Source organism: Kaistella palustris DSM 21579, assembly GCF_000422265.1.
Taxonomy (GTDB): Bacteria; Bacteroidota; Bacteroidia; order Flavobacteriales; family Weeksellaceae; genus Kaistella; species Kaistella palustris.
The window spans coordinates 57672-115342 of sequence record NZ_AULL01000019.1; the positions used below are offsets into that span (position 1 = coordinate 57672).

General features: G+C 42.3%; 55 protein-coding genes (2 of these 55 cut by a window edge). 33 read left to right on the forward strand and 22 right to left on the reverse strand.

The window, feature by feature from the left end:
• The 15 genes from gpmI to H562_RS0109455 all read left to right on the forward strand — a co-directional run.
• Positions 1–286, forward strand: the end of a protein-coding gene (gpmI, locus tag H562_RS0109385) for a 2,3-bisphosphoglycerate-independent phosphoglycerate mutase (RefSeq protein ID WP_027377271.1). 1244 nt of this gene lie to the left of the window's left edge; the window shows 286 of its 1530 coding nt (coding positions 1245–1530); its start codon lies off the left edge, out of view; it ends in the stop codon at positions 284–286.
• A 148-nt stretch (positions 287–434) separates the two neighbouring features.
• The gene (locus tag H562_RS0109390) at positions 435–1793 is read left to right on the forward strand and encodes a sensor histidine kinase (protein ID WP_027377272.1); all 1359 of its coding nucleotides are present in this window, start codon (positions 435–437) and stop codon (positions 1791–1793) included.
• A 64-nt stretch (positions 1794–1857) separates the two neighbouring features.
• Entirely contained in the window at positions 1858–2517 is a 660-nt protein-coding gene (locus tag H562_RS0109395; protein ID WP_027377273.1) for a LuxR C-terminal-related transcriptional regulator, read from the forward strand.
• Positions 2518–2610: 93 nt separating this feature from the next.
• Positions 2611–4557: a tetratricopeptide repeat-containing sensor histidine kinase gene (locus H562_RS0109400; RefSeq protein ID WP_027377274.1), complete on the forward strand. Its 1947-nt coding sequence runs from the start codon at positions 2611–2613 to the stop codon at positions 4555–4557.
• 3 nt (positions 4558–4560) lie between these two features.
• The gene (locus H562_RS0109405) at positions 4561–5217 is read left to right on the forward strand and encodes a response regulator (RefSeq protein WP_027377275.1); all 657 of its coding nucleotides are present in this window, start codon (positions 4561–4563) and stop codon (positions 5215–5217) included.
• Between the two features lie 187 nt (positions 5218–5404).
• A complete protein-coding gene (locus tag H562_RS0109410) occupies positions 5405–7327 on the forward strand; it encodes a hypothetical protein (RefSeq protein WP_027377276.1) in 1923 nt (640 codons plus the stop codon).
• A gap of 312 nt (positions 7328–7639) precedes the next feature.
• Positions 7640–8617, forward strand: coding sequence for an acyl-ACP desaturase (locus H562_RS0109415; RefSeq protein WP_027377277.1), 978 nt, complete (start codon positions 7640–7642; stop codon positions 8615–8617).
• Between the two features lie 97 nt (positions 8618–8714).
• Positions 8715–9146 (forward strand): BT0820 family HAD-type phosphatase, encoded by a 432-nt coding sequence (locus H562_RS0109420; protein WP_027377278.1) that lies wholly within the window; start codon positions 8715–8717, stop codon positions 9144–9146.
• Positions 9147–9203: 57 nt separating this feature from the next.
• Positions 9204–10013: a type I methionyl aminopeptidase gene (gene map / locus H562_RS0109425; protein WP_027377279.1), complete on the forward strand. Its 810-nt coding sequence runs from the start codon at positions 9204–9206 to the stop codon at positions 10011–10013.
• Positions 10013–10780, forward strand: a complete 768-nt coding sequence (locus H562_RS0109430; RefSeq protein WP_027377280.1) for a class I SAM-dependent methyltransferase — start codon at positions 10013–10015, stop codon at positions 10778–10780. Before map ends, H562_RS0109430 begins: the two co-directional genes overlap by 1 nt.
• Before the next feature lie 269 nt (positions 10781–11049).
• Positions 11050–11925, forward strand: coding sequence for a GTPase Era (gene era / locus H562_RS0109435; RefSeq protein ID WP_027377281.1), 876 nt, complete (start codon positions 11050–11052; stop codon positions 11923–11925).
• Between the two features lie 56 nt (positions 11926–11981).
• Positions 11982–12410, forward strand: coding sequence for a DoxX family protein (locus tag H562_RS0109440; RefSeq protein ID WP_027377282.1), 429 nt, complete (start codon positions 11982–11984; stop codon positions 12408–12410).
• Between the two features lie 160 nt (positions 12411–12570).
• Entirely contained in the window at positions 12571–14373 is a 1803-nt protein-coding gene (locus tag H562_RS14935) for a phospholipase D-like domain-containing protein (protein WP_051190466.1), read from the forward strand.
• Between the two features lie 654 nt (positions 14374–15027).
• Positions 15028–15537 carry a hypothetical protein gene (locus H562_RS0109450; protein ID WP_027377283.1) on the forward strand — a complete coding sequence of 170 codons (510 nt, stop codon included), beginning with the start codon at positions 15028–15030 and terminating at the stop codon, positions 15535–15537.
• A 174-nt stretch (positions 15538–15711) separates the two neighbouring features.
• Positions 15712–16890 (forward strand): acyl-CoA dehydrogenase family protein, encoded by a 1179-nt coding sequence (locus tag H562_RS0109455; RefSeq protein WP_027377284.1) that lies wholly within the window; start codon positions 15712–15714, stop codon positions 16888–16890.
• A gap of 39 nt (positions 16891–16929) precedes the next feature.
• Here H562_RS0109455 and H562_RS0109460 read toward each other — a convergent pair whose 3' ends face one another.
• The 3 genes from H562_RS0109460 to rsmG all read right to left on the reverse strand — a co-directional run bounded on the left by H562_RS0109460 (position 16930) and on the right by rsmG (position 20856).
• The gene (locus H562_RS0109460) at positions 16930–19662 is read right to left on the reverse strand and encodes a PD-(D/E)XK nuclease family protein (protein WP_027377285.1); all 2733 of its coding nucleotides are present in this window, start codon (positions 19660–19662) and stop codon (positions 16930–16932) included.
• A 90-nt stretch (positions 19663–19752) separates the two neighbouring features.
• Positions 19753–20169, reverse strand: coding sequence for a hypothetical protein (locus H562_RS0109465; protein WP_027377286.1), 417 nt, complete (start codon positions 20167–20169; stop codon positions 19753–19755).
• Positions 20170–20220: 51 nt separating this feature from the next.
• Positions 20221–20856, reverse strand: coding sequence for a 16S rRNA (guanine(527)-N(7))-methyltransferase RsmG (rsmG, locus tag H562_RS0109470; protein ID WP_027377287.1), 636 nt, complete (start codon positions 20854–20856; stop codon positions 20221–20223).
• 87 nt (positions 20857–20943) lie between these two features.
• Between rsmG and H562_RS0109475 the strand changes: the two genes are divergently transcribed.
• Positions 20944–22143 carry a pyridoxal phosphate-dependent aminotransferase gene (locus H562_RS0109475; protein WP_027377288.1) on the forward strand — a complete coding sequence of 400 codons (1200 nt, stop codon included), beginning with the start codon at positions 20944–20946 and terminating at the stop codon, positions 22141–22143.
• Between the two features lie 69 nt (positions 22144–22212).
• Here the strand turns inward: H562_RS0109475 and H562_RS0109480 are convergent, their stop codons facing one another.
• Positions 22213–22992: a zinc ribbon domain-containing protein gene (locus H562_RS0109480; RefSeq protein ID WP_027377289.1), complete on the reverse strand. Its 780-nt coding sequence runs from the start codon at positions 22990–22992 to the stop codon at positions 22213–22215.
• Between the two features lie 5 nt (positions 22993–22997).
• A complete protein-coding gene (locus H562_RS0109485) occupies positions 22998–24095 on the reverse strand; it encodes a Nif3-like dinuclear metal center hexameric protein (RefSeq protein ID WP_027377290.1) in 1098 nt (365 codons plus the stop codon).
• Between the two features lie 63 nt (positions 24096–24158).
• Between H562_RS0109485 and H562_RS0109490 the strand changes: the two genes are divergently transcribed.
• Positions 24159–24986, forward strand: coding sequence for an ion transporter (locus tag H562_RS0109490; protein WP_027377291.1), 828 nt, complete (start codon positions 24159–24161; stop codon positions 24984–24986).
• A gap of 268 nt (positions 24987–25254) precedes the next feature.
• Here the strand turns inward: H562_RS0109490 and H562_RS0109495 are convergent, their stop codons facing one another.
• The 3 genes from H562_RS0109495 to H562_RS0109505 all read right to left on the reverse strand — a co-directional run bounded on the left by H562_RS0109495 (position 25255) and on the right by H562_RS0109505 (position 28072).
• Complete coding sequence (locus H562_RS0109495; protein ID WP_027377292.1) at positions 25255–26307, reverse strand: peptidylprolyl isomerase; 1053 nt, start codon at positions 26305–26307, stop codon at positions 25255–25257.
• 84 nt (positions 26308–26391) lie between these two features.
• On the reverse strand, positions 26392–26901 hold the full coding sequence (locus H562_RS0109500; protein ID WP_027377293.1) for an FKBP-type peptidyl-prolyl cis-trans isomerase: 510 nt from the start codon (positions 26899–26901) through the stop codon (positions 26392–26394).
• Positions 26902–26998: 97 nt separating this feature from the next.
• Positions 26999–28072, reverse strand: a complete 1074-nt coding sequence (locus tag H562_RS0109505) for a branched-chain amino acid aminotransferase (protein WP_027377294.1) — start codon at positions 28070–28072, stop codon at positions 26999–27001.
• 84 nt (positions 28073–28156) lie between these two features.
• On the opposite strand from H562_RS0109505, the gene mnmD reads away from it, so the two are divergent.
• Together mnmD and H562_RS0109515 are read left to right on the forward strand one after the other, a co-directional pair.
• Entirely contained in the window at positions 28157–28831 is a 675-nt protein-coding gene (gene mnmD, locus H562_RS0109510) for a tRNA (5-methylaminomethyl-2-thiouridine)(34)-methyltransferase MnmD (protein WP_027377295.1), read from the forward strand.
• Between the two features lie 59 nt (positions 28832–28890).
• The gene (locus H562_RS0109515) at positions 28891–29307 is read left to right on the forward strand and encodes an NUDIX domain-containing protein (protein WP_027377296.1); all 417 of its coding nucleotides are present in this window, start codon (positions 28891–28893) and stop codon (positions 29305–29307) included.
• On the opposite strand, the gene H562_RS0109520 is transcribed toward H562_RS0109515, so the two are convergent.
• Both H562_RS0109520 and H562_RS0109525 read right to left on the reverse strand, forming a co-directional pair.
• Entirely contained in the window at positions 29302–30093 is a 792-nt protein-coding gene (locus H562_RS0109520) for a S1/P1 nuclease (protein WP_027377297.1), read from the reverse strand. The two genes, H562_RS0109515 and H562_RS0109520, sit on opposite strands and share 6 nt — an antisense overlap.
• Positions 30093–30800 carry a DUF4294 domain-containing protein gene (locus H562_RS0109525; protein ID WP_027377298.1) on the reverse strand — a complete coding sequence of 236 codons (708 nt, stop codon included), beginning with the start codon at positions 30798–30800 and terminating at the stop codon, positions 30093–30095. The genes H562_RS0109520 and H562_RS0109525 overlap by 1 nt, the downstream gene beginning before the upstream one ends.
• 56 nt (positions 30801–30856) lie before the next feature.
• On the opposite strand from H562_RS0109525, the gene H562_RS0109530 reads away from it, so the two are divergent.
• Positions 30857–31933 (forward strand): M28 family peptidase, encoded by a 1077-nt coding sequence (locus H562_RS0109530; RefSeq protein WP_027377299.1) that lies wholly within the window; start codon positions 30857–30859, stop codon positions 31931–31933.
• Positions 31934–31992: 59 nt separating this feature from the next.
• Entirely contained in the window at positions 31993–32643 is a 651-nt protein-coding gene (rpe, locus tag H562_RS0109535) for a ribulose-phosphate 3-epimerase (protein ID WP_027377300.1), read from the forward strand.
• 113 nt (positions 32644–32756) lie between these two features.
• On the opposite strand, the gene H562_RS0109540 is transcribed toward rpe, so the two are convergent.
• The 6 genes from H562_RS0109540 to cphA all read right to left on the reverse strand — a co-directional run bounded on the left by H562_RS0109540 (position 32757) and on the right by cphA (position 39974).
• Positions 32757–33176: a nucleoside-diphosphate kinase gene (locus tag H562_RS0109540; protein ID WP_027377301.1), complete on the reverse strand. Its 420-nt coding sequence runs from the start codon at positions 33174–33176 to the stop codon at positions 32757–32759.
• Between the two features lie 175 nt (positions 33177–33351).
• Entirely contained in the window at positions 33352–34278 is a 927-nt protein-coding gene (rsgA, locus tag H562_RS0109545; RefSeq protein ID WP_027377302.1) for a ribosome small subunit-dependent GTPase A, read from the reverse strand.
• Positions 34279–34365: 87 nt separating this feature from the next.
• The gene (locus H562_RS0109550) at positions 34366–35433 is read right to left on the reverse strand and encodes a chorismate mutase (protein WP_027377303.1); all 1068 of its coding nucleotides are present in this window, start codon (positions 35431–35433) and stop codon (positions 34366–34368) included.
• 45 nt (positions 35434–35478) lie between these two features.
• Entirely contained in the window at positions 35479–36018 is a 540-nt protein-coding gene (locus H562_RS15785) for a hypothetical protein (RefSeq protein ID WP_233701991.1), read from the reverse strand.
• Between the two features lie 53 nt (positions 36019–36071).
• Positions 36072–37157: a DNA polymerase III subunit gamma/tau gene (gene dnaX, locus H562_RS0109560; protein ID WP_027377305.1), complete on the reverse strand. Its 1086-nt coding sequence runs from the start codon at positions 37155–37157 to the stop codon at positions 36072–36074.
• 186 nt (positions 37158–37343) lie between these two features.
• Positions 37344–39974 carry a cyanophycin synthetase gene (gene cphA, locus H562_RS0109565; protein WP_027377306.1) on the reverse strand — a complete coding sequence of 877 codons (2631 nt, stop codon included), beginning with the start codon at positions 39972–39974 and terminating at the stop codon, positions 37344–37346.
• Between the two features lie 193 nt (positions 39975–40167).
• Here cphA and H562_RS0109570 point away from each other — a divergent pair, with 193 nt between their 5' ends.
• The 3 genes from H562_RS0109570 (at position 40168) to H562_RS0109585 (ending at position 42393) form a co-directional block, all read left to right on the forward strand.
• Complete coding sequence (locus H562_RS0109570) at positions 40168–41055, forward strand: cyanophycinase (protein WP_034691030.1); 888 nt, start codon at positions 40168–40170, stop codon at positions 41053–41055.
• 75 nt (positions 41056–41130) lie between these two features.
• Complete coding sequence (locus H562_RS0109575; RefSeq protein WP_027377308.1) at positions 41131–41973, forward strand: isoaspartyl peptidase/L-asparaginase; 843 nt, start codon at positions 41131–41133, stop codon at positions 41971–41973.
• 231 nt (positions 41974–42204) lie between these two features.
• Positions 42205–42393 carry a hypothetical protein gene (locus H562_RS0109585; RefSeq protein ID WP_027377310.1) on the forward strand — a complete coding sequence of 63 codons (189 nt, stop codon included), beginning with the start codon at positions 42205–42207 and terminating at the stop codon, positions 42391–42393.
• Between the two features lie 24 nt (positions 42394–42417).
• On the opposite strand, the gene H562_RS0109590 is transcribed toward H562_RS0109585, so the two are convergent.
• Positions 42418–43440 carry a 3-oxoacyl-ACP synthase III family protein gene (locus H562_RS0109590; protein ID WP_027377311.1) on the reverse strand — a complete coding sequence of 341 codons (1023 nt, stop codon included), beginning with the start codon at positions 43438–43440 and terminating at the stop codon, positions 42418–42420.
• 89 nt (positions 43441–43529) lie between these two features.
• Between H562_RS0109590 and H562_RS0109595 the strand changes: the two genes are divergently transcribed.
• The 7 genes from H562_RS0109595 (at position 43530) to H562_RS0109625 (ending at position 50675) form a co-directional block, all read left to right on the forward strand.
• Positions 43530–44432, forward strand: a complete 903-nt coding sequence (locus tag H562_RS0109595; RefSeq protein ID WP_027377312.1) for a CorA family divalent cation transporter — start codon at positions 43530–43532, stop codon at positions 44430–44432.
• Positions 44433–44621: 189 nt separating this feature from the next.
• Positions 44622–45497, forward strand: coding sequence for a caspase family protein (locus H562_RS14940; protein WP_034691032.1), 876 nt, complete (start codon positions 44622–44624; stop codon positions 45495–45497).
• A gap of 11 nt (positions 45498–45508) precedes the next feature.
• The gene (locus H562_RS0109605) at positions 45509–47104 is read left to right on the forward strand and encodes a S8 family peptidase (protein WP_027377313.1); all 1596 of its coding nucleotides are present in this window, start codon (positions 45509–45511) and stop codon (positions 47102–47104) included.
• 10 nt (positions 47105–47114) lie between these two features.
• Positions 47115–48197: a hypothetical protein gene (locus H562_RS0109610; RefSeq protein ID WP_156831984.1), complete on the forward strand. Its 1083-nt coding sequence runs from the start codon at positions 47115–47117 to the stop codon at positions 48195–48197.
• Between the two features lie 12 nt (positions 48198–48209).
• Positions 48210–49790 (forward strand): patatin-like phospholipase family protein, encoded by a 1581-nt coding sequence (locus tag H562_RS0109615; RefSeq protein WP_027377315.1) that lies wholly within the window; start codon positions 48210–48212, stop codon positions 49788–49790.
• 34 nt (positions 49791–49824) lie between these two features.
• A complete protein-coding gene (locus H562_RS0109620; RefSeq protein WP_027377316.1) occupies positions 49825–50082 on the forward strand; it encodes a hypothetical protein in 258 nt (85 codons plus the stop codon).
• Positions 50079–50675, forward strand: coding sequence for a hypothetical protein (locus H562_RS0109625; RefSeq protein ID WP_027377317.1), 597 nt, complete (start codon positions 50079–50081; stop codon positions 50673–50675). The genes H562_RS0109620 and H562_RS0109625 overlap by 4 nt, the downstream gene beginning before the upstream one ends.
• A 34-nt stretch (positions 50676–50709) precedes the next feature.
• Here the strand turns inward: H562_RS0109625 and H562_RS0109630 are convergent, their stop codons facing one another.
• The 4 genes from H562_RS0109630 to H562_RS0109645 form a co-directional block, all read right to left on the reverse strand.
• Complete coding sequence (locus H562_RS0109630) at positions 50710–52290, reverse strand: DHA2 family efflux MFS transporter permease subunit (RefSeq protein WP_027377318.1); 1581 nt, start codon at positions 52288–52290, stop codon at positions 50710–50712.
• An 86-nt stretch (positions 52291–52376) separates the two neighbouring features.
• Complete coding sequence (locus H562_RS0109635; RefSeq protein WP_027377319.1) at positions 52377–53495, reverse strand: HlyD family secretion protein; 1119 nt, start codon at positions 53493–53495, stop codon at positions 52377–52379.
• A 60-nt stretch (positions 53496–53555) separates the two neighbouring features.
• Entirely contained in the window at positions 53556–54872 is a 1317-nt protein-coding gene (locus H562_RS0109640) for a TolC family protein (RefSeq protein WP_027377320.1), read from the reverse strand.
• Positions 54856–55473, reverse strand: coding sequence for a TetR/AcrR family transcriptional regulator (locus H562_RS0109645; protein ID WP_027377321.1), 618 nt, complete (start codon positions 55471–55473; stop codon positions 54856–54858). Before H562_RS0109645 ends, H562_RS0109640 begins: the two co-directional genes overlap by 17 nt.
• A 164-nt stretch (positions 55474–55637) precedes the next feature.
• On the opposite strand from H562_RS0109645, the gene H562_RS0109650 reads away from it, so the two are divergent.
• Positions 55638–55964: an ArsR/SmtB family transcription factor gene (locus H562_RS0109650; protein ID WP_027377322.1), complete on the forward strand. Its 327-nt coding sequence runs from the start codon at positions 55638–55640 to the stop codon at positions 55962–55964.
• 51 nt (positions 55965–56015) lie between these two features.
• Complete coding sequence (locus H562_RS0109655; protein WP_027377323.1) at positions 56016–56855, forward strand: arsenite methyltransferase; 840 nt, start codon at positions 56016–56018, stop codon at positions 56853–56855.
• Positions 56856–56915: 60 nt separating this feature from the next.
• Here the strand turns inward: H562_RS0109655 and dnaE are convergent, their stop codons facing one another.
• A protein-coding gene (gene dnaE / locus H562_RS0109660; RefSeq protein ID WP_027377324.1) for a DNA polymerase III subunit alpha crosses the window boundary here: on the reverse strand, positions 56916–57671 show its final stretch. The gene runs 3900 nt beyond the window's last position; the window shows 756 of its 4656 coding nt (coding positions 3901–4656); its start codon lies beyond the right edge, outside the window; it ends in the stop codon at positions 56916–56918.

The window sequence follows — 57671 nt, forward strand, 5'->3', positions numbered from 1 at the left end:
TGCTGAAACCGTGGATAAATGCATAGAAAAAGTTGCAACGGCAGCTTACGGGCACGGTTACGCCGTATTTATTCTCGCAGATCACGGCAATTCCGATGTAATGATCAATGAAGATGGAAGTCCGAATACGCAGCACTCCACGAATTTAGTTCCGTTCATTGTGATGGATAAAGACAGAACCTGGAATGTAAAATCCGGCAAACTGGGCGATGTGGCACCAACGATATTAAATGTGATGGGCATCGAAATTCCGAAAATGATGACCGGTGATATTTTAGTGAGTTAAAAGTTTTAACTGCTGCACAATTTTTCTGATTAAAAGGAATGGTCTTTTCAGGCCATTCTTTTTTTATGACAAAAGCCGAAAGGACGCAATATTTCCTTACTTTTATGCAGCAAAAGAAAATAATGGCTAACCAATCCTGCTGATCTTTATGAACCTAGATACACCGCTCGTACTGATTCTGAATATTACGGTCATCATAATTCTTGTGGTTTTAATCCTGCCGACTTTACTGAACAAAAAGGAGCGGCTCAGCGTGCGGATCTCTTTCTCGGTTATCTTTCTGGTGGTGATTGTGAACTGTGCCGCAAATCTCATTATTTTTCATTTTGAAAATTACGAGCTCCTCGGTGCACTTTTCATCTCCATGTTCATTCCTTTTCTCTTTGGTCCCGCTGTGTATTTCTATGCGAAATGTGTGAACGGAGAATCTTTAAAAAAAGTTACACCACACTTTATAATTCCGGGAATCGCAGTAGTGCTCGGAATATTTTACAGTTTTTTGCCCCAACCGGAAAAAATAGAGATCATTTCGCAGATGGCTTCCGGGGATTACTGGCCTTATAACCTGCTGAATTCCCTGGCGCTCATAATTCCGTTACTGTATTTTTGGCGGGCAAAAGTTTGGCTAAAGAGATTCCATATAGATGAAAATGATACTTTTTATACGGTAAAAAACATCAATAAAAAGTGGGCAGATGAATTCGTGAATTACATGATTTTCAGTGTTTTTTCCTTCGCCCTTATTGTTATTGTAAGCACCTATATTTTACACGTTCCCCAAACGTATATGGATCTGATTGGCATGCCGCTGTATTTTCCTTTTCTATATACCATTGTCGCGGTCCGCAGTAATATGATTTCTAAAGAGCTGGAGTTTCAGTATGCGCTCTCGAGGTCTGAAAGTGAAACCAAATTAAATGAGCAGCGAATCAGTATTTCGCGTGACCTGCACGACAACATCGGTGCGTATGCAAACAGTCTGATTGCAAAGATCGATCACCTCGCTGGCAGGGAGAAATCACCGGATGCTGAACATTTGAAAGATATTAAAGAAAATGCCGAAACAATACTAAGCTTACTCAGACAGACGATCTGGGTTTTGAACAACAGCGAGATCAGTGTAGAATCATCTTTCGATTATATGAAGCAGTATGCAATGAAGACCTTTAAAAACACGCCTATTAAAGTACGTTTTCATGAAGAACTGGTAATTATCAGAACATTTGATGCAACTGATGCGAGCCATATTTTTAGAATTTTTCAGGAGGCGGCACAAAATATCATGAAACATTCCAACGCGACGAAAGCGCTTATCAGCATGGTGAGCACCGATAAATTCGAACTTACGATCGAGGATGACGGCGATGGTTTCGAACCCGGTAAGACCGCTATGGGTTATGGTACCCAGAATATGGAGGAACGCGCTTCAAAAATGGGAATGAGTTTCCACATCGCAAGTTCGCCGGCACGCGGCACAAAAGTCACGGTCACGAAATATTATGTTTAATTACGCTGTTTTGCGTATATCTTTTTTAAAATCTTCTCGATATTTTTGAGGAAAATTAGGCCACATGAAAATTGGAATTGTAGAGGATCATTTCATTAACCGAAAAATCATTAAGGAGAAAATTCTTCCCTTTGAAGATATCCATTTGGTTTTGGAAGCCGAGAATGGTGAGGATTTTTTTAAACGTATGGCTGAAATGTCGCCCGAAAACCATCCGCAGGTGGTCCTCATTGATCTGGAAATGCCGGTGCTCGATGGGTTGGCGACAATTTCGCTCTCTTCAATACGCTACCCGAAAGTAAAATTTATTGTGCTCACGATTTTCGAGGACAACGATAAGATCTTCGATGCGATCAAAGCAGGCGCAAGTGGCTATTTGCTCAAAGAAGATAAAGGTGTAAACATCATCGATGCGATTACAAATGTGATAGAGTATGACGGGATCCCCATGAGTCCCGCAATTGCAAGACGGGCTATGAAGTTGCTTAGCGCGACAGGTCCTGCGAGCCAGACCACCGAAAGTATGGATGATTACCACCTCAGTTCCCGCGAAATGCAGATCCTGAAAGAAATAGTGCGCGGAAACAATCCCGCAGAAATCGCGGAACTCCTTTTTATAAGTCCCAATACGGTGCGGACTCACGTAAATAATATCTACAAAAAACTGCACCTCAATTCCCGAAGTCAGGTCATAAAACTGGCACACAAAAACAACTGGCTCTAAGCCGAGTTGCAGAGCCTAACCGTTTCATTTACGTAAAGTTGCGTATTGTACTGTTTTCGCTTTATTTAGATTTTTACTTAAAATCATTCGGGTATGAGGCAATTTAAAAATCTACTTTTTAATGTTATTATTTCGCTTCTCTTCTTTTTAAGTTCACAATATCTTAATGGTCAAAATTTGCAGGAAGTAATCAGTACACTGAAATCTGAACTGACAAAAAACCCCGAGGAAAAAAGAAAAGCAGCAATATATTCGGACCTCACCTGGTATTATGCGAGCGTATCTGTAGATTCTGCACTGCAATATGGTAAGAAAGCAGTAGCTGCGACTCAAAAACTCAATGATTCTACAATGCTCGCCCAGATCTACAGCGATTTGGGTGCGGTGCATTTTCGGAACAATGATTTCAAAAATTCGGAGAAAAACTATCTTAAGTCTTATGAGCTCAGGAAACAGCTGCGAAATTATGCCGGCCTGGCAAAACTAAACAACAACCTGGCGTCGGTATATCAAAGCACTTTTCAGTACAAAAAAGCAATGACTATGTATCTGGAAGCTTTAAAATTTTTCGAAAACCAGAACGACCTTAAAAACGCAAACGCCACAAAAGCAAATATAGGTTTGCTTTTTGTTGATTTAAAGAACAATGGTCAGGCTATAAAATATATCAAGGAGGCGCTCCAGTTCTTTGAAAATGAAGAAAGAACGGTTGAAGTCGAAAATAAACTCTGCGAAAACTATCTTAATTTGGGTAAGGCTTATCAGATGGAGAAAGATTACAGCAGCGCCGAAAAATTTTATAATAAAAGCGCAGAGATCTGCAGCAAGGTAGGGAACAAGCAGGGTTTTGCCTTTTCGAAAAGAAATCTCGGCAACCTGAATACAATGACCAAAAAAAATTCCGCGGCAAAGGAAAACCTTAAAGTCTCCCAAATTGCCAGAAAAGAGTTCAATTCTAAGCTCGATTCCGAAAGCAACGATATTGATATTGCGCAAAACTTAATAGCGCAGGGCAATGAAACCGAAGCTAAAAGTATTTTACTGCGCATTCTTCCGATTTTTATTAAAGAAAAGTCAAAGGAAAATCTGCTGTCAACATATAAATTGCTTACCAATATCTATCACCAAACCAGGCAAACCGACAGTGCGGACTACTATTTCGAAAAGTATATCGCGCTGAATGACGACCTTGTAAATACCGATGTGAACAGGGAAACAGCGGAAATGGAGAAAAAATACCAAAGTCTGAAAAAGGACAATGAGATCCTGAGCCAGAAGTCAAAAATTTTCCGGACAAATGTGATTTTGTTTTCTCTTCTGGGAATTTTGCTGTTTGGATTTATTTATTACAAAAATTACCAGCACAAACAGAAAATTAAACTTCAGCAGGAGATTCTGCACCAGCAGGACTTGGCAACAAAAGCCGTGATGACCGCCGAAGACACCGAACGGAAACGTATGGCGACGCATTTGCACGACGGAATTGGTCAGTTGCTTACCGCTGCAAACATGAACATCAGTGTTATAACTGATTACAAAGATGATCCTGTGAATTTCGGCAAAGTACTGGAGAAAATCCGCGCAATCATGTCTGAGGCAATTTTAGATGTTCGCACACTTTCGCACCAGATCATGCCCAATATGCTCATTAAAAACAGTTTGGGCGATGCGCTGCGCGACCTGATTTCCAAAACAACTTCGCCAACCCTGCAGATCGACCTCAAAATGTCCGGCTTAAAGGATAGCTTAGACCAAAATATACAGATCGTGATGTACAGAATAATTCAGGAATGCATTAACAATACCATTAAACATGCCGATGCCAGTAAAGTTGAAATTGCAGTATTTCAGGAAAACGGTTTTATAGAAGCAATTTTTAAGGACAATGGTAAAGGTTTTAATCCTGCAAAGATCAGTTCGAAAAGCGACGGTTTAGGTCTGGATAATATAAAATCGAGGATCGAAATGTTGAAAGGCGAACTCCAAATCACCAGCAACGAAGGCCGGGGAACTACAATCGCAATGAAAATACCGGTATAGCACATGGGACACACTTTAGATATCGTTATTATTGATGATCACAATATTATTATTGAAGGTTTGGAAATGCTGTTAAGCTTCGAGAAAAATGTACGCATACTCCAAACTTATAATGATGCTTATGATTTTCTGGATGATTTGCGCAGCAAGAAAACAGTGCCCACAATAGTGCTGATGGATCTGGTTATGCCGACAATAAATGGTTTGGAAGCGGCCAGAATAATTAAAAAAGAATTTCCCGGCATCAAGATCATTATTCTCTCGATGAACTGCGAGGCAAAAGTAATTTATGAACTGATCGAAAAAATGGGTGTGGAAGGATATCTGTCGAAAAAGATCAGCCGCACCGAACTTTATACCGCGCTGCAGCAGGTTGACCGCGGTTATATTCATCTTTCTGAAGAAGCACAGGAAGCTTTGCACGGATTTCGTCAAAAGCTGATCAGTTACCCGGAAATAAAATTATCGTGCCGCGAAAAACAAATTGTAGAACACATGATCGCAGGTTTTACCAACAGGGAGATCTCTGCAAAGCTCTTCATAAGTGAAAGCACAGTGGAAACACACCGCAAAAATATTTACCGTAAAACCGAAGCGCACAGTCTGCCGAGGCTTATACAAATGGTTAATGAACTCGACCTGCTTAACGAACTGTTTTAATATAAGATCCTGTTTTAGTTTTAAAAAACATTCCTGCGCCTGAAAAAGTACCGGTATGGAAACAGCCGAGATGTACCGCTCCCAAATGGGAGCTTTTTTTATGAATAAACCCTGCTAAAAATACCCTCTTGCGGGTATAAAAATAAAATTACCACTTAATACATTTACAAAACATCTAAAAACACAAATGATGAAAAAAAACGCAGTAATAAAAATGGTGTTCGGTTTGTGCCTACTTGCGGGTGCGGCAATCCACGCACAACAGCCCGGACTTAATATCCTGGAAAAAGATTACGAAATTTCCCGAAAGGCCAAAAAAGGTTATCTGGGTGGAGTAGAAGCCACAACAGCTGGGGGTTTTGATATGGTTTATTTTCTGCCCTCATCCAGGCGAAAGGTGAAAATTGAAACCTATTCGTTCGACAAGGATGCCAATCTTACAAATACCAAAAAAGATGAGTGGGAAATTGAGAAGGCAAGGAAAAGGTATAAAGGACTCACTTACAAAGGCGATGTGCTGACCAAAAAAGCAATCTCGGTAAGTTCAAATCTGATGGGAAAAATGGTATACAAAAATCGGCTGGTCACTGCGAAATACAACTGGCTCGCTGGCGGCTACGTAAAAAAAGTAAAGATGCTCGACAAGCAAAAACTCGCCAATGCCAATGGCGATGAATATATTTTCGGTGGTGCCTATGAAGTGGAAAGAGACAGCGCGATTCTTGTGATGGGTTACCCCATGAACAGGGAAAAACCCGATATGACTAAATTGGATCTAATGAAAGTAGCCAACGACGGAACCATAAAAAATCTGGCCACGATCCCAACAGGTTCGCAGGTTAAACCTATTTTCTCCAGAGCTCTGCTTGATGATGACAGTAAAAACATTGATAATGATGACCTTCCGCGGGACTGGATCCTGATAATGAATGCGGCAAAAGGAAGCGGTGGAAATCCAAATGAAATGACGTATTTCCGGATTTCACCGGAAGGTACATTAAAGGAAAACTTTAAATTTACCGCGCCTATGGCAGGTTACCGCATCATCAATGCGTATGAGAAAAATGGCAGCGTAATTCTTTATGGTCTCGGGATCAAAAAAGAAGGTAAAACAACGGAAGAACTTTTGGGAATGTGCGTCTCGCCATCAAGTATGGACAGCGAGGAAATCGAACAGACAAAAACAACTGCCTCCACAACCGAAAAAATTTTAGGAAAGGTATCAGGACTTGGTGGACTGATTTCTTCTGCTAAGAAAACGGTAAACGTAATTTCCGGAAAAGAGGAAATGATGCCCAGCCAGGATGTTCTGGAAAACGCAATGGATGAGAAAAAATATACAGATTTCGTTATATGCCGGATCGCCGAAGGAAAATTGCAGTTTGCAGCTTCCACACCGATCGAAGAGTTGAACCAGAAAGCCGTTGCCGGACCGGATATGAAAAAACCACTGCAGTTCGATGGCCGAAAATTTAAAACCAATAACTTCCAGATCTTAAATGACGGATCAATGCTTTTGAGTTTCCAGGACTTTAAGAAAAATTCAGGGCCGAGTTTGGGTACAGGTAAATTCCTGAATACGCTTGCGGGAGTTTCAACATCCAGTACCGGTCCGAAATATGAGCGTGTCTACCAGGGACTTTATATGCTGCACTTTGCGCCCGACGGAAAGTTAAAGAAAAACTACACCGTTTTACTGGATCAGAAAAACAGGAAAGGCTTTTTCAACACCTCGCCAATGACTGCGGATAATTTCGAAGCCACAAGTTATGTTTTGCAGAGTAAAGACGGCAACTCCGTGAACTGGATCATAGAAATGGTAAAAGCGATTGACAAGGATGTAGATTTCGACAGTTACACGCATTTCGATGGCTCTTCAACCAACGTTACCACCACATCTTATTCGCCTTTTTACAGCATCGAATATGGCAAGCTTAACTTATCGGAAGGAAAATCATCGGAATTCCACACGCTGGGAGACTTAGAAAAGAAAAAATATTACCTGTATAACAAATACGACCGCCTGCAGATCGGTGAATTTACCTATTTCTTCAGCGAAACACCCAATGGTGACCGGCTGCTGGTTTCGCGAATGAATGTAAATGACTGAAAATCGTGTAATACATATCCTCATTAAACCAAGACATTTAAGATAATAAATTCTTTAAAGAATTTTATTTATGCTTACGACATAATGATTTCGGGTTATTTCAAATGTATGAAATGGTGCTAACTTTAAGATCAATGACAGAATGCCATTAAACTGTTTATCAGTTAGTTGTATGTGTTAATAATTTGATGCATCGCGAAATGTACGCCTATCAACAGAGGAATATTTTTCTCTGTTGTTTTTATTTTTGCTGATAATTATGCACCGTATAATAAATTTTAAATTATCTTTGTTCTATAAACCTAAACATACATGTACGATAAATTAGTGAGGCTGGAAGTAATGCGAAACCTGGGGAAAGAAGTTGACAGTTTCATCTCCTCGTATTTAACTCCGGTCGAAAAAATATGGCAACCTACTGACTTTCTGCCGGATCCGTCCTCTGAAGAATTTAAATATCAGGTTGATGAACTGCAGACTTTCGCCCGCGAAATGGATTATGACCTGTTCGTTACATTAATTGGGGACTGTATTACCGAAGAAGCATTGCCGACTTACGAATCCTGGCTGATGGGCGTTGACGGTGTAAACCAGGAAGAAACTTCCGGCTGGGCGCAGTGGATCAGAAGCTGGACTGCAGAAGAGAACCGCCACGGTGATCTTTTGAATAAATATCTTTACCTCTGCGGCCGTGTGAATATGCGCGAAATTGAAATAACGACGCAATATCTGATTCAGGATGGTTTGGATATTGGTACGACAATGGATCCTTACCGAAATTTCGTGTATACAAGTTTTCAGGAAACAGCAACAAATATTTCCCACAGAAGAGTAGGTTCACTTTCAAAACAGACCGGCAACACAAAACTCTCCCGGATGTGTGGTGTGATCGCGGCAGATGAAGCCCGCCATGCCAAAGCTTATAAGCATTTCGTTACGCGGATTTTTGAGCTTGACCCTTCGGAAATGATGCTCGCCTTCGAAGATATGATGCGTAAAAAAATCGTGATGCCTGCACACCTGATGCGCGAATCCGGACAAAAAGCCGGCGAACTCTGGTCGCATTTTTCCGATGCTGCCCAGCGTGCCATGGTTTACACAGGTTACGATTACATCAATATATTGAGTGAACTTCTGGAAGACTGGAAAATTGAACATATTACCGGTCTTAATGAAAAAGCGCAAAAAGCGCAGGAATACTTAATGAAACTACCCGGCAGACTGCAGAAAATTACTGACCGAATTGCCACGCCTGATTTGGACCACCAGTTCAAATGGATTAAATCCTGACACCAGATTATATTAAATTATAGTTTTTTCCAGAGCGGTTGATTTTTTTAACCGCTCTTTTATTTTCTTATCTTTGCAAAAATTGAATCACATAACGATGAACAGCAATAAAAAATTGGCCATAGACTTCGACGGAACGGTGGTCGACGACGCATATCCGGGTATTGGCAAGCCAAAAACCTTTGCCTTCGAAACCCTGCGGAAACTGCAGTCAGAAGGTTACCGTTTAATTCTGTGGACTTACCGCCACGGCAAAACTCTGGATGAAGCCGTAGAATTCTGCAAAAAAAACGGTGTTGAATTTTATGCTGTAAATTCAAGTTTTGAAGGTGAAATTTTCAATAACGCGGATGCTTCCCGAAAAATAGATGCCGATCTGTTCATTGACGACCGTAATCTCGGTGGTTTCCCGGGTTGGGGCGAAATTTACAACATCATCAAAGACCGGATCGAGTTTCGTGTAGAAGGTTCTGAAGTCCTTGCTTATTCGAAAATGAAAAAGGACAAAAAGAAAGGGCTGTTCTGGTAAGAGAGAAAGTTTCGATACAGACAAATAACATTCAATAATAAAACCACTTTTAAACAGATGATCATTTTAAAAACACTTGAGGAACTGCGGTTAATGAAAGAAAGTGCACAGCTTGTTTCCAAAACTTTGGGCATGCTTGCAAAAGAAATCAAACCGGGAATTTCTACATTGCATCTGGATAATCTGGGAGGTGAATTTATTCGTGATCATGGTGGCGAGCCTGCGTTTTTGGGCATGTATGGTTTCCCGAAAAATCTCTGCATTTCTCCAAATTCGGAAGTGGTGCACGGCATTCCGAACGACAAACCTCTTGAAGAAGGAGATATTCTTTCCGTGGACTGTGGCGTTTATATGAATGGATTTTACGGCGATCATGCATACTCATTTGAAGTGGGTGAGGTTGCGCCGGAAACCAAAAAGCTTTTAAAAGTAACAAAAGAAGCTCTTTATAAAGGAATTGCACAATGTGTACGCGGCAAAAGGGTAGGAGACATTTCCCATGCCATTCAGGAACATTGCGAAAAGCATGGTTACGGCGTTGTACGTGAACTGGTTGGCCACGGCCTCGGCAGAAAAATGCATGAGGATCCACAGGTTCCCAACTATGGCAGGAAAGGAAGCGGAAAAGTTTTAAAAGACGGAATTGTGCTCGCCATCGAACCCATGGTTAATTTGGGGACTGAAAAAGTTAAGTTCCACAGCGACGGCTGGACGGTAACTTCCGCCGACAACTCGCCTTCCGCACATTTTGAACACGATGTCTGCATTATCGGCGGAAAGCCGGTCCTGCTCTCGACTTACCAATATATTTACGATGCTTTGGGCATATCAAGCGACGAGGAAAAGCCGTTTACGCTGGATTTCTGATGAAGAGTCTGACTAAATTCCTTTTAAATAAAATTCCACGGCCATTGCTGATCAAGGCCAGTATCTGGGCCCGCCCTTTAATCGTACAGTTTTTCCGCGGCAACAGATTCACAGATCCCATCGACGGTAAATCCTACCGCAAGTTTTTGCCTTACGGCTACGGCAAACAGCGGGAAAACGCACTTTCGCCCGGCACACTGAGTTTAGAAAGACACCGCCAAATGTGGCTTTATCTTCAAAAAGAAACCGAATTCTTTACCAAAAAACAGAAAGTCCTGCATATTGCGCCGGAACAGGAATTTTTCCGGAGATTCCGGAGGATGAAGAATCTGGAATATATTTCTGCGGACCTTTATTCACCGCTCGTTGATGTGAAAGCGGATATTTTGGATCTTCCTTTTGATGATGAGAGTTTCGACATTGTTTTTTGTAATCATGTGCTGGAACATATTGATGATGACCGCAAAGCAATGCGTGAACTTTATCGGGTAATGCGGAAAGGCGGCTGGGGAATCCTTCAGGTTCCGTTAAAAAACACGCTGGAGAAAAGTTATGAGGATTCTTCCATTAAAGATCCAAAAGAAAGGCAGAAACATTTTGGGCAGTATGATCACGTGCGCTGGTATGGTATGGATTATTTTCAGCGGCTTCATGAAACAGGTTTTGAAGTCGACATCAACTATTACTCAAGGAATTTCTCCGCCGCAGACCGACTCAAATATGGACTTCTTGAAAATGAGATTCTCCCGGTTGTTTTTAAAAAGTAAGGCATTTTTCTGCTTTAAAAGTAAACTTAGCTGTTTGCGGGATTTCTAACAAAAAAGACTGCAGTTTAGTCCTTCAGAACAATCACAAAAAATCCGCTCACTAACGGTGTTTGCAGCGGGTATATATTTTTAAAAATATTCCGTTTTATATATAACGGGAAAACCCTTAAATAAAAACGCCGGATTTACGCGGACAGCAATGTTTCACTACCTTTGCAGGAATTGGCGCTTTGTAAAAGCTGACGCCATTAAAAATAAAAAAAAACAGAATGCATAAAGCAGGATTTGTAAATATTGTAGGAAAGCCGAATGCCGGTAAATCCACACTCCTAAACCAACTGATGGGCGAGAAACTCGCGATCGTAACGCAGAAAGCGCAAACTACACGCCACCGTATTTTTGGGATTTATAATGAAGAAGATCTGCAGATCGTATTTTCCGATACACCAGGTGTCCTGGATCCGAAATATGGTCTGCAGGAAAAAATGATGGATTTTGTGAAGGATTCTTTGCAGGATGCAGATGTATTTCTGTTCATTGTGGATATTCTGGACAAAACCGAACCCTTTGACTTTCTGGTAGAAAAGCTCAACAAAATTCCGGTTCCTGTTCTTATCCTTGTGAATAAAATTGACCAGTCGAATCAGGAGGATTTGGAAAAAGTGATGGAGTTGTGGCATGAGCGAATTCCCAAGGCAGAGATACTGCCGATTTCTGCGTTGAAAGGTTTTAATACCGACATTATTTTACCGAAATTAAAATCACTGTTGCCGGAAAACCCGCCTTATTACGATAAAGATCAGTATACCGATAAGCCGGAGCGTTTTTTTGTTAACGAAACCGTACGCGAGAAAATCCTGTTAAACTACGAAAAAGAGATTCCTTATTCTGTAGAGGTCGTCACCGAGCAGTTCAAGGAAAATGAGGGTATAATCTTCATCGATGCTGTGATTTATGTAGAACGTGACACCCAGAAAGGTATTATTATCGGTCACAAAGGCGAGGCGATCAAAAAAGTAGGCACAGAAGCAAGATTGGATCTAGAGAAATTTTTCTCGAAAAAAATCCATCTCAACCTCTTTGTAAAGGTGAAAAAAGACTGGCGCAAAAATGACCGCGACCTGAAAAATTTCGGTTACCGCTAGAAAACCCACTTTTCCCAAAAAAAAGACTATTGTTTCATTTGAATAAAAATTAATTCATGAATTATTTCACTTCAACAAAAAGCAATCCTCTCATTGTTGATATCGTACTGCTTGCAATCCGTATTTTTGTAGGTTTTGCTATGCTTTCGCATGGTTTCCCAAAGCTGCAGATGCTGTTTTCGGGTGATGAGATCAAGTTCTTCAGTTTCCTGGGGATGGGCGCCAAGACATCTTTAGTCCTCACTATTTTTGCCGAATTTGTCTGCTCTATTTTTATAATATTGGGATTGTTTACACGTGCCGCAGTTTTCTTTTTGGTAGTAGCCATGGGCGTTGCCGGACTTTTCGTACACAGCGCAGATCCTTTTGCAAAACGCGAGCTCAGTTTGCTCTATCTGTCGGTTTACCTGATGATCTTTGCTATGGGACCCGGCAGATATTCAATTGACCAGATGATCAGCCGCCGACGCGAGTCCCGCTGGTGACAGTCCCGGTTCATGGGTTTTCATATATAAGCCGTGCAGTTTTTGTGCGGCTTTTTTGTTAAGTTTAATGCCAATATTTTAGAAAAATACCGTGTTTACGCCTGAAATTTTTTACTGGAAAACTTATAATTTTATTTCTTTAAAGTAAAATCCGGAAACGATGGAAATATTTAAAACAAGAAATGGTGTGAGCGTCCGTGCCTATCAGGGAGATGCAATTACGCTGTTGGCCTTCGATGTTAAACCCGTACTGACGACAGGTTTAGCAGGATTCACAATTTCTTACAAGTGCAAACAGACCGGAACAGCCGACCAATTTCTTTATAACCGCCTGACCTTCAGCCAGGATTTTATGCTTAAAAATGCTATTCCGCAGAATGACAAAAACTCCACGCTGTATTCTCCGATTCAGAAATTTAACTGGGTTCACATACCGAACACTGATGTGGCCACACGTAAAGCCATTTTCGGCGATTACATTTATACCGTCACGCCAAGATACATCATCAACGGAATTTTCCAACCAATAAATGAAGATCTTTCTGTTACGCTTGAAATACCGGTAAAGCCATACATCGAGAAAAATGCTATAATTGCTTTTACGCGGGGATTTGTTTCTTCGGTTGCCTATGCCACGCGCTTTAGCAGAACGAATAATTCGGTCCGGCCAAAAATCAACGATTCGCTTACTTTTGACATAAAACAGACAGCCGGCTCCGCGAAACGCTGGAACAGTACAAAACACCGCTACGAAATGGTTCCATACTCCTTTGAAGAACAACATGAATGGCTCGGTTGGCAGGCGAGGAGCAGGGTGGTGGAGTTTCTGGATGAAATTATCAATGATAAAAAACTAAGTTTAAAGGTTTTGGCTTTCGATCTTGATGAGCCGGAGATCTGCAAAAGATTACTGCATTTGGCACAGCAAAACCGCCTCATGATGATACTCGACGACTCAAAAAGCCATACTGAAAGCAAAGCCTGGGAAACAGTTTTTGAAAGCGAATTTTTAAAATCGGGCCACGCCGAAATGTTGAAACGCGGTCATTTCAGCGCGCTGGCGCACTGCAAAATTATGATTCAAATGAAAGGCGCGACGCCAAAAAAAGTGCTCACGGGCTCAGCAAATTTCTCTACAAACGGACTGTATGTAAACAGCAATCATATCATCATTTTTAAAAACTTAAAAATAGGAAAACTGTATTCAGACCTGTTTGATACTTCTTTTGGGCCCGAAAATATGAAAAATTTTAAAGGCAGCACGTGTTCAGCCGACGATCACAACGTGCTAAAAACCGTGACTTCACCAAAAATGACAGTTACTTTTGCCCCTCATAAAAAGGAGGACGCTGAGCGTATTTTTTCCAGAATAAGTGCTGTGCTCGAAAAAGACGACACTACAGATATACTTTTTGCCGTGATGAACGACCGAAGTGCAGGAAGTATTTTAGCCTCCCTGCGAAAGCAGATCGCCAATGAAAACGTCTTTAGTTACGGCATCACCGACACCATCGGTAAAAATGACGCCGATTTCGGGATTTTTCTGTATAAACCTAACTCCAAAAAAGGTATCAGGGTTGCTGCGCACGGCATTGAAAATAATTTACCCGAACCTTTTGGATCTGTTCCCGGTGTCGATGGATATGCAATTCATCATAAATTTATCGTAGTAAACTTCAAAGGAAAGAATCCGGTCGTTTACTGTGGAAGCAGTAATCTGGCATTTGGCCCCGAGCAGAAAAATGGTGACAATCTGCTGGAAATCTCTGATAAAGACGTCGTTACAGCCTTCGCCATTGAAGCGCTGCGCCTTGTAGACCATTTTCACTGGAGAAATACGGGATTAAAAAGCACAGAACCCCTGGCACTCGACGAGCTGCGGGGAAATAAAAAATGGTCTGATTCCTGGCTTCGCGAAGGCGATCTGAAATGCAGGCAACGGCAGCTTTATATCCGAAAATAATTTTTTTATTAAGGATTTTCAGTTTTTGAAGATCTGCTCAGCAAAATCCTGTTATAGTTTTTGGACCTGAGCAGTCATCGCAAACGTTTTATTTCAAAACAGCTGATACATCTTTAAAACATGGCGTAGAAATATAATGTTGCCTATACAAATCTCTAAACCAGACTGATTCTTAAAAGGTAAAGGTTGAACTAAAGAAACATTGTTGCAAGATTTCACCCTCATATTTTAAAGCGGGGTTTCCGGAATAAACACCGATGACAGGAAAAAAGAGTTATTCCATATAAACTTAGAAATCACTAGAAATACCTAAATCCTAAGCACCAATGCAAATACAAATACGAACCCAATTTAACATAATATAAATTATAGGACTTTTTTTGTGCCGCATATTTTGCATTAATTATTACTTAGATCTTCGTTACGGTTGAAGAATTTAACTTTATGAAACGGTTAACCATACAACACTATTTGCCTTCTCGGATTTCATCAACTCAATCTAAGGATTTCCGATATTTTTCCTCCCCAAAAATGGCGACCCGCAGAAAACTTCAGTATTTCCTTTCTCAGCTGCTGTATCTCTTAGAATTCCGCCTATAAACTTTCAGCGAAATTTCACTAAATTTGGATTCATCATTAAAAAAACAATATTCTATGAGAAATGTCTTATTCGCCGGCGCTTTACTTTTTACATTTTGCAGTTGCGAAAAGAAAATTACCGAAACACCTTCTGCAGAACGGGCCGACAGCGTTGTAGTAGTTCCGGAAACCAACGAACCCATCGAATCTTCGACTGTACAAAGCTGTTACGCGGGCAACACCGGCAAAGATTCGGTGTTTATTTCGCTGGAAGATAATTTGGGGACACTAACCGGAAAAATGCGCTACAAAAATTTCGAAAAAGACAGCTCTTCAGGTGATATTATCGGCACAAAAAATGGCGATACTTTGAAACTGACCTATAACTTTACAGCGGAAGGCACAAAATCTGAGCGCGAAATTTATTTCCTTTTAAAGGACGGGAAAATTACTGAAGGAATTGGTGACCATAAAACCGAAGGAATGCAGGATTTCTACGCAAATCCATCTCAGTTAAAATACGAGGGAAATTCATTAAGCCCCGTTGACTGCACAGATTTTACCAGGAATTTTTCGTCCAAATAATTCCATTCTTTACTTTTATTTTAATACAGAAATTCAGCATTATATTTCTATGGATTTTTTGTGAACCGAAAACCGCTGTGCAGATTTTTTATAACGGAACGACATATTATTTTTTATTTTAAAAATTTCGCCATCCTTTGAAAAAATCCTAATTTTAGCAAAAACTTAAAAACAATGTCATACTACCCTCTTACAACTATTCCGGATTATTTTTCAATGGACGATCTACTGACCGAAGAGCATAAATTAATCCGGCAGTCTGTTCGCGATTGGGTAGAAAGTTTCGTCATGCCAAAGATCGATGAAGCTGCACAGAATCATACCGACATTCCGAATCTGATGCAGGAATTGGGAAAAATCGGTGCGTTGGGACCCTATATCCCGGAAGAATATGGCGGCGCAGGTCTTGACCAGATTTCCTATGGGCTTATCATGCAGGAACTTGAGCGCGGCGATTCAGCAGTTCGTTCGGCAGCCTCAGTACAAAGCTCCCTGGTCATGTTTCCTATTAATGAATTCGGATCCGAAGAACAGAAAAGAAAATACCTGCCGAAACTGGCCACCGGCGAACTGATCGGATCTTTTGGCCTTACCGAACCTAATCACGGGTCTGATCCGGGTTCAATGGAAACACACTTCGAGGACAAAGGTGACCATTATCTTCTGAACGGTGCAAAAATGTGGATTACAAACGCACCGGTGTGCGATATTGCCATTGTATGGGGAAAAAATGAATCCGGAAAAGTGCAGGGACTTATTGTGGAGCGAGCGTTCGAAGGATTTACTACGCCGGAAACGCACCACAAATGGAGTCTCCGCGCTTCGAAAACCGGTGAGCTGGTTTTCAATAATGTGAAAGTTCCTAAAGAAAATCTGCTGCCTAATGTGACTGGACTAAAAGGACCGTTATCCTGTCTGAACTCTGCACGCTACGGCATTTCCTGGGGAGTAATCGGCGCGGCCGTGGACTGCTACTGTACAGCTGTGCAATATGCAAAGGAAAGAAAACAGTTTGGCAAACCCATCGCGTCGTTCCAGTTGCAACAGAAAAAACTGGCCGAATTTTTAACAGAAATAACCAAAGCTCAGCTGCTTTGTCTGCAGCTTGGTAATCTTAAAAACAACCACAAAGCGACGCCTGCTCAAATCTCAATGGCCAAAAGAAATAATGTGAAAATGGCGATTGATATTGCACGCGAGTCGCGGCAAATTCTCGGTGGAATGGGAATTATGGGTGAATTCCCGATGATGCGCCATGCGGCAAATCTGGAATCTGTAATTACATACGAAGGTACACACGACGTACACCTGCTCATCACCGGGATGGATATTACCGGCATCAATGCTTTTTAATAAATAACTGTAAAACCTTTAATTTTTTTAAAGGTTTTTTTAGCTTTCCCACGATATTTTTACCTGTTCAACAAAGTCGGTTTCAGGATCCAGAATTTCTGTCATGAGGTTTTTTATTGATTTCATCGGCGTTTCTAAAAGCGAAAGTGAAATCTGATCTTCGCCAAAAATTTGAAGGTTCTGTACGCCTTTATTTACTTCTGCAAAACTCCAGATTCCGCACTGTACAAAGTTGTCGGGTAAATTATCTGAACTCAGAACGGAATAGGCATATATTGAAAGCTGCATTGCCTGCTTATAATCTTCGCGGAAGAATAATTTTTCCAGTTTTTCTTCATCTTCCGGTTTTTTTGGTGCGGCAATAATCAGATTTTTGGTTTTGGCTGTTTTAAAATCAATGATGCGCAGTTGGCCATTGAGTCGGTCAATTCTATCTATAAAACCGTAGAATGAGACTTTGTCGCTTCTGTCGGAATCCAGGTAAAATTCAATGCCTTCAAAGTTACCTTCAACACTCACAATTTCCAGCGAGTTTCCTTTAGCAATCAGATTGCGGTCATATTCCAAAACACTGCGCACTACTCTTTCGGCAATGGATTTGTGAATAAAATTCATACCTCTTTCGTAGAATTCCAACTGATGCTGCAGCTTATCCACCGCCACGTTTATAGCTTCGTTCGGCGCTTCAGGTGACAGCGATAAATCCTTAGCCGATAATACTTTACCGGTAAACTTTTCATAGATATGTTGTAATGCGTAATGTACGAGATTACCGTAACTTCTCTGCGAAAGTTCCTCTTCGATCTCGCCTGTTTCTCTTGTATTCAGAATTTTTGAAAGATAGAAATCAATCGGATTATAAAGATAGGACGCAAGGTGGGAAGCTGAAACGCGGTTTTTCCAAAGGTTAAGTTTTTCCAGTACCGCCTCTGTTTTTTCGATCTGCACCGCTTCTTCACTTATCGGATGCGAGGAGTTTTCAACTATAATATTTTCGATCTGATGGTGTTTGTCCTCAATTTCAAGCTGTGTAATAAAGCGGCTTTTTTCACCGGTATTTACGCCGGAACCCAGCGCGTTGAAAAGCAGGTGTATATTCTTTGCATCCTGCAGCAGCCGGTAGAAATGGTACGCATAAATACTGTCGTTCTCCAAAAAAGTGTGCAGGTCAAAATGACGGCGTACATCAAAAGGAAGGTAAGTATTCTGTGAATTCCCCAGCGGAAGTTTCCCTTCATTGGCCGAGAGCAGAATGATATTTTCGAAGTTTAGAAGTCGCGTTTCAAGCAAGCCCATAACCTGTAATCCCTGAACGGGTTCACCTTGAAAGTCAATGGCTTCGGAGTTCACCAGCTGATTGATAAGCACTTCGAGAGTTTCCATCTTAACGGGAAAAGAGTACGGCAATATCTGCGCTTTAATGATTTTAAAACTTTTTTCGAAATGGGAAATATTTTCAAACAGGATATCATCTAAATCCGTGAATTTCAACTGATAACAGTAATCAATAAGCAAATCTAAAAAGGCTGTAACCGATTTTTGCTTCTGCAGCAGTTGAAAATATGAAAGGTCTTCTAAATATTCTGCCAACAGCTTTTTGCTGATGTATACGATGTTACGCTCCTCGATCTTAATTTTAAATGAAGAAATAATCTGCAGATCTGCGGCGCTGTTTGGCAGCTCTTCAATTACTGATAGCACATCATTATAGTAATACGAACTGTCCTTTTTCTCGAGTTGTTTTTGGAGGTAGAAAAGCTTTTTAACTGCATTGCTGAACGCAAGGTTTTTGAGCGGAAAACCCATGGTAATATTCAGGTGTTCAACTCCGCTTAGGGAATCTAAACTTGCGGGCAACAGGTTTTCATCAAGCAAAATGACTGCGGTGTGCGAAAAATCTTTATCAGCGGTTTCATTTAGGATTTCCGGCAGTACTTTAGTTTGGGTAACATTTCCTGAAACCTCGTAAACCTTGACTGTTTTTGGCTGTGCAAAGTCCTCTTCGGTCCACTGAAAAATACGGCTCTCATTAAATTCTTTCCATGTTTGATGCTTACGCAGAAATTTTCCGGCTTCCTGCCGCTCATCATTTACATAATACGAATCGGCCTGAAAAAAACACTGCGCTTTATCCCACTGCAAAAGATTCTTCACAAGTTTCTCCTCCACCGGCGTGAAGGCATTGAAGCCGCAGAAAACAAACTGCCGCGTTGTTTCTCTTGCGAAATCTTCAATTTTGTTTTTTGCTGTTTCGTGGATCATTCCTGTGGTCGCCCAAGATTTTTCGTTTAGTTTCTGTTTTAAAAGCGGCAAAAACATATTCATTTTTTGCCAGAAATTAAGGAATCTACGTCGTGGTGTATCTTCGGAATCGCCCAGATTTTCCGACCAGTTTTTAATGCGTTCTTCATCGAACATATACTCCAGGACCGCGGTGTCGCTTTCCGAAAACTTCAAAATATCATCCCAGTCCTTAAGTAAAGTGGGGAACCATTTCAGGAACTGCGCGAAATCTTCATCGGGCTGAATTTCGCGGTAAAGATCGTAGGCGAAAAGCCACAGAGAAATTCCCTGCACGGCTTGCTTTCCGGAGAGATCGCGGATCAGGTCTTCAACAGTAAGAAAAGCCGGCAGAAAACCCGAATAATTTTTCTGTTTCAGGATTTGCTTAATGAAAACAATGGGCCGCTTACCCGGCAACACAATATCAAATACGGAAAGATCCGGATTTTGGGCGAGCAGTTCAGTGATGATTTTGTTGAGAAACTTCATGATTTATTAAAAATGAAAAATAAGAAAATTAAACCAAAAATCCCGGAAAAACTACCTGTTCTTCCGGGACTTTTTAAAGTTAAAGCGTTCTTAATGCACTTCAATAATTTTTTCGAGCCACTGATCCTGACCGGCAGAATCTGTTCCGTTCCAAAACCGAAATTTATAGGTTCCCACTTCCTGAGGTCTGAAATTAATCTGAGACGCCCGGGTAACCGGTTCGCCACAAGCCGCTGTGGTATTGAATTTATAGGAAACTACCTGTCGCTCGAGCGGTTCCGTATGCAGGTAATCATAACCAAAAAAGCCTTCGCAGTTTGAGGAATAGTTGGAGTAGGTCTTAATGGTTTGCGTAGTAAAAACATCCATTGAATATTGCGCAACTTTTACACTGTCGATTTTTACAGCTTCGGTTGTTTTTATCTGGTCGCCCTCTTCACGGTCGTTACAGCTCACTGCGATCATTAAGAATAACAATGGCAGACAAAAAAATAAAAGTTTTTTCATGATCCAAATTTTTTATAAGAACGCTAACGATAACCGCTTTATTATACGGAATCAGGAAATGAAATTTCCTTTAGATAAATATACTACTTTTTTAGTTTCGAAAAATTCACCATCGAAATAATTCTGAAGATTAAATATTTCAGTTTTCAAACCTTTCAGCTCATCTGTTAAATCACCGCCTTTCAGGTACAGAACGCCATTGTGTCTGCTGTTAAACTGCTCTTTCTCGAATTTGCCCCGCAGCCATCGCAGAAACACTGGCATCTGGGTAACCGCACGGCTTACCACAAAATGAAAACGCTCTTTCAAATCTTCGGCGCGACCGTGAATTGCTGTCACATTCTGCAGACCTAACGCGGTAGAAACTTCTTTAACCACGGTTATTTTTTTTCCGATAGAATCAATAAGCGTAAAATGTGCTTCCGGGAAAAGGATCGCCAGCGGAATACCGGGAAAACCGCCACCTGTGCCGATGTCCAACACTTTGGTTTGTGGTGCAAAAGCCATTACTTTCGCGATTCCCAATGAATGGAGAATATGTTTTTCGTAAAGTGAATCCATATCCTTCCGGGAAATCACATTTATCTTCTTATTCCAGTCCGCGTAAAGATCAGCCAGCTGCTCAAACTGCTGGATTTGGTTTTCGGTAAGTTCAGGGAAATAGGTCTGAATAAGAGAAACTGACATAGAATAAATTTAATTTCACAAATTTAAAGAAACAAGTTCATTAACTCTGAAGAAAAAATTTATCTTTGAAAATCTTTATAAAATAATATGGAAAAATATGCTGAACGCCTTCGCAGACTCAGTTTTTCGCAGACTTTTGTGATGAGCAACAAGGTTCGGGAAATGAAGGCAAACGGTCTGGATGTCATCAGTCTGACTTTGGGTGAACCCGATTTTGATGTGCCACGAAACATTAAAAAAGCCGCTTTCGAAGCTATTGAAAACAACTTCAGCCACTACTCGCCCGTTCCCGGATTTCTCGATCTGAGGCAGGCGATTTGTGATAAACTGAAACGCGACAATAATTTGGAATATGAGCCAAAGCAAATCTGCGTTTCAAACGGTGCAAAGCACGCAATCATCAACGTACTCTCTTCTATAATAAACGACGGTGACGAGGTGATTTTGCCGGCGCCCTATTGGGTGAGCTATGATGAAATGGTAAAAATGATGGGCGGCAAATCAGTTTTCATCGAGACATCCATTGAAACTGATTTTAAGATGACTGCTGAAGAGTTGGAAAAGGCGATCACCCCGAAGACAAAAGCCATATTGTACAGTTCGCCGTGTAATCCGTCCGGGAGTTATTACCGCTATGAGGAACTGGAGCAGATCGCAAGCGTGGTTGCAAGATATCCGCAGATTACAATTATTTCAGACGAAATTTATGAATATATAAATTACGGCGGCAAGCATACTTCTATCGCGGAATTTCCGCAGGTTTATGAGCAGACCGCAGTCATCAACGGAATGTCGAAGGCTTTTGCCATGACCGGCTGGCGTATCGGCTATTCGGCGTGCCCGGTTTGGCTGGCAGAAGGTTGCGAAAAAATTCAGGGCCAGATGACGAGCGGCGCAAACACAATGGCGCAAAAAGCTTCTATTACGGCACTTCAGACCGACTACAGCGAATACCGGTATATGATCGAAGCGTTTCGTAAACGGCGTGATCTGGTCTACGGACTGATGAAGGAAATCCCCGGCTTTAAAGTGAACTATCCGGAAGCCGCCTTTTATTTCTTCCCCGACATTTCGTTCTACCTCGGTAAAACGCTGAATGGAATTCCCATAAAAGATGCTGATGATTTTGCGATGTTCCTTCTGGATTTCGCGCTGGTAGGAAGCGTTGGCGGGGTGTCGTTCGGTAATGCAGAATGTATTCGTTTTTCGTATGCCGCCTCTGAGCGCGAACTTACCGAGGCTATGAAAAGGATTAAAGAATGCCTGGAAAACGCGGTTATTTCCTAATTTTAATTTAAGTACAAAAAAACCGGCACGAAAAAATATGTGCCGGTTTTACTTTTATGAAAGAGGAAATTAAAACTTGATAATTTCTCTCATCTTTTCAGTTTCTTCATTTACCAAATCATCATCAACAAGGATTTTTCCACTGTGTTCATCGATAATGATCTTTTTGCGCTGGGCAATTTCCATTTGTTTCTGTGGCGGAATTGTAAAGAATGAACCTTTTGGCGCGCCTCTTTCCAAACCAACAACTGCCAGACCGGTTGGCGAATTCGTGCGGATTCTCTGGTAAGATGCCAACAGACGCTCATCGATATTTTTTGCGAATTCCTTAGATTTTTCAAGCAGGTAATCTTCTTCCTTTTGCGTTTCGGAAACTAAATTCTCGAGTTCTTCTTTTTTAAATTTAAGGTGGTTTTTCAGCTCCTTAATTTTATTGTTAAGTTCTTCGAAAGTTTCATTTTTATGTTCGATCTTTACGCTGTATTCTCTGATGCGTTTTTCGGCCAGTTGAATCTCAAGCTCCTGGAACTCAATCTCTTTACCCAAAGCTTCAAACTCCTTATTATTCCGTACCGTATCCTGCTGCGTTTTATATTTCTCGATCAATGACTGTGAATGACTGATGATTTCTTTTTTCGTACTGATCTCGGCATTCTGTTCCTTAACTTCGTTTTGAAATTTTTCCGCACGCTTTTCCAGGCCTTCGATTTCAATTTCCAGATCTTCAACTTCGATCGGCAGTTCGCCGCGTGTGTTGCGAATCTCGTCTAAACGTGAATCGATAATTTGCAGGTCGTAAAGCGCTCTTAACTTATCTTCAACGGAGATTTCTACAATTTTTTTAGCCATATTTTTTATAAAAAATAATTTACAGGATTGGTTTTTACAACAGATTTTGAGATTGCAAATTTAGGAAAAATTTCCGACAATATATCAAATAATTGTTGCACCACAAACTGTTCGGATTCATAGTGGCCGATATCACAAATCAGCATTTTTCCTGCGTTTTTGAAAAAATCGTGGTATTTGATGTCGCCCGTGAGATAAGCATCGCAGTTCTGTGCCAAAGCCGCATCAATCGCACCTACGCCGCTGCCACCCAAAACACCGACTTTGCTGATTTTTTTTGAATTGAACTCCGAATGTCGGATCACTTTTAAATCGAAGATCTTCTGCACATATCTCAGGAATACTTCTTCCTCCATTTCTTCCGGCAGGTTGCCAAATCTGCCCAAACCTGTGTATTGATTTTCATTTTCAAGATCTAAGATCTGGTAGGCAACTTCCTCGTAAGGATGTGCGGCTTTCATATTGCCAACCACAGAATGCTGCCTGAAGTCCTCGAAAATAACAGAAATAATTTCTTCTGCTGCGTTTTCCCTCACACCAAGTTTGCCGGAGAAGGGGTTTGAACCTTCAACCGGGCGAAATGTCCCGTTGCCGGAAACCGCAAAACTGCACTCATCATAAAAACCAATATTTCCCGCCCCGGCCGCGAACAGGGCTTCTTTAACTTTTTCAGCAAAATCGCGCGGAACATATACATCCAGCCGTTTTAAACTGTTTTTTTTGGGAAGCAGAATTTGTTGGTTTTTCAACTTAAGCGCTTCGCAAATGCCGTAGTTCACGCCAAAATAATCGTTATCAAAAGAAGTGTGAACGGCATAAATTGCAATTTTATTTTCAATTGCTTTCAGCAGGGAGCGTTCCACGTAGTTTTTTCCTGTCAAAGATTTCACACCTGAGAACAAAATCGGGTGGAAACTCACAATTAGATTTAAGCCTGAAGTAATGGCTTCATCAACTACAGATTCCAGCGTGTCATGCGAAACAAGAATACCGGAAACTTCCCGCGAGGGCTTACCACACAGCAGTCCTGTATTGTCGAAATCTTCTGCCCGGCCAAGTGGCAGCCTTTTTCCGAGTTCCGTTATCGCTTCGTTAACTGTCATTTTCTTAAGTTTGTCACGAAAGTAGGAATTATTTATCTATTTTTAATTTTTTTGAGATTGCATATGGAAAAGGAACACGATTTTATACCGGAACGCCAAAAGTGGAAACGCCAGCTCTTTCGCATCATTTTTAAGGCAGACACCAAGCTCGGTAAAATTTTCGACATGCTTTTGCTGGGACTGATCCTGATCAGCACTTTTATCGTGATGATGGAAAGCGTAGAAGTTTTCGATGCAAAACTTCACCGCACATTTGTGGTGCTGGAAATTATCATTACACTGATCTTTACAGTGGAATATGTGCTGCGCATTCTCACAATCCGCAATAAGAAAGCCTATATTCTCAGTTTTTTCGGTGTGATAGATTTTCTGGCAATTCTACCTTTTTATTTAAGTCTTTTCATTCCGATCACCAAATATTTCCTCATTTTAAGGATGCTTAGAATGCTGCGGGTTTTCCGGATCTTTAATCTGCTCGATTTTATGAATGACGGTTCTTTTATTGTAACCGCATTAAAAAACAGTTCACGGAAGATCTATATTTTCCTGTTGTTCCTAATGATTTTTTCGGTCATTGTCGGTTCAATGATGTTTATGGTCGAGGGTCACCGCGAAGGTTTCGAAAGCATACCGCAAAGTATTTACTGGGCCGTGGTTACTGTTACAACGGTCGGTTACGGCGATGTGTCACCAAGCACGCCGCTGGGTAAATTTCTTTCAGTTTTACTGATGCTTGCGGGTTACTCGATCATTGCCGTACCTACGGGAATCGTTACGGCAGAAATGCGTGCCAAGCGCCAGGAACTCGGAAAAGTCTGTAACAGATGTGGTAACGCTGATATTGATGATGACGCGCGCTATTGCAAGATCTGCGGCGAAAAAGTAGTTTAAAAAGTCGCGGCAGCGAACCTTCAGTGGAATTTAGACCTTCAACTTGAAAGCGATTTTATAATAAAAAATACTTCAACAGCTTTTAAACGACGGAAAAAATGTTAGAGATAACTAACAGGAAATCGTTTTTGCTGTGCAGCCTTGTTTAATGTCTATAAAAATACCTTGTTTATAGCCTTGAAACAGGTGTGAACTTCCATCTATAATAAATAAAAGCAGCACTCCGAAGAAATGCTGCTTTGTTGAAAAAAATTTTTATTACAGAAAATTATCTGGTGGCGTTCCCTTTAACTTTTACAAGTTCAACGTCGAAAACCAACCATGCATTTGGTGGAATAATTCCGCCGGCGCCGGCTGCACCGTAACCCAGCTCAGACGGAATAAGCAATGTGGCTGTTTCACCTTCCTTTAAAAGCATAATACCTTCGTCCCAACCTTTGATTACCTGTCCTACTCCAATCGGAATATCAATTGGCTGATTTCTCTTGAAAGATGAATCGAATTCGGTTCCGTCGATCAGTTTTCCCGCGTAATGTACGGAAACCTGGTCACCAGCTTTTGGAGCTTCGCCTGTAGTGGTTTTGGTAATTTTATAGTACAGACCGGAAGGTGTTACCTGCATATCTTTTTTAAAATCATCTACAAGACGTTGCTGGTTTGCGGCAAACTCTTCTTCTTTTTTCTTTTTATCAGCAGCGATTTTGGCCATTGCGGCTTTATTTTTTTCCTGAATTTTACCTTTTCCTTCGCTAAAGATCTGGGCAGCATCGTAGTTTTTATACTCATCGCCTTTGGTGAATATAGAGACTTTTTCCAGAATTACATCGGTTTTAGGTTTATCCTGCGGACCTTTTTCTACGTTTGCAATATCATCGATTACATTTTCGCCTTTCACCACTTTACCAAAAATAGTGTGTTTCCCGTCCAGCCACGGCGTTGCAACTTCTGTAATGAAAAACTGGCTGCCGTTGGTATTAGGACCGGAGTTCGCCATGGAAAGAATTCCTTTGCCGGTATGTTCCAGGTCATTTTTCTCATCATCGAACTTATAGCCGGGATCGCCCATGCCCGTACCAAGCGGATCACCACCCTGGATCATAAAATCCTTGATCACGCGGTGAAATTTGGTTCCGTCGTAAAAAGGAACGCCTTTCGCTTTGGATTTATTTTCGATTTTACCTTCAGCCAAGCCCACGAAATTAGCAACTGTTACGGGCGCTTTTTCGTCTTCGAATTTCACGATCATATTTCCTTTAGAAGTTTGGAAATTGGCGTAAAGGCCATCTTTCAGACCTTCGTAAGTTTCTTTGTCTACGTTCATTTTTTTATAAATTGGGGTGCAACTGGCAAGTGAAATTGCGGCGGCTGCGATTAAAAAATTTTTCTTTAGCATTTAATTTCAGTTTTATAATACTTTTATTTTAATGATGAGCGGCATATCATTTGGGATCTTCTCGTTATCACCGTACGTTCCGAACGCCAAAACCGACGGAACCAAAAGTGTGGCTTCAGAGTTCGTGGGCAAATACCTCAGTACATCCTCTACCGCTTTCAGTTCTTCAAAATGGCCAAAACGTACATTGATATTCCGTTTGGGCTTTTCGTAAAGCTTTGCCTGGTCAAAATCGTAGATGTCATACTCATACGATATGTCGTCGCCATCATTTTTTTTTGGGTTTTGCTGCAAATTTTCGATGTTTACCCAGTAATTTAAATTCATAGGATAAAACTTTTCTGTCTGGTTCTCTATCCAGTATCTGATCTGCCCCCGTTCAGTTTCATTCAGGTTCTTTGCCCTGTTTTTGGAAGTGTTTAAATCTTTTTCACTCAGGAAACCGCCGACCGGTGGGTGCGATGGTGTATTCTGGGCACAGCCAAGCAGAAGGAATGAGGAAAGCAAGATTACTTTTTGCATAAAAACTTTTGCGAAAATAAGGAATTCGCATCAATTATAAAACGAAAAAACCGGATCAAAAATTTTCTCCGGTTTTTATTTTTCGAAAGTTTCCCAGTTACACTGTTTCCATTACATTTTTCTCAACCAAAACTCTCCATCCAAAAGGATCTTCCGCCTTGTTTGTTTGAATGTCTACCAAATCTTTCTGCAAAGTTAAAGCAAAGCTTTCATCGTTGCTTAATTTTGGCAGTTCAAGTTTTTCACCGTCGTAACCCAAAGCCTGGAAAACACTTGTTACAACTGCAGTTCCTACACCCCAAACCTCTTTCAGGCTGCCGTTTTTCTGCGCTTCGATCACGTCTTTCACCGCTATAGGTTCAATCTTGATCTCAAGACCGCGTTTTTTGGCCAGTTGTATAAAGCTGTCTCTGGTTACACCATCCAGAATTTTTTCCGAAGTCGGCGGCGTAATAATGGTATCATTGATGCGGACAAAAACATTCATAGTTCCACTTTCTTCAAAATATTTATGGGTAGCATCATCTGTCCAGATAATCTGGTCATAACCTTCCTCCATCGCCAGCTGCGTGGGGTAAAAGGAAGCCGCATAGTTTCCTGCTGCTTTAGCGGAACCTACTCCACCGCTTGCTGCACGTGAATAGAAATCAGAAATTTTTACTGAAACGGGTTCTGTATAGTAACTCTTGGCCGGTGTTGCCACGATCGCGAACATATATTTATTTGAAATTCTCGCTTTTAAGGCTTCTTCGGTAGCGAAAATAAGTGGGCGGATGTACAGTGACATTCCCTCGCCTTTCGGGATCCATTCTCTGTCAATATCGACCAGTGCTTTTAAGCCGCCTAAGAATATTTCCTCGGTAACTTCGGGCATTGCCAGTCTGGCTGCTGATTTATTGATACGTGCAAAATTCTTTTCGGGACGGAAAAGAAAAACCTGATCATCTTCGTCCTTATACGCCTTCATACCTTCGAAACATGCCTGGCCATAATTTACACCCATCATAGCAGGAGAAAAAGGAAGCGGACCATAAGGAACAACCTTCACCTCACCCCATTTTCCGTTCTCATATTCACAGATCACCATGTGATCTATAAAGGTATTTCCGAAGGAAAAATTATTGGAATCAAAAGTTGAAATTCTCGGATTTGTAGATTTTTGAATTATCATATTAAAAATTTTTTTTGATGTTCTACAAATTTAATATAATTTTCCAAATATCAAAATTTTAAATTAATTTTGAAAAAAATCCGAATGGAAAGGGAAGTACGAACCACTTCTGATGGAAGTAAAACATTATTTATCAGTGACTTAAACGAAAGTTACCACTCGCACCACGGTGCGGTTCAGGAAGCGCAGCACGTCTTTATCAAAAATGGACTTAATTTAGTCGAAACTTACGAAATTAACATTTTAGAGCTCGGTTTTGGAACAGGTTTAAATGTTTTGGTTACTATTAATGAATTTTTGAAAACTGATAAAAATCATATAATTAATTATTTCACCCTCGAAAAACATCCCGTTTCAACCGCTGAAGTGAATGAACTTGGGTACAGCAATTTATTTCCGGAACTCAGATCGGCATACACCGAAATGCACAGCTGCCCGTGGAATAAGACTGTTGAAATACTGCCGAATTTCTATCTCACGAAATATGAATGCGACTTTTTTGACCTTCCTGAGCTTGGGCTGCCGAAAATTGACCTTGTATACTTCGACTGCTTTGGCGCACGCGTGCAGCCGGACCTCTGGGAAATGCCATTGCTTGAAATGGTGTCAGAAACTATGAACACAGGTGCACTGCTCACGACATACTCGTCCAAAGGAAGCGTACGCCGCAACCTGAAAGAGCTTAATTTTGAGGTGCAGAAAAAAGCAGGTCCACCGGGAAAAAGGGAAATGATCAATGCGGTGAAACTACACGTTTAAGTTTTTTTAATAATAATCATATTTCCTAACTTTGGATTTCTACCAATCTTACAATTTATATGATAGACAAAATAAACGTGCGCGTGTACGCAGCCGCGGTAAAAGATAAAAAAGTGCTGGTACTGTTTGAAGAATATGCGGGCGAGCATCTAATGAAACTGCCCGGCGGCGGACTGGAGTTTGGCGAAGGCGTTCTCGACTGTCTGCGGCGCGAATTCGATGAAGAGCTCAACGTGAAGATCAACATCCTGAGCCACCTGTACACACAGGAAGATTTTATTGTCTCCAGATTCCGCGACAATGAGCAACTGCTAACCCTGTATTATCTGGTGGAAATTGTGGATGAAGCAGATTTTCTGATCCTGGATCCATGTATTGAAAAAGCAGAATGGATTTCCCTCGAAAGTGAAGAAAACCCATTCAGTTTACCGGTCGATAAAATAGTTTACGAAATTTTGCAGAAAAAATTTCTATAGGATTTCGTTCAGCACTTTCGCCAGGCGCAAGCCTCCGTACAGAAGCTGACGTTCCAGTAACGCTTCATACTTGTAATTGTAATCATAGGCATAAGAAGCGCCTTCTTTTGCATTGGCGTAAATATTATTTGCGGCTTTGTGACTGTCGTATAGCCAGTCTTCCAGCGTTCCCGCCTGTATCGCGGCGACTTCCGATTTCGATTTTACATCCAGCACCCTTGCGAATTCGGTGTAACTGTATTTTTGAAAATCGACCAGTTTTGAATCCCAGAGTGAGTGCAGATTTGTATTGTCACCGAAGAATTTCAGTTTGATCTTATTACCTCCGAGATCGCCTAATCTGCCTAAATGCAGCGGCTGGGCAGCATCTCCCATCAGATGAACCAAAAAACGAAGTGCAATCTCTTTGTCTTTGTCGGAAGTGCTTTTATCTTTGATCTGATCGGAAAGTATTTTAATCTGTGTATATATATTCGGTGCTTTCTGTGCACGCAGGGTATCAGTAAATGCTTTTAAATTTGCTTGTGGATTTACGTTCACATAATGCCACTGATCCGTGGACTTCCAAACACCGGTGGTATCTGCTTTTATAAAATCTGGCCAATTGGCGTAATAAGCAAGTTTCTCATCACCAATAATTTTTTTCAAATGTCTTTTGGCTTTATTTGAAAGGTGATTTTCAGCGATCTCGGCAATTACGCGGTGACCGGTTGTTCCCCAGCAATAGGCGAAATTAAATGCAAATAACGCCAGCAAAAGCAAAGCGTTGGAACTGATTTTTTTCATTAATTTCTCTTTATTTTAAATTTTTGATAACCGGGATATGGTCGGAAATAACCGGCGTTCCAGTTGCTCTGCAGCAGATTTTCCAGGAACTGGTCGGTTCTGTTTCTGTACGGATCGAAAGGTTCTTTTATATCGACATCGGCAATATTCCCTTTCACATTCCACCAGAAAGCACTCCAGCCACCGCGCAGGTCTTTGATGATTTCATACACTGTTTTTCCTGTAGCCCTGTTCATAAGCTTTGCGAAAACCCGGCCTTCTGTTGTGGTGAGATCCCGTAACTGGGACTCATATTTATCGGCAAGGGCGTTTTGACGTGCATTTACATATTTCCGTTGCGTATTTTTATCAAGATCTTTTAACTCATCCTGTATATCTTCATACTGATCCAGGGCTGTGAGAAAAAGTGGATATACGCGTGTGAGTTTTTTATTAAGGAAATAATAGTAATTCTGGTCGAGCTGATTATTGAAGTGCGGTTTATTAAAAAGGATCAACTCATCCATCACCACCACATTTTCTCCGTTTATCTCATAAATCCGCGCTTTCTGTCCTTCATCATAATAATACAGATTTCCGAGTTCATCTGTTTTTAATAATTCTTTGGGATATTGGCTGATGGGTTTCATCATGATCGAATCCTGTTGAGCCTTCCCCAAAAATCCTGAAACCAACAGAATCAGAATTACAAGTTTATATAATTTCATTACTTTTACGTCATATAAGGTCAAGCTTTGCATTAACAAAATTCATTCCTTTCTATATGAAATTCGAAAAAAAATCTCTTCAATTTTTAGAACAATATCTAAACACTGCCTCGCCAACAGGTTACGAACACAACGGCCAAAAAGTCTGGATGGATTACATTAAGCCATTTGTGGATGAAACCCGGGTTGACCATTACGGAACATGCTATGGTGTCATAAATCCTGATGCCGAATTCCGGGTGGTGATCGAAGCGCACGCCGATGAGATTTCGTGGTATGTAAATTATATTACGGATGAAGGCTTAATTTACGTGATCCGTAACGGTGGCTCCGACCAGATGATCGCACCTTCCAAAGTCGTGAATATTCATGGTGAAAAAGGAATGGTAAAAGGCGTCTTTGGCTGGCCTGCGATCCATACCAGAGGCCTCAATTCCGATGAACCCATACCAAAACTGGAAAATATATTTATTGACTGCGGTGCCACGACCAAACAGGAAGTAGAGGATCTGGGCATTTTTGTTGGTTCGATGATCACTTATCCCGATGAATTCTTCGAGTTGAATGACCGGTATTTTGTCTGTCGCGCCCTGGATAACAGGATCGGCGGTTTCATGATTGCAGAAGTGGCAAGACTGCTGAAAGAAAATAACAAAAAACTTCCGTTTGGCCTGTACGTGACCAATTCTGTGCAGGAAGAAGTCGGTTTATACGGGGCTGATATGATCGCTGATACCATTAAACCAAATATCGCCATTGTTACAGATGTGACGCATGATACCACCACGCCGATGATCGAAAAGAAAAAGGAAGGTGATCAGAAATGTGGTGGCGGACCGGTTGTATTTTATGCGCCAAGCGTTCATCACACGCTACGCGATCTCATCGTAAAGACCGCGAAAAACAAGGATATTCCTTTTCAGCGTGCGGCCGCGAGCAGAGCAACCGGAACTGATACAGATGCATTTGCCCACTCCAACGGTGGCGTTCCGTCCGCGCTGATTTCGCTTCCACTTCGCTATATGCACACGACGGTAGAAATGGTCGCAAAAGAGGATGTGGCAAACGTGATCCAGCTTATTTACGAAACGCTTCTCCAGATCGAACCCGATATGAACCTCAAATATCATTAATGAAAAGTTTTAACATTTAAAATTCAACATTAAAAAAGGAAAAAAACCGAAATTTTATAATGAAAACAAAATTGATTGCTCCTTCCCTGCTCTCAGCCGACTTTGGAAATCTGCAGCGTGACATAGAAATGCTGAACCGCTCGCACGCGGACTGGATCCATGTCGACGTGATGGATGGCCGCTATGTGCCTAATATTTCCTTCGGTTTTCCCATAATGAAAACCGTGCAGAAACATACCCAAAAATTTGTTGATGTACATCTGATGATCGTAGAGCCGGAGAAATATGTGGAGGAATTCATCGATCAGGGCGCAGATCTTGTTTCTGTTCACTATGAGGCGTGCACACATTTGCACCGGACCATAGAACTCATCCAAAACCGTGGCGCAAAAGCCGGTGTGGTACTTAATCCCGCGAGCCCTGTGTTGCTTCTGGAAGATATAATTGAACAGGTGGATCTGGTTTTACTGATGAGTGTGAACCCCGGATTCGGTGGCCAGAAATTCATCGAAAATACTTACAAGAAAATTGCAGAAACCAAAGACCTTATTCTCAGCAATAATTCCACTGCGCTGATCGAAGTTGACGGTGGTGTGAATTTGGAAAATGCAGCAAAACTTTTTGCGGCCGGCGCCGATGTTCTGGTCGCGGGCAACGCAGTTTTTTCGTCGGAAGTTCCTGAAAAAACGATAGAGCTTCTGAAGATTTAAATTGTAACATTCCATATAAACCAAAAAGTCCCGCAGCAGAGGGACTTTTTTTATGGTTTAATAAAAAAAATGCTCAGTAGCAACTGAACATTTAAATCATTATTTTTAATGTCTTAGAAAATTTCTTTCCCGGCAAAATGGAACTGCGCTTCGATCAAAGCATTCTCATCAGAATCAGAACCGTGTACCGCGTTTTCACCTAAGCTTCTTGCGAACATTTTTCTAATGGTGCCTTCAGCAGCATCAGCAGGATTCGTAGATCCGATAAGTGTTCGGAAATCCTCCACAGCATTATCTTTCTCCAGAACCGCCGCTACGATCGGACCCGAACTCATAAACTCCACAAGTTCTCCATAGAAAGGTCTTTCGGCATGAACCCCATAGAATTTTTTTGCATCGGAAACAGTAAGCTGAGTTAACTTCATGGCTTTGATCTTGAAACCTGCTTCTGAAATTTTTCCCAGGATTGCACCAATATGACCATCTGCAACAGCATCTGGCTTGATCATGGTGAATGTAATTTTATGTGACATATATCTTGTTTTTTAATCGCGCAAAAGTACAAAATCTTTCCTACATTTGTGTTGAAAGTTCATAAAAAGAGGATCCAATTCTCTTGGCACGGAAGTTGTAATTAAGATTACGATTCTCATGTTTAATTTGAGTTTTCATGGTTATTAGTTTTTACCCAGCTTCGGCTGGGTTTTTTTATTTATTGCCGTTTTCTTCGGCTTCTTCCATCAGTTTCAAATACGTAAAATAGCGCGTCTCTTCAATCTCCCCCACTTCAATTGCTTCTATTACCGCGCATTTGGGTTCGTTGATGTGCATGCAGTTGTGGAATCTGCAGTCTCTTCCTTTGCGGAAAATTTCGGGAAAGTAATGTTGTATTTCTTCCTTTTCCACATCGATCATTGCAAATTCGCGAACACCGGGCGTATCGATAACGCTGCCGCCAAAATCCCAGAAATGCATCTGTGCAAATGTGGTGGTGTGTTTTCCTTTGAGATGTGTGCCGGAAATTTCGGAAGTTTTCAGATCGAGATTTGGCTGAAACGCATTGACCAAAGTGGATTTCCCACTGCCCGAGTGACCGAAAAATACCGAAACTTTATCCTTGACCAACTCTTTAAGGTTTTCTAAATTAAGTTTCGAATATGACGAAATCTCCAGACTGTTGTAACCTATCTCCTTATAAACGGCTTCTATATCATGAACAAGTTCAATCTCATCTTCGTTCAGCACATCCATTTTATTGAAGAGGATAAGTGGTTTTATTGAATATGCTTCACAACACGCCAAAAATCGGTCAAGAAAGCCCAACGACGTTTCCGGATGTTTTAAAGTAAAAATAAAGCAGGCAATATCAATATTCGACGCGATGATATGCGCCTCTTTTGACAGGTTCACCGATTTTCGGATGAGATAATTCTTGCGCGGCTCGATCCTGGTGATCCAGGCCACATCATCGACCTCCAGCGAAAATTCTACATGATCACCTACTGCCAATGGATTTGTGAGTCGGCTTTTCAGCAGTTTAAATTTCCCGCGGATCCTGGCTTCATAGAACCGGCCGGTTTCCTGATCCAGAACCTGGTACCAGCTTCCCGTCGATTTCGTGATGAGTCCTTTCATTAAGTCAACTTTAAGTTAAGTAAAAACCCAGATATTAAAATTCAGATTTATGATTTTCCGCGTGCAAAATACGGGCTGAGAGATTTATCATATTTTATTCTGCACCTCGATGGATTCCTCGTGAATGGCTTTGAAAACCTTCTCTATAAATTCCTGCGACATGCCGGTCTCATCAGCTTTCTGTATGGCGTATTCCGTAATGACTTTCCAGCGGTCCGGCTGAAAAATCGCAATACGGTTTTCTTTTTTTAATGCTCCGATTTTTTCGGAGATTTTCATTCGCTGAGAAAGCAGTTCGATCAGATTGAAATCCAGATCAGAAATCAACGTTCTGTGACGGCCCATTTCGCCATCGAAAACTGATATATCGGTATTTCGGATCTGGAGTTTTGAAATAAGGTCTGCCAGAACTTCCGGCGTAATCTGCTGCGAAGCATCGCTCCAGGCTTCATTGGGATTGCAGTGACTTTCGATGATCATACCTTCGTAGCCCACATTCAGCGCTTCCTGCGCAATTTCTGCCAAGCCGGTTCTGTTGCCGCAGATGTGCGAAGGATCAACCAACATGGGAATATTCGGGAATTCATTCTTGAAATCAAGCGCAATCTGCCAGTTCGGGATATTTCGGTATTTTGTCTTTTGGTAGGTTGAAAAACCGCGGTGGATCACACCTAAATTGTTCACGTTTTGACCCAGGAGTCTTTCCAGTGCGCCAATCCATAAAGCCAAGTCCGGATTCACCGGATTTTTTACCAGAACTGGTTTACCGGTACCGTTTAAAGCAGTTGCAATTTCCTGAACCGTAAAAGGATTGACCGTAGAGCGCGCTCCGATCCACAACACATCCACTTCGGCCTTCAGAGCCGCTTCTACATGATGTGCGTTGGCAACTTCGGTAGCAGTTTTGAATCCGTATTCTTCTTTTACTTTCTTCAGCCAGTTGAGACCGATTGTTCCAACACCTTCAAAACCATTGGGTTTGGTACGCGGTTTCCAGATCCCGGCACGGAAAACGGACACGTTTGCATCACTTTCTTTAATTCTTCTGGCAGTTTCCAGCATTTGCGTTTCGCTTTCTGCACTGCAGGGTCCTGCAATGATCAGAGGTTCCGGAAATTCCCGGGCCCAGGCATTATCTAAATTTTTTAAATCCATCTATAAAGGAAAAGTCCGCAAAAGCTGACTTTATATTTTTAATTTTTAACTGAAATCAAATTTGAAAAGATCATCGAGATCCCGTAAAACAGGATTGATCTCGGCAAATTTATCGAAAATCTTTCGTTTGGTGATCATTTCTTTTTTCAGCGAAACATCGTTCCTGAATTCGACATTAATATTAAAATGATTCACCTTGTGCATGAAATGATTGAAAAAATCACCGCGTACCTTTTCGAATTCGCTTTTTGCGGAATGTGAGGGAAATGTGATCTCCACCGTATCTTCGCCTTTTTTTTTCAACTTAAATGAGCTGATTGCGTTAAAAGTTATCACGTCCGAACCCTGCAGACCGAGAAGAAACTTCTTCCAGGCGTCCTGCAAATCGGTTTCTGTAAAATGATTGCTCGGCAATTCTTCTTTTAGCGTGCTTACCTTCTGTTCCTCTCCTTCTTCGGACTGATGCAGGGCGGCGGTAATACTGAATTTGGAGGGCGCTTTCTTTTTCGCGATCGGTTCGGCGGTTTTTATTATAACCTTCGGGACCTGCTCCGGCTCCTTAACAACGGGAATTGTTGAGACCACATCTACAGGAATTTTATTTACGGTCGGAACCTCCTTAAGCAGAGGTGCTAAGATCAGGAATTTTTTTTTTTGGAAACTCCCTGCGCGGCGGTTAAAGACGAAAGCTGCATCAGAGCGATTTCTACCGTGAGGCGGGGATTCTTGGAATTTTTGTAATTGATGTCGGCGTGGTTGCAGATCTCCACCGCATCTACAAGCTGTTGTACGCTCCAGTTCCGGCTTTGCTCGGAAAATTTAGACCTGGTATTTTCGCCCGCTTCGATCAACGCTAAAGTCTGCGGGTTCTGCGCCATCATTAGATCCCGGAAGTGGTTGCCCAGTCCCGCAATAAAAATATGCGGATCGAAACCACTTTTTACGATCTCATTAAAGGCGAAAAGTATTTCTGGAATTTTGTTTCGCTGCGCAAGATCTACAATTTTAAGATAATGGTCGTAATCTAAAATGTTCAGAACTTCGGCCGCTTTGGCGAGTGTTATATTTTTCTGTGTAAAGGTAGAAAGCCTGTCAAAGATTGAAAGTGCATCCCGCAGGGCACCATCGGCTTTTTGTGCGACCAGGTAAAGTGCATCACTCTCGTAGGAAATTCCCTCTTTGTCTGCGATTTGTTGCAGGTGCTGCTGTATGTGCTCGATCGTAATTCTTTTGAAATCATATATTTGGCAGCGCGAAAGAATGGTAGGTATGATCTTGTGTTTTTCGGTGGTCGCCAAAATAAAGATCGCATGTGCGGGCGGCTCTTCAAGCGTTTTCAGAAAAGCGTTGAATGCCGCGGAGGAAAGCATGTGAACCTCATCAATGATATAGATCTTGTATTTGCCTACCTGTGGCGCAAAGCGCACCTGATCTGTAAGTTCGCGGATATCTTCCACCGAATTGTTGGAGGCTGCATCGAGTTCAAAAATATTATAAGCAAAATTATCTTCAGATGTTGAGCCATCGCGTTCGTTGATCTTTCGGGCAAGGATCCTTGCGCAGGTGGTTTTACCAACACCACGCGGACCGCAAAACAGCAATGCCTGCGCAAGTTGGTTTTCGCCAATGGCATGTTCCAAAGTATCTGTAATGTGTGACTGGCCGACAACAGTATCAAACTCTTGCGGACGGTATTTTCTAGCAGAAACCACGAAATTTTCCATTGGTCAAAAATAGGGAAATAATCGGGAAGATAAAAACAACGCTTATAAATTTTGCGTGCTAAATCACCTTTAATTTAAATCCGAAAAAAGTTTCTATTGCTAAAATTAGCGAGATAAAATCATAAAAAATAAAAACAAAAACTCCCAAAGAAAAAGTTGGGAGTTTCGTTGAAACTGCAGAAAATATTACATGACTTTTCCTTCCTCCAGAATTTCTTTGTTCTGATATTCCTGTACCAGATCGATCGCGTTGGAGACCACATCGCTGAGTGCGGTGATAAATGTACCTTCTTCGGCCATACTCATGGCGTGTTTCAAGGCTTCGATTTCTTTTGGAATAATTTCGTAGCTGACTTCCCGCCCCGCTTCCTGAATCCCGGAGATCAGCAAACCGTTAATATCTTCCTCGGAGCGGCCACGCAGATGTTTTTCATTTCTAATGATGATATAATCGAACATTCTGCCCGCAATCTTGCCACATTCCTGGATATCTTTGTCACGCCGGTCTCCGACACCTGAAATGATGCCGATCTTTTTGGTTGCTTCTACGTTTTTCAGATAATCTTCAATGGCCTCGTAACCCGCAGGGTTATGCGCAAAATCAATCAGCACCTGGAATTTCTTGAATTTAAAGATATTCAGGCGGCCGGGAGTTAATGCCGCACTCGGGATAAACGTTCTGAGTGAATTGGCAATATCTTCGATTTCGAAACCGTACAGGTAAGTGGCTAAACTCGCTGCCAACACGTTGGAAATCATAAACCTGGCTTTCGCTTCCATTGTAATCGGAATATTGTTCGCCTTGGCAATTCTGATCTTCCACTCGCCTTTTTTTATGGTCACAAACCCTTCTTCGTATACGCAGGTAATTTTTCCTTCTTTCGCAAATTTCTTTATGTGAGGGTTGTTCTCATCCAGGCTGAAGATGGCGATTTTGGAATCCAGATCGGTCATCAACCTCATTGAATATTCATCGTCGGCATTCAGCACGCTCCAGCCACCTTTTTTTACCGAATCGAGGACTACGCGTTTTACTTTTGTAAGATCTTTTAAAGTATGTATGTCGTTCAGGCCAAGGTGATCTTCTTTAATGTTTGTCAGCACGCCAATGTCACTGTTTGTATAGCCGAGTCCTGAGCGCAGAATACCGCCGCGTGCGGTTTCCAAAACCGCGAATTCTACTGTAGGATCCTTTAAAACGAACTCCGCAGAAATCGGTCCTGTGGTGTCACCTTTGGTCAGCATGGTGTTCTGAATATAAATCCCGTCGGAGGTGGTGAAACCAACGCGGTATCCATTATTTTTCACAATATGTGCAATCAGGCGTGTAGTTGTGGTTTTACCGTTGGTACCAGTGACCGAAATAATCGGTATGCGGCTCGCTTTGCCCTGGGGATAAAGCATATCTACCACCGGTGCGGCTACGTTCCGCGGCAGACCTTCGCTGGGTGCAAGGTGCATGCGGAAACCCGGCGCGGCATTAACTTCCAGGATCGCACCACCACTCTCTTTCAGCGGCTGCGTGAGATTTTCTGCCATAATATCGATTCCGCATACATCGAGTCCGATTATTTTTGAGATCCGCTCACACATGGTTACGTTCTCGGGGTGAATCATATCGGTCACATCAATTGAAGTACCGCCGGTAGAGAGATTTGCTGTAGATTTCAGATATACGATCTCGCCTTTCTGCGGAACAGTTTCCAGCGTGTAATTCAGTTTCTCCAAAAGTTCGTTGGTATCTTTATCCACCAGAATTTCGGTGAGTACATTTTCATGTCCGTAACCTCTTCTCGGATCACTGTTTTCCTTATCTATCAGTTGCTGAATCGTCATTGAACCATCGCCTACTACATGTGCGGGAACCCGTCTTGCTGCTGCCACCATTTTATAATTAATGACCAGCACTCGGAAATCATAACCTGTGATGTAGCGCTCTACAATTACTTTGGGGCCAAAATTCTGCGCGTGATAAAGCCCCGCTTTTGCGGTTTCAAAATCAGTCACATTTATCGATGAGCCTTTGCCATGGTTGCCGTCCAGCGGTTTCAGCACCACGGGATAACCTATTTTCCCGATGACTCTTTCCAGACCTTCTTCATCTATGACCAGATCACCAGATGGTACCGGAATTGCGGCGTCATCCAGCATTTTTTTGGTCAGTTCCTTGTTGCACGCAATATCTACAGCTATGGAACCTGTTTTGCCTGTAATTGTTGCCTGGAACCGCTGCTGATGGATTCCGTACCCCAACTGCACCAATGAATTTTTACCTAACCGGATCCACGGGATATTGCGCGAAACTGCTTCCTGTACAATACTTCCGGTAGATGGCCCCAACCTTTCGCGTTCGCGGATTTCTTTTAATGTCTGAATGCATTCCGCAATTGGATATTCCACGTTATCAATTAGAGCCTGTGCGATGGCTACTGCCTGCTCGGCGGCGTAAATGCCCGAGTTTTCTTCAATATAATTGAAAACAACATTATAAACGCCGGAGGTCTTTGTCTCGCGGGTTCTGCCGAAACCTGCATCCATTCCCGCCAAAGTCTGAATTTCCAGGGCGATATGTTCCACCACATGGCCCATCCATGTTCCCATTTCAATCCTTTGGAAAAAACCACCTTCTACCCCTTCGGAACAGCGGTGCGTGATGAGCGACGGCAGGAGTAGCTCCAGTCTTTCGCGGAAACCTTCGATCTTATTTGTGGGCAGGTGCTCTACCTCTTCAAGATCAAGGCGCATCTGAATTAATTTCTGCCGGCGGATACTCCAGATATTCGGGCCTTTCAGGACCTGTATTTTCTCAATTTTCATATTTCGGGAACGTCAAATGTTGCGGTTAATTTTCTTAATGAAATTCAAAGATAAAAGAAAAGCCGTATAATCTGTATTATTTTTTTCTGATGCCGTTTAAACAGCCTTTAAAAGCATTTATAAGAAGGAACGCAGCGATTTTTTTAGCGAACCACCAGTATTGCCCTAAATTATTTCTCTAAATTTGCACCCTATGAAAGCAGTTGGAAAATTAATGATCATCGGTGGTGCAGTGAACAAAGGGAGTTTTGCCGAAACTGATTACGACCAGAATGTTGAGAAAAACCTGAACTTTTTCGAACGCGGCATCCTTCGGAAAATCATCAACGAGTCGCGGCTTAAAGAAGATTCTACGATTGAGATTATTACAACCGCCTCGCAGATTCCCCAAATCGTAGGACCCGAATATAAAAAAGCTTTCGAATTTCTTGGGTCGAAAAACGTGAATATTCTGGACATTCAAAACCGTGAGCAGGCCAACAGCGACGCCATGGTGGCACGTGCAAATGCTGCAGATGTAGTTTTGTTTACCGGCGGTGACCAATTGCGTCTCACTTCTATTTTGGGCGGCACACGTTTTCACGAAGCTATCCTTTTAAAATACCAGGAACAGGACTTCATCTACGCAGGTACTTCCGCGGGCGCTGCGGCAGCTTCGGAAAATATGATTTATCAGGGATCCAGCAGCGAAGCTTTGCTGAAGGGCGAGATTAAAACCACACAAGGATTGGGTTTTATAGAAAATGTGATTGTGGATACGCATTTTGTGCAGCGCGGCAGGATCGGCAGACTTTTTCAGGCAGTGGTAAATAACCCCAGAACTTTAGGCATCGGTCTGGGCGAGGATACCGGGCTTTACATCGATGGTGATGTGATGACGGCCATTGGTTCCGGACTGGTGATTTTGGTAGACGGCCGGTTTATAAAGGATACGAATCTTACCAACATTGATCTGGGACATCCTATTTCGATCGATAACCTGATCGTACACGTAATGTCTCAAAACGATTTTTACGACCTTAAACTGAAAGACCTTACCATCGTAAATTCGCAATACAATCCTATTCCACAGGATTCTTAAGCATATGGAGCATTATTAAATTTTTTCTTTTCAAAGTTTTTACCTCACAAAATCTTTAACCATTAAAATGTATTTATGAAAGTGATCATACACGGTGGATTTTTCTCCGAAAGCGAGCAAAGTCACGAAGTGAAAACCGCGAAACAGCAATCCTTAAAAGAAATCGCCGGCAAAGCATTCGAATTTTTGAAGGAACATACTGCAGAAGAAACAGTAGTGTACGCGGTTTCTCTGTTGGAAGATGATCCACTTTATAATGCAGGAACCGGCTCCCAAATCCAAAGCGACGGCAAAATCCGGATGAGCGCTTCGCTGATGAATGGCGAATCCCAGAAATTTTCCGGAGTTATAAATATCGAAAACGTGAAGAACCCAATCGAAATCGCGCAGATTTTAATGAAAGAAGATGACCGCGTTCTGGGTGGCTCAGGTGCAAAAAAATATGCTGCGGCAAATGGTTTCACAGACTTTTCAACGGAAACGCCGCAACGGAGAAAAGAATATGAAGAAAAACTGAAGAATGGCGGAAAAGGAACAGTCGGCTGTGTTGCACTCGACGCAAAGGGAAAACTGGCCGCGGCAACATCTACTGGCGGCAAAGGTTTTGAGATCACAGGAAGAATTTCAGATTCGGCCACCGTTGCTGGAAACTTCGCGAATCAATTTTGTGCAGTGAGTTGCACAGGTGTGGGCGAAGATATTGTAAGCAATGCCACGGCAGCAAAAATCGTGGTGCGCGTGACCGATGGCATGTCGGTGGAAAAAGCCTTCGAAAAAACATTTGCAGAGCTGCAGGAAATCGATGGTTTTGCCGGCGCGATCGCCATCGATAAAGACGGGAATATGTGCCATGCGGAGTCCCATCCGACTATGGTTTTCGCCGGTTACGACGGTAAAAATTATGAAGTCTTTAATTAAAAATTTAGTCGGCGTTCCAGGTCGCGTTTACAGATAATGCTGTTTCTTACGCTAAAAATTCTGGAATGATTTTTCGGTTGTTTTTTTAAATACCTACCCAAGCTTTTGCAACCTGATCTTTTGCGAAAACTTTTTTGAAGTTTTTTTAAACAGGAAACTGTTTTTTGCTTTTTCGAAATAAAAAAAAGTTGCATCATTTTTGTTTCAGTTCTGTACATTAAAAAATATCCTATGAAAAAATTGATGGCTTTAGCAGTTTTCGGTACTTTATGTTTCGCCGCCTGCGCACAGAAAGAAGAAAAAAGAGAAGATTACAAACAGGAGCACAACGTGGCCGAAAAACGCAACGCCGGCGTTCCCGAAGCGGCAATGAGCGATTCTGCCGAGGTTAAGGATTCCCTGCAGACCGAAACCAAATAAAAAATGCGTCAGCCGACGCATTTTTTAGTATTCGAATAAAATTGAGCCCCACGTAAAACCACTGCCAAAAGCCGAAAGCAACACAAGATCTCCCCTTTTAATTTTTCCCTCCTCTATCGCTTCACTTAAAGCGAGCGGAATTGAAGCGGCTGTGGTATTTCCGTATTTCTGAATGTTGTTGAACACTTTGTCATCCGGTAAATTAAATTTCTTCTGCACAAACTGGGCGATCCGCAGATTAGCCTGGTGCGGAATGAACATGTCCAGGTCTTCAACGGTTTTTCCCGCAGATTTTAGGGCTTCATTCATAGTTTCGGGGAAACGTGTGACTGCATGTTTAAAAACAAAGTTTCCGTTCATGACAGGGTAAATTTCTGCATTGGTTACATTTTCGGGTTCCAGACGCATTCTGTCGCTCCAGCCATATTTTGATCCCGGAAATTTTGTACAGAGTTCATCGGCATATTTACCTTCAGCGTGCATGTTGAATGCTAATATATCACCGGATTTCTCATCATCGCTGGCAGAAAGAATCACTGCTCCTGCTCCATCGCCAAAAATCACTGAGACACCGCGACCTTTATCGGAAAAATCCAGACCAAAGGAATGGATCTCCGCACCCACGACCAGAATATTCTTATAGGTGTTTGATTTAATGAAAGCATTTGCCACACTCATCGCATAGACAAATCCCGAGCACTGGTTTCTGACATCCAACGCGCCGATGGTGTCGCAACCCAACATTTCCTGCAGCAAAACCCCACAACCCGGAAAATAATAATCGGGTGAAAGCGTGGCGAATACTATGAAATCGATATCCTTTGCGGTAAGTCCGGCCATCTTCAAAGCTTTTTCTGAGGCTTTGAAGGCGAGATAGGAAGTTGTTTCTTCGGCATCGTTTCTGTTTTTGCGGTGGTGGCGTTCTTTTATTCCGGTCCGCTCTGTAATCCACTCGTCATTGGTAGTCATGAGTTTAGACAGATCATCATTTGTCACTACATTTTCGGGAACGTAATGGCCAATGCCTTTTATGGTGCTTTTAATCATTTTTAATTTTTAGAATAACAAATATAAAGATATTTAAAACAGCGGAAAAAGGTTAATTTTAGCGCTGAATATATCATTAAATTTGTCGTATGCCAATAGAAATATTTTTCAGAAATGACCACTGTGAGTGGATCGACGTAGAAGCGCCTACCGAAGAAGACCTTGACTTTCTGCATGAGCGATACGAGATCGACATGCTGTTGTTGGAAGATACCATCGATCCGAATCACCTGCCGAAATTTGAACAGGCAGGCGATGTTAAATTCTTTCTGACACGCGAAAATACGGAGCTTGAGCGCAACAGCCTCAACACCATCAGCGACATTTCTACGAAACTCGGCATATTTCTCCTCAAGAACGTGATCATCACCGTTCACCGAATGAAGAACCGCAGCGTGTACGAGTTCAAAAAGGAAATACAGCTGCCGGACTGCAAGGATATTCACGCAGATAAAATAGCGCTCAACTTAGCGATAAAAGTAATTAAATCCTTCGATGATGAATCACAACACATTATGGAAACCATGGATAATGTGGAAAATGAGATCTTCCTGAAAAATACCGACAGCACTTACCAGATCCGCCGCCTTTACCAACTTAAAAGGAAGTCCGGCCTAAACACGCGGATACTGAACATATCTGCAGACTGGGTGACACAGTTTAAAACACTCAACCTCAATGATTCTGAAATAACCGATCTGCGCGATAAACACAAAGATGTGGTTGCAGATTTCGAGCATCTAAACGCGCAGGTCACCAACTTGATTTCCATGTTTCTGGCAATGAGCGATCAGCGGTCTAATCAGGTGATGAAGGTGCTGGCGATCTATTCCATGTATTTCTTTCCGATTACTTTTATCGCGGGTATTTACGGGATGAACTTCGATATAATGCCAGAGCTCCACACCACTTACGGCTATTTTGTCACTCTAGGAATTATGGCGCTTATTGCACTTGTCACATTTCTCTATGTACGGCGAAAACGCTGGTAAAATTCTGACCGGAAGGTTTTAAGGGGAAAACACCCTATTTTATGCAAAGCATATTTTGGTGGCAAATTAATTTCTAATTTTGATTGGCTAACCAATAACTGCTGCCATGAAAAACACTGTAAATATCCTGAAGAAAAACTCCCCGCAGATACTTTTTTCAAGGCCTGGCTTTGCCTAAAATACAGGATCATGGATAATTTCTTTGCCTTGATTATCGGTGTTGGCGGAGATTTAGCCGCGACTGCAGCGGATGCTTCGGCTGTACATGCCTTACTTTCGGATCCGCTTCGCGGAGGATATCCTGCCGCAAATATTACGCTTTTGGTAGATGAAGATTCTTCAAAAGAAAAGGTTCTGAACGCTCTCGACGAGCTGATTGCAAAAACAGACCAAGCTGAAAACGCTACCGTTGTGGTGTATTATTCCGGTCACGGCCTCCAATTTCCGCAAGAGGAGAATCCTAACCTTTTCGATTATTATTTAAAAACTTCCGGCGCCGACAAAACACGGAAGGAGGAAACGATGGTCAACGGCCTGGTTTTCTCAAAAAAAATAAACCGAATAAAAGCTGCACGCTTACTTATATTACTCGACTGCTGTCATGCCGACGGTTTGGGCCCGAAAAGGATTGATGCACTGGAAGAAATGACTGTTCAGGAAACCTCGTCAAACCGCGGACTGCTAGAAAAACTGACCGAAGGTGAAGGTCGGGTTTTTATTTCCGCCTGCGATGATGATGAAGAATCGGTCATTCTGCCCGGCTCGAAAAACAGCCTTTTTACCGAGGTGTGTCTGGAAGCACTTCACGGTAAACTCTCTCCTGCCGATGAATTTGTGCCGGTAATCGATCTCATGTATTTTGTGGTGAAGGAAGTTCCGAAAAGAGTGTTGCCTTTTCACCATAAGCAACGGCCGATCATTACAGAAGTTCAAAACCTTTCACCCGATTATTTTGTCTGCCGAAACGGCGATTATAAAACCGCAGAGGTGCAGTTGGAGGACTTTATCATTGATAATTCTGCTGAGCGGCTGCTGTTCCTGCAGGAATACGACAATAAATTATAAAAAAACACACGATGGAAATTTTAAATAACGACGGAAAAATCATTCCACAACTGATTACAAAAGGTGAAGAAAAAAATCCCTGGGATGCCGCGCATGACTTTGTGGATAAGAAGCAAAATGAAACCGGAAAAATACAGTTTGCTGAACCTGACTTGCCAAATAAAATGTATTCCGCACAGGATCCTGATTCAGTTAAAAGCTTTAAAACTTCTCAGTTTGAAATTTTTAATGAAGATGAATATCTAAAGAACTGGCCTAAACCCGGTGAAATGGAAGACCGTTTTGTGTGGCATCTTACCGATAAATTTTCGGGTTTTAAGAAAGCGAATGCAAAACTCCTTGAAAAAATTCCCAACCCGTGGATCAAAGTCGCCCATATTGATACCGGTTACCAACCCGGACATCCCGCCTTGCCAAAAAACCTTAACGTTGAAAAAGGCCGAAGTTTCATTAAAGGAGAAGAAGGAAAACCTGCGGTTGACAAAGCTTCGGGCACAAGTCTGGAACAGGACGGCCACGGAACCGCCACCATGACTTTGCTTGCCGGGAACACGGTAAAAAAAACCGACACCGCCGACAACTATGAGGGTTTTGTAGGTGCAGCTCCGTTTGTGGAACTTATTCCGCTCAGGATATCGGAAACTGTGGCATTAATTCAAACTTCTGCTTTTGTGGATGCGCTGGAGTATGCAGTTTCCGAAGGCTGCGAAGTGGTAAGCATGTCAATGGCCGGAGCGCCCTCCAAAGCGTGGGCAACAATGGTCAATAAAGCCTATGAAATGGGTGTAACCGTAGTAACAGCCGCAGGAAACTCGTGGTTCGAGGGTCCGAGAAAAGCCCTGCCGAAGCGCGTTCTTTACCCCGCTCGTTGGGAAAGAGTGATTGCTGCGACGGGAATTGCGTGTGATAATCTACCGTATGTTTTGGAAGCACGCCTTCAAAAAAAATCGGAAGGTGGAGAAACCATGCAGGGAAACTTCGGTCCCGAGGACGTGATGCAACATGCGATCGCCGCGTACACGCCAAACGTTTTCTGGGCAACCATGAACGACAGCGGCAAATTTTTTCGGTTAGACGGTGGCGGAACTTCCTCCGCAACGCCACAGGTAGCTGCAGCCGCAGCAATATGGTTAACCTATTACCGCAATGAGATCAACGAGGTATTGAAAAAATATCCAAATGAAAGATGGCGTAAAGTGGAGCTGGTAAAAAATGCACTTTTCAATTCTGCAGATCACACCTCCTACCCTCACACGAATATTTATCTGGGCCGGGGAATACTGAAAGCTGACAAAGCACTCGAAATATGGCCGACTGACGAAAAGCTGACGAAGGCAAAAGAAGCAAGTGTGAATTTGTGGGGAATTCTCGATTTATTGGGTTTACTGCTCCGGATGAAAGGCGACAATGAATCTGATCAGGTGCGGGCGGAAATGTTCCAGACAGAAATTTTACAGCAAATGCATGCCAATCCCAGACTGCAGAAATTTCTTGATTATCAGGAAACAGATATCTGGACGGAGGCCGACCGCGAATTGATGCGGGCAGAACTGCTGCAGTCTGTCGAAGTTTCTGCACGACTGAAAGAATACCTGACCAAAGAATAAACACAACCCTATGAAGACTAGCTTTATTTATTATGCATTGTGGCTGAGTTTTTTAAGCTCCTGCAGCAAAGCACCGTCCGAAACTGCAGCAACAAGTTCTGCAGAAGATTATTCGACAAATACTCAGGATACGGTTTCTGCCGCCGACTCGACGGGGAATGCCGTCAATTATAAGTCCGAAAGCGCCGATGCATATATCCGCAATAACCAGCAGTCTGTGGATATTGATACCGAGGACACAAATGGGAATTCGATAAAGCAATATTCGGTAAAAAACGCACTAAAAGACTCTGTTCGAGTGGCTTATAATAAAGTAAAACCTTCACTGAAAAGCGGAAAAATTGATGTAATTACACCTGACTTTTCCGTTAACGGTTCGGCTGATTATCCGCAGGTCTCGGCACCAGCACTGCAGGATCCGGAAGATATTTCGCAGACCGATCAAACATCTGCTGAGGAACAGCCCAAAAATGCAGTGCTTGGTTTTTCCTATTTCCCCCAAATTCCTCAAAATGAAACACGTGACCTGAGGGTTTTTGTAAAAGTTCAGGGCGATGCAAAACAGGTGGCAGCAAAACTCAAGACGATCGAAAAGGAAGACATGGAATTCACAAAGACCAGTGACAGCAGCATTGTATGCATCGTTAAAAATATTGAAGCTTTCAAAAAACTTTCCATAAAACCCATCTTCGATCCGGAGGATTTTCGTGTCACGCGTGTAGATGAAGACGTGCAGGGATTTTCTGAGGTTGATCCAAACGAGCAGCTGTTGGATTTTAAAAATGGAAATTACTGGCACTGGAAGGTGAAAGCGGTCGCCAAAGCGGCGCATATGGGAAATATCACGCTGCGTATTAAAGCGGAGACACCGGAAGGTCAAAAAATTCAGTTGGCCGAAAGGCAGATCAACATTAAAATAGGAATAAATGAACCTCAACTTTCCTTTGGGCAAAAGGCTTACCGTTTTGCCGATGACCATTTCAAAGAGATCCTGTCGCTTATCATTATTCCGCTGGTAATTTATCTGTTTAATATTTTCAAGAAAAAATATAACGCGAAGGAGGCTTCGGAAAACGATGCCCACAATCCCTAAAATCATTGAACTATGAATCCACGAAATTTAGAAGATCTTCTGGCAGACAAAACACTCGACAGTCTTTCAAAAGAGAAACTCAGCGCGGTCCAGGAAAAGATCGGTGCCAAGGAATTTTCAGACATAATTGATGATGAAGGCAATCAGTATGTAAATTTTGTGCAGGAAGGTGGCGGCGTTTGGGGCGTTGCGCTGGTAGGTTATCTGTATGCACTTGAGAGTTTCGGCATCCGGTTTATGAGGATAGCTGGTACCAGCGCCGGAGCCATTAATACCATGCTGATCGCAGCCATGGGCGACCGCAGTAAAAATAAAAGCAGCCGAATTAAAGAAATCCTCTTCGCCTGGAAATTTGAGGAGTTTATGGATGGAAAATCAATTGTAAAAAGCCTTGCTTACAGAGTGCTGAAAAGTAAAAATTACCTGAAAAAGTTAGGGTTATTCATTGCGTTGGTCCTATTCAGCATCGTGATATTTCCTTTTTTAATTCTTTTCTTTCACGTAAATCCGTGGTTTTATCTGATCCCTTTTCTGCTGCTGAGCCTTTTGGTTTATGGGGTTCTTCATTATTACCATCTTTTTAAAGCCAACCGGATCGGTCTGAATCCCGGCAAAGCTTTCGAAAATAAAATGCAGGCCGCACTGAGCAGTTTCGGAATTAAGAGCGTGAGCAACCTGAATGAAGAATATAATAAAAAAGGCTTGCAACTGCGGGTAAATTACCGCTACGGAAATGGAGAAGAATATTTCAATACTGCGGTGGAAAACATTAAAAACATCCATACCAGGGAGCTGGCAAACATCGACATGGTGAAGTTCCGTTTCTTTCTGGAAGGTGTGGAAAATAATGACATTTATAAAGAAAACCCTTTTACACTTCTGCGTTCAGACTACACCATAATCACAACCGACATTAATGCAAAAATAAAAGTTGAGCTGCCAAAAATGGGAAATCTGTACTGGACCAACACCGATCTTTCTGTCATAAGTCCGGCGAAATTTGTGCGCGCTTCGATGTCGGTGCCCTATTTTTTCGAGCCGCTCGTGGTGAATATTGACATTTCAAAAGCCTCAATTGTTGAAGCCTGGAAATTCTGGCTGAATGCCGAACCGGCGAATGTGTATACAGAAGGTGTGTTTGTAGACGGCGGCAGTATTTCAAATTTCCCGATCGATATTTTTCATGAAAGTGATATTTTTTATCCGCGGATTCCGGTTTTTGGTGTGCGGCTCGTAGATCAGGCAGAACTTGGTGACCCACGCGGCGCGGGCAGTAAATCTATCCTGAAAAGTCCCGCAAGTTTCCTCGGAAGTATTTTCGATACACTGAAGGGTTACAACGATAAAAGTTTCCTTACAAAATACACTTTTTACAGCACACACAGCATTCAGTATGTCGACTGCAGCCCCAGTAACTGGCTGAACTTTTTTATGGAAGACCAGGAAAAAACGGAACTCTTCAACAAAGGTTTCCGTGCGGGACTGGAATTTCTGGAGCGTTTTGACTGGGAAAAATATAAGTATGAACGAATGCTGGTAGCCCTGAAGGAAAAAAATATTTTAAAGCAGGAAGCGAAGCCTAATGTAGGATAACAGTAATGATTATAAACACTCAAAACCATTGATCATGAGCAGAATTGAAGAAGTTGAAAAACTGATAGACACCTTTAAAATGGAACGCGTAATATATGTAATCCTAACATCGGTTTCAGCTGTTACGCTAATCGGCCTGGGACTTTATATGGCAATCGCGCAGCAGAATATCGAGGGATTTATTGCCCTGCTTGTACCTTCGGGAACTTTGACATTGTGCATCTTCCGGGTGTTGAAAATGTGGGATGATGCCCTGAAATTTATTTCAAATGATAATAACCACGAATCATGAATAAGTCTTTTGCAAGCTTGAGAATCCTGCCGGTCCTTGGAATAATTTTAATATTAGCCGGATATTTTTATCTCACCTATCAAACTTTTAAATTAAGGGATAAACGGGAAGCTTTAAAGAAAGAAAACATCCAACTTGAACAGATAAGGATGAGCAAAACGGCAGAAATAAAAAGACTGGACAGCATTGCGGGAATCCAGAAGAAAATAATTTCAGAAAGCACCGATCCAAAAACGGTGGAAGAAGGCAAACTTCTGGAAGAAAAAATTGCAAATATTTCAACCTCACATTTTACACAGAATACAAAAGGCGAAAACAGCCGCGATATGGCGGCACAGTTCGAAAGCAAGGGCTATAAGTATCTATATAACCGCGATGTAGAAAATGCAGTGCGCGCTTTTACGGCAAGTGAAAATGCTTATAACGGATATCACCAGGTGTATGAGATTTCCCGCTATTTAAAGAAAAACGAAGCACAGCTTTCCGATAAGAAATCTGACTTCTGGTCGACAGCTTATCAGCAGATCCTGCAGAATTTCAGCTGGAAAATGCCGCAGGATGCCAAGGAAAAACTTTCTGGTTTAACCAAATAAAAATCGGGAGATCAGCTGACCTCCCGATGGTAATTTAATGCATCGCCTCACTTAGATCAATGGGTTCCCTGCCTTTGGACTCTCGCACGAAAAGTACAAACGGAATACAAACCAGGAAGAGAATCCCGAGGTAAAGGAAAACATCCATATAAGCCAGCACCGACGCCTGTTTCAGCACACTGAGATCCAAAATTTTATACGCACCCTGAAGCGCAGTATCGGGCGAGAAACCTTTGGCCATAAAACTTGCCTTTAACCCGGCAAGCCGCTGCTGCACCTCGAAACTGCTGGCATCCAGGTGAACGCCAATATTGGCCTTGTGAATTGAAGTCTGGTTGGCAATAAAAGTAGTAATCGCCGCAATTCCAAAAGAACCCCCAAGCTGGCGCATCATTCCGGTGAATGCCGCACCCTGGCCGATTTCCTGGCCTTTTAAAGTACTCAGCGCTAAAGATGTGATTGGAATAAAAAGCAAACCTAAGCCTGCGCCGCGCACGATCAGCATCCAGAAGAAATCATCTTTTCCGGTGTCGGGTCCCAAAATTTTATAACCCCAGAAACTGTACACAAAGAAGATCAGCAAACCGAGCGAGACCAGAATCTGCTGTTTCACGCCGCGCGTTAACAGGCGCCCAATGATGGGCATCATCACGGCGGTGGTAAGCGCGGCAGGAATCATCAGCGCTCCCGATTGCAGGGCGGTCCAACCCAAAATACTCTGTGTGTAAAGCGGTACGATGAATGTGGAACCATAAAGCCCAAACCCTAAGATAAACGACATGACCGTTCCGATCCGCAGATTACCGTTTTTCAGCACGCGCAGCTCTACGATAGGATATCTGCAGGTAAGTTCGCGCCACAGGAACATAATAAATCCGATAACTGCAGTTGCCGTAAGGAAAACAATAATTCTGCTGTCAAACCAGTCTTCCTCGTGCCCTCGTTCCAGAATATACTGCAGCGAACCAACGGTGATGGCAAGCAGAATAATGCCATACCAGTCGATATCCGCCGCTTTTCTTTTTTCTGAGAACTTAGGACTCCGTACGAACTGCAGTGTCATGATCGCAGCCGCAATTCCCAAAGGAATATTAATATAAAAAATAAACGGCCAACTGTAGTTATCTACGATATAACCACCGAGCGGCGGACCCAGAGTTGGGCCAATAATCACGCCCAAACCGTAGATGGCCTGTGCCATACTGCGCTTTTCGATGGGATAAGATTCTGTGATGATGGTTTGTGAAGTTACAAGCAGAGCTCCCCCACCGATTCCCTGCATCAGCCGGAAAAAAACGAGTTCCCAAATATTGGTCGCGTTTCCGCACAGAAAAGAAAAGATGGTAAAGATAATGATGGAGGCCGCAAAATAATTTCGCCGGCCAAACTGCTGAGACAGCCAGCTCGTCATAGGAACAATGATCACATTCCCAATCGCATAGGCGGTAATCACCCAACCGACTTCCGACAGTGTTGCACCTAAATTTCCCTTCATTTCATTGAGTGCCACATTTACAATGGTGGAATCTACGATTTCAAGAAGCGCACACATAATTGCGGTAACGGTAATGATGAACCGTCGCGTACCATATTCTACAAGTGAATCCTGTTGCATTTTTCGCTGGATGTTTGAGGTGAATTAATGAAAATATGTACTGCTAAAACCTTTTTAGGCCCAGGAGTTCATATTTAATAACCTCATTATTTTAAATTAACGGTCGTTTTAACATTCATTCCGGCACGAAGTCTCTTCGCGACCTGTGGATCAAGTTTTTCAAAATCAATTCTTACAGGAAGTCTCTGTACGACCTTAACAAAGTTTCCACTGGCATTATCTGGAGGCAAAATTGAAAAACTGGAGCCAGTCGCGGGCGAGAAAGAAGTGACAACGCCTGTAAATTTATGGTCAGGAAAAGCATCAATTTCGATGTCTACTTTTTGGCCTTCCACCATTTTTGAAAGCTGTGTCTCTTTGAAGTTGGCAATTACCCAGACATTATTGTCGCGCACCAGACTGAAAAGCTGTGAGCCGGCCTGCACAAACTGGCCTTTCTGCGTAGAAACTTTGGACACATATCCGTCTTCCGGCGCCAAAATAATGGTGTACGATAAATTGAGTTTTGCATTTTCCACATCCACTTCCCGTTGTCTGGCAACGGAACTGGCCACACCGATCTGCTCCGAACTTGCGGCAGTTTGCGATGTTACGATTCCGGTTTGCTGGGCTGCCTGATTCCGCTGGTCAACCAGAACCTGCAGCTGCCGGTCAGCGGATTGCTTTGCGGCGACTGCGCTTTCATACTGCTGTTGAGTGATGGTGTGATCTTTTACCAGATTGGTATAACGTTTAAGATCCTGGGAAGTCCGCCACACATTTACTTTGGCAGCTTCGATCTGTGCGTTAGCCGTAGCGATGGCAGCATTGCTGGAATTAATATTTTTCGAGGCAGCATTGGTTGCAGCTTTTGCCGTCGCAATATTACTGGTTGCTGTTCTCAGTGCGGCTTTCGCAGATTCCAGTGCCATTTTCTGGTCCCGGTTATCCAGAACGATCAGAGTGTCGCCTTTTTTTACAAACTGGTTATCCTTCACTTTCACTTCCTGCACATAACCTGAAATCTTTGATATTACCGGACTCATGTTTGAAGCAATTTGTGCATCATCGGTCACCTCGTGCGTTTGTGAAAATGTGTACGTACGGTAGCCAAAAAAACCACCGCCCAGAAGCACGACCGCTAAAATGATGGGGAATATCTTGCTTTTCTTTTTCTTTGGAACCGGGAAAAGTTCCGGCTGTTCTGCTATGTTATTGTCTTCCATTGTAAATATTTCTTGAGCGTTTATTGTTTGTAGTACGAGATTGGTTTCAGTGAAATTAATTTATCTGAGTATCAGTATTCCTGAGATTTGGAGTAGTTTTCGGTACGCAAGCGCGGCGTCGGCTTTTGCATTAACCACATTTACATTGGCGGTGATCTGCGCTGCATCAGCATCCAGAAGTTCGGTGATCGTAGCCAGGCCATTGTCGAATTTGTTTTTGGTCACGCGGTAATTTTCATTTGCCTGCGAGGCCGCTTTTTCATAAACACCGATCTTTTTACCTGCAAAAGAAGCGTTCTGATAATCCCGGTTCACTTCGAGTTTTATCTGGTCGTTTAACAGATCGTTATTTGCAGAAAGTTGCCTTTCGCGGGCCTGCGCTTTGAGCAGCGATGAATTTTTCTTCCAGAGGTTATCGATATTATACTGAATTCCCACCCCGATATTTGCCGCATTTACTACGGTCAGGATTTTCGGAATGTCAGCAGCTATATAACCGCCGGTCAGCGCAACCGTAGGCAGACTTTCTGCTTTTGCAGACTTAATGGCGAGATCTGCAGCTTTCAGCTGGTAATCCAGCGCCTGAATATCTTTACGGTTTTCCAGGGCTTTAGTTAAATAATATGGGACCGGCTGATCCGCGGCAAGTTCATTAATATACGTTTCATCAATTTGAATCTCGGTAGATTCAGGAAGCCCAAGAAGCAGATCCATATTGATGTTTGCGATATTGTAATTGTTCTGCGCTTCCAACAGCTGGAGTTCGATATTCGAAGTCTGCAGATTGGCTTTCAGTTTGTCGTTTCTTGCGATAATTCCGTTGTCTTCCAGGCGCTGAAAAGACTCGTCGCGCTTTTGCGAAGCAGAAAGATTCTCCTGCAAAACGCGAATCGCCTGGCTTGCCTTGAAAAGGTTGTTGTACGCCTGCGATACATTGTACGCAATAGCGATCTTATCATTTTCGGTGCTCAGTTTAGCCGCTTCAACTAAATATTCAGCGGACTGGATTCCATATTTAATCCGGCCGCCTGTAAACAGCGGTAACGAAGCAGCAACATTACCATAGAATGCAGAGTTTGCTTTCGGGCTACTGCCACCATTTTCCGAGGGCTGCACAATTTTCAGATTTACATCTGCGTTTGCCAACGCCAGTGCACTGCCGGAAACCTTTAAACTTGGCAAACGGCTGTTGCGGGCTTCCAGATAATTCGCTGTGGCTTCCTGGATCTTTGCCTCATCGATCTTCAGATTTTTAGAATTCTGAATTCCCAGCATTACCGCCTCGTCGAGACTGAGGGATTTTTTTTCCTGAGCCGCTGTTGAAACACCATAAGCCAGGAATGAAACCGTGAGCATGGAATTAATTATTTTCTTCATAACCTAAAAGGTGTTTTAAGATAGTTGTCATGTGAATATTTAGTTCTTCGAAATAAGTCTGCTCATAAGTAGCATCCCGATCCAGTGCATCTTTGTAGATTGGCAAAGTGTTCAGCGCGGTAAACAGCGTGCCGGAAATTGTAGAGTGCAGAAATTCTATGCGGGGCTTCCGCGTAAAGACTTTATTTCTGAGACCACTTTCCAGCAGTTTACTGTAGATTTCCAGAAATCCTTTTTTAGAATCCGAGATCAAAAACAGGATTTTCTTGTTCCTGTTCCGAAGTTGCTCGCGCTGCATGATGAGATAAAACATTTTCAAAGTGCGTACACGCTCAATATATCTGCTGACAATCACATTGATTTTTTCCCATTCATTCATGCCTTCATTTGCGATAATTTCTTTGCTGAAAGAAAGACTTTCATTCATACGGTATTCGAAAATCTTTTCAAACAGTTTTTCCTTAGAACCAAAATAGTAAGAAATCATCGAAACATTTACCTGCGCTTTTTTAGAAATATCGCGAATGGATGTTCCGTCGAAACCCTTTTGTGCAAAGAGTATTTCAGCATTGAATAAAATATTTTCTTCTTTGGAAATCATGATTTTTATGATTTTGCGGGTGCAAAGTTAAACAAATATTTGACTAAATCAATCAAACGTTTGGTTTATTTGTGATCGATATATAAAAACCTTTCATCGGAATTAATTATATCGTAATATTGCAATATGAAAATAAACCAAGTTTCATTAACGAAAACATAAAGATGGGAATTACAAAATCGCAGCACTTTACCCAGGAACAGAACGAAATGGCGACGCTGCTGAAAGCGCTTGCCCACCCCGCCCGGCTGGCGATCATAGAATATTTACTTTCTGTAGACACCTGTATATGTAATGATATTGTGGCGGAAATTCCCCTTTCGCAGGCCACAATCTCGCAACATCTCAAGGAACTGAAGAGCGCCCGAATCATTCAGGGAAATGTCGAAGGCAAAGCAATCTGTTACTGCATTAATCCGGAAACCTTTAAAAAAATGGAATATTTTATCGACCAGATCTTTTACAAAATTGAAAAACAAAACTGCTGTTAAAAAGCGCAGGAATTAAACCAATCCAATCTCAACACTAAAAGTTAAAATACAATGGGAACAAACGAAGAAATTAAAGAAATGGTAAAGCAAAAATATGCCGGGATCGCACTGCAGGAAAAGGATACCAACGCCTCATCCTGCTGCGGTGCAGGCGGTTGCAGTACGGAAGTTTATAACATTATGTCCGAAGAATATGATGCGCTGGAGGGTTACGCTAAAGATGCTGATCTGGGTTTGGGCTGCGGGCTACCCACCAATTTTGCCAGAATAAAGAAAGGCGATACAGTAGTGGACCTCGGCAGCGGTGCCGGAAACGACTGCTTTATAGCGCGCGCCGAGACTGGTGCTGGCGGCCGCGTGATCGGAATTGACTTCACAGAGGCGATGATCGAAAAAGCGAAAAGAAACGCCTCTGAATTGGGCTATCAAAATGTGGAATTCCGGCAGGGAGATATCGAGCAGATTCCGATGACCGCGAACACCGCAGATGTGGTGGTGAGCAACTGCGTGATGAATCTGGTGCCCGATAAGCCAAAAGCATTTGCCGAAGTCGCCAGGATTCTGAAGCCGGGCGGACACTTTTCTATTTCAGATATCGTGCTTATCGGCGAACTGCCGGAAAAGATAAAATCTGCAGCAGAAATGTACGCGGGCTGCGTGGCAAGTGCCATTCAGAAAGTTGATTATCTCAATATCATCAAAGAAGCCGGCTTTAAAAATATTGCACTTCAAAAAGAAAAAGTAATTACCGTTCCGGATGATATTCTGAAAAATTATCTGAATGAAGCTGAGATCGAACAGTATAAAAATTCTGAAACCCAGATATACAGCATTACGGTTTACGCAGAAAAAGGCGCGGCGTGCTGTGCTCCAAATACAGGTTGTTGCTAGAATTTCAAACCATGATATCCTTTAATTAAAAAACCACCTTCGCGGTGGTTTTTGATGTTTTCAGTTCAGAAAAACTTCATATTTCTGCATGTCATGAATAATTTCTAAAAGATCACCATTAATGTCCACACTTGCTTTCACCGACATTAATTCAATAGTGGACTGATCTTCGGGATTCCTGATGCAGAAGTTAAGTTTCTGTGTGCCGCTGTACTCCGTGAAATTCTCCTGAAAAAAAGCAATATCTTCTTTTCGCAGGTCGTGAACATTGACCACTACTGTCATTTTTTTGGCAAATTTTTCAAAAGCATCTTTAAGGTCAATTACGTCTGTCAGATTCACAAAAACGCGGCCATCGTTGGCCTGAGAAAATTTAATTTTGAAGATCACAAAGCGCTGAACATCGATCTTATCCCGCAGCCTCATATAATCGCGGTCGCCGAGGCGGAAACTGTAACTGCCGGTATAATCTTCCAGCGTGATAAAAGCCACTTTTTCGCCGCTGTTCTTACCGTCTTTCACTGTGTATTCGGTAACCAAACCTGCAACCGTGTATTCCGGAGTGTTGTTTTTAAGAGCCTGTTTTTCTTTCCATGTCAGTTTTTCTGCTGTAAATAAATCGGGCTGCGCCGCCGCGAAGACCGTGTTTTTATAGGATTCGATCTCGTCGAGATTCAGGAAGTTGTAGGTACCTTTGGGCTCGGCTCTTTTACCGGATTCCTCAAGCAGGCCTTCTTCTTCCCCATCGAGAATTTCTGAGGGAATATCTACGAGATCCTCATCTGACTCAGAAATGTCAGCAACATCTACCGGTAA

What these genes read in the sequence shown, in the direction of transcription:
- H562_RS0109630 (WP_027377318.1), bottom strand. Translation starts at nt 52,290, where the DNA reads ATGCAACAGGATTCACTTGTAGAATATGGTACGCGACGGTTCATCATT.
- H562_RS14935 (WP_051190466.1), top strand. Translation starts at nt 12,571, where the DNA reads ATGGAAATATTTAAAACAAGAAATGGTGTGAGCGTCCGTGCCTATCAG.
- H562_RS0109650 (WP_027377322.1), top strand. Translation starts at nt 55,638, where the DNA reads ATGGGAATTACAAAATCGCAGCACTTTACCCAGGAACAGAACGAAATG.
- H562_RS0109615 (WP_027377315.1), top strand. Translation starts at nt 48,210, where the DNA reads ATGAATCCACGAAATTTAGAAGATCTTCTGGCAGACAAAACACTCGAC.
- era (WP_027377281.1), top strand. Translation starts at nt 11,050, where the DNA reads ATGCATAAAGCAGGATTTGTAAATATTGTAGGAAAGCCGAATGCCGGT.
- rsgA (WP_027377302.1), bottom strand. Translation starts at nt 34,278, where the DNA reads ATGAAAGGACTCATCACGAAATCGACGGGAAGCTGGTACCAGGTTCTG.
- H562_RS0109390 (WP_027377272.1), top strand. Translation starts at nt 435, where the DNA reads ATGAACCTAGATACACCGCTCGTACTGATTCTGAATATTACGGTCATC.
- map (WP_027377279.1), top strand. Translation starts at nt 9,204, where the DNA reads ATGATCATTTTAAAAACACTTGAGGAACTGCGGTTAATGAAAGAAAGT.
- H562_RS0109620 (WP_027377316.1), top strand. Translation starts at nt 49,825, where the DNA reads ATGAGCAGAATTGAAGAAGTTGAAAAACTGATAGACACCTTTAAAATG.
- H562_RS0109590 (WP_027377311.1), bottom strand. Translation starts at nt 43,440, where the DNA reads ATGATTAAAAGCACCATAAAAGGCATTGGCCATTACGTTCCCGAAAAT.
- rpe (WP_027377300.1), top strand. Translation starts at nt 31,993, where the DNA reads ATGAAAACAAAATTGATTGCTCCTTCCCTGCTCTCAGCCGACTTTGGA.
- H562_RS0109405 (WP_027377275.1), top strand. Translation starts at nt 4,561, where the DNA reads ATGGGACACACTTTAGATATCGTTATTATTGATGATCACAATATTATT.
- dnaX (WP_027377305.1), bottom strand. Translation starts at nt 37,157, where the DNA reads ATGGAAAATTTCGTGGTTTCTGCTAGAAAATACCGTCCGCAAGAGTTT.
- H562_RS0109595 (WP_027377312.1), top strand. Translation starts at nt 43,530, where the DNA reads ATGCCAATAGAAATATTTTTCAGAAATGACCACTGTGAGTGGATCGAC.
- H562_RS0109415 (WP_027377277.1), top strand. Translation starts at nt 7,640, where the DNA reads ATGTACGATAAATTAGTGAGGCTGGAAGTAATGCGAAACCTGGGGAAA.
- H562_RS0109525 (WP_027377298.1), bottom strand. Translation starts at nt 30,800, where the DNA reads ATGAAATTATATAAACTTGTAATTCTGATTCTGTTGGTTTCAGGATTT.
- H562_RS0109540 (WP_027377301.1), bottom strand. Translation starts at nt 33,176, where the DNA reads ATGTCACATAAAATTACATTCACCATGATCAAGCCAGATGCTGTTGCA.
- H562_RS0109645 (WP_027377321.1), bottom strand. Translation starts at nt 55,473, where the DNA reads ATGATTTCCAAAGAAGAAAATATTTTATTCAATGCTGAAATACTCTTT.
- rsmG (WP_027377287.1), bottom strand. Translation starts at nt 20,856, where the DNA reads ATGTCAGTTTCTCTTATTCAGACCTATTTCCCTGAACTTACCGAAAAC.
- H562_RS0109575 (WP_027377308.1), top strand. Translation starts at nt 41,131, where the DNA reads ATGAAAGTGATCATACACGGTGGATTTTTCTCCGAAAGCGAGCAAAGT.
- H562_RS0109585 (WP_027377310.1), top strand. Translation starts at nt 42,205, where the DNA reads ATGAAAAAATTGATGGCTTTAGCAGTTTTCGGTACTTTATGTTTCGCC.
- H562_RS0109465 (WP_027377286.1), bottom strand. Translation starts at nt 20,169, where the DNA reads ATGAAAAAACTTTTATTTTTTTGTCTGCCATTGTTATTCTTAATGATC.
- H562_RS0109480 (WP_027377289.1), bottom strand. Translation starts at nt 22,992, where the DNA reads ATGGCTAAAAAAATTGTAGAAATCTCCGTTGAAGATAAGTTAAGAGCG.
- H562_RS0109610 (WP_156831984.1), top strand. Translation starts at nt 47,115, where the DNA reads ATGAAGACTAGCTTTATTTATTATGCATTGTGGCTGAGTTTTTTAAGC.
- H562_RS0109520 (WP_027377297.1), bottom strand. Translation starts at nt 30,093, where the DNA reads ATGAAAAAAATCAGTTCCAACGCTTTGCTTTTGCTGGCGTTATTTGCA.
- cphA (WP_027377306.1), bottom strand. Translation starts at nt 39,974, where the DNA reads ATGAAAATTGAGAAAATACAGGTCCTGAAAGGCCCGAATATCTGGAGT.
- H562_RS0109655 (WP_027377323.1), top strand. Translation starts at nt 56,016, where the DNA reads ATGGGAACAAACGAAGAAATTAAAGAAATGGTAAAGCAAAAATATGCC.
- H562_RS0109485 (WP_027377290.1), bottom strand. Translation starts at nt 24,095, where the DNA reads ATGACAGTTAACGAAGCGATAACGGAACTCGGAAAAAGGCTGCCACTT.
- H562_RS0109420 (WP_027377278.1), top strand. Translation starts at nt 8,715, where the DNA reads ATGAACAGCAATAAAAAATTGGCCATAGACTTCGACGGAACGGTGGTC.
- H562_RS0109410 (WP_027377276.1), top strand. Translation starts at nt 5,405, where the DNA reads ATGATGAAAAAAAACGCAGTAATAAAAATGGTGTTCGGTTTGTGCCTA.
- H562_RS0109455 (WP_027377284.1), top strand. Translation starts at nt 15,712, where the DNA reads ATGTCATACTACCCTCTTACAACTATTCCGGATTATTTTTCAATGGAC.
- H562_RS0109475 (WP_027377288.1), top strand. Translation starts at nt 20,944, where the DNA reads ATGGAAAAATATGCTGAACGCCTTCGCAGACTCAGTTTTTCGCAGACT.
- H562_RS0109460 (WP_027377285.1), bottom strand. Translation starts at nt 19,662, where the DNA reads ATGAAGTTTCTCAACAAAATCATCACTGAACTGCTCGCCCAAAATCCG.
- H562_RS0109500 (WP_027377293.1), bottom strand. Translation starts at nt 26,901, where the DNA reads ATGCAAAAAGTAATCTTGCTTTCCTCATTCCTTCTGCTTGGCTGTGCC.
- H562_RS0109550 (WP_027377303.1), bottom strand. Translation starts at nt 35,433, where the DNA reads ATGGATTTAAAAAATTTAGATAATGCCTGGGCCCGGGAATTTCCGGAA.
- H562_RS0109505 (WP_027377294.1), bottom strand. Translation starts at nt 28,072, where the DNA reads ATGATAATTCAAAAATCTACAAATCCGAGAATTTCAACTTTTGATTCC.
- H562_RS0109635 (WP_027377319.1), bottom strand. Translation starts at nt 53,495, where the DNA reads ATGGAAGACAATAACATAGCAGAACAGCCGGAACTTTTCCCGGTTCCA.
- H562_RS0109490 (WP_027377291.1), top strand. Translation starts at nt 24,159, where the DNA reads ATGGAAAAGGAACACGATTTTATACCGGAACGCCAAAAGTGGAAACGC.
- H562_RS0109430 (WP_027377280.1), top strand. Translation starts at nt 10,013, where the DNA reads ATGAAGAGTCTGACTAAATTCCTTTTAAATAAAATTCCACGGCCATTG.
- H562_RS0109530 (WP_027377299.1), top strand. Translation starts at nt 30,857, where the DNA reads ATGAAATTCGAAAAAAAATCTCTTCAATTTTTAGAACAATATCTAAAC.
- H562_RS0109395 (WP_027377273.1), top strand. Translation starts at nt 1,858, where the DNA reads ATGAAAATTGGAATTGTAGAGGATCATTTCATTAACCGAAAAATCATT.
- H562_RS0109515 (WP_027377296.1), top strand. Translation starts at nt 28,891, where the DNA reads ATGATAGACAAAATAAACGTGCGCGTGTACGCAGCCGCGGTAAAAGAT.
- H562_RS0109440 (WP_027377282.1), top strand. Translation starts at nt 11,982, where the DNA reads ATGAATTATTTCACTTCAACAAAAAGCAATCCTCTCATTGTTGATATC.
- mnmD (WP_027377295.1), top strand. Translation starts at nt 28,157, where the DNA reads ATGGAAAGGGAAGTACGAACCACTTCTGATGGAAGTAAAACATTATTT.
- H562_RS0109640 (WP_027377320.1), bottom strand. Translation starts at nt 54,872, where the DNA reads ATGAAGAAAATAATTAATTCCATGCTCACGGTTTCATTCCTGGCTTAT.
- H562_RS14940 (WP_034691032.1), top strand. Translation starts at nt 44,622, where the DNA reads ATGGATAATTTCTTTGCCTTGATTATCGGTGTTGGCGGAGATTTAGCC.
- H562_RS0109570 (WP_034691030.1), top strand. Translation starts at nt 40,168, where the DNA reads ATGAAAGCAGTTGGAAAATTAATGATCATCGGTGGTGCAGTGAACAAA.
- H562_RS0109625 (WP_027377317.1), top strand. Translation starts at nt 50,079, where the DNA reads ATGAATAAGTCTTTTGCAAGCTTGAGAATCCTGCCGGTCCTTGGAATA.
- H562_RS0109495 (WP_027377292.1), bottom strand. Translation starts at nt 26,307, where the DNA reads ATGAACGTAGACAAAGAAACTTACGAAGGTCTGAAAGATGGCCTTTAC.
- H562_RS0109450 (WP_027377283.1), top strand. Translation starts at nt 15,028, where the DNA reads ATGAGAAATGTCTTATTCGCCGGCGCTTTACTTTTTACATTTTGCAGT.
- H562_RS0109400 (WP_027377274.1), top strand. Translation starts at nt 2,611, where the DNA reads ATGAGGCAATTTAAAAATCTACTTTTTAATGTTATTATTTCGCTTCTC.
- H562_RS0109605 (WP_027377313.1), top strand. Translation starts at nt 45,509, where the DNA reads ATGGAAATTTTAAATAACGACGGAAAAATCATTCCACAACTGATTACA.